Genomic DNA, 57,671 nt, shown 5'->3' on the forward strand with positions numbered 1-57,671 from the left:
CCGCCCAGCAGGCCCGGGCCCTGGCCGGGCGCCTGCAGCTGTATCCCAACCCGGCCACGGGCGCCGACGTGACGGTGGCCCTGAGCGGGCTGCGGCCGCAGCCCCCCATTGCCGGGCAGCTGCTCGACGGGCTGGGCCGGGTGGTGCAGCAGCTCACGCTGCGCGTGCAGGGCGGCGAAGCCCGCTCCTTGCTGCCGCTGCAGGGGCTGCCGGCCGGCGTGTACACCCTGCGCCTGCTGCCGGCCGAGGGCCCCGTAACTAAGCGCCTGGTGAAGCAGTAGGCGGCAGGGAAAGTAAAGGGTATAGCGGCGTGCCTGGGGAGTAAAGCAGGGCGCTTCGATGATGTTGGATGTGCAGCCGCTTCGGCAAACCGTATAACTCGTGTTGAGCAGGTAGGTGGGCGCTGATGGCGCGGGGTCGTACCCGGAGGGCCCTGGCCCGTGTCTACTATTCGCAGTGCTCGTACCTGAAAGGCTCTGGCCTGCAACGGCAGAACGACTTGCAATAGAGCGTTCTAATTGCGCGGTCCCGCGCCGGCCAGAGGCCGGCAAATAGTAGACACGGGGCAAAGCCCCGCGCCATCAGCGCCGAACTGCGTAACATCAGCGTATAACTTGCCGGCTGGGGCCGGGGCAACGTGGCCCCAGCCCTGGCAAGTGCCAACTCATTTACCCAGCTACCCAACATGCCCTCAGGTCTTTTTGCCTTATTAGATGACGTTACCGCCCTGGTGAAAGTAAGCGCGGCCAGCTTAGACGACGTGCCGGCGCAGGTAGCCAAAACGACCGGCAAGGTTTCAGGTATCGTCATCGACGACACGGCGGTTACGCCCAAGTACGTTGTAGGCCTCGACCCTTCCCGGGAGCTTTCCATCATCTACCGGATAGCAAAGAAGTCGCTCATCAATAAAATATGCATCCTGAGCCCGGCGGCCCTGTTGCTGGGCTACTTTGCTCCCTGGGCCATTACGCCCATTCTCATGCTGGGTGGGGCCTACCTGTGCTTCGAAGGGTACGAAAAGGTGCACTCCCTGTTCAGCCCATCCCACGCGGTAGATGTGGAAAGCGAAGAGGTAGCCAAGATTACGCCCGAGGAGCTGGAGCAGCAGCGGGTAGCCGGCGCCGTGCGCACCGACATTATCCTGTCGGCCGAAATTATGGCCATTGCCTACAGCCAGGTAACCGGGCAGCCCATCGTCAATCAGATTGTCGTCATGCTGGCCGTGGCGGTTTTTATTACGGTGGCCGTGTATGGCTTCGTGGGCCTGATTGTGAAGGCCGATGATATCGGCGTACACCTGGCCCAGGACAAGTACCACCCCGGAGTGCAAAAGCTGGGGCGCGGCATCGTGAAGCTGATGCCGCGCTTTCTGAGCCTGCTGAGCTACGTGGGAACGGCCGCCATGCTGTGGGTAGGGGCCGAAATCATTGCCCATGGCATCCCGCTTACCGCGCACTGGCTGCACGAGCTGGAGCAGGGCCTGGCCCATATTCCGGCGCTGGCCTGGCTGGCCAAGGCCGGGGCCTGCGCCCTGGCCGGGCTGCTGATTGGCTTCGTGGTGGAGAAGCTGGTGCTGCTGGTGAAGAGGCTGCTGGGGAAGGAGTAGCGCGGACGGCAAAGCCACGTTAGCGGTAGGTGTAGCGTGGACTCTGCGAGTCCGCGCGTGTGAACGTTCAACCGCGCGGACTCGCAGAGTCCACGCTACATATCCACTGACTTCGAAGCCGCGCTAGGGTGCCGGGTAGGGGTTGGGGTGGGGCCGCTCCAGCCAGCGCTCGGGCTGGGCCAGGGGCGTGTAGCCGTGCTGCAGGTAGAGGCCGTGGGCGTCGAGGGTGGCCAGCAGGTGGCGGCGCAGGCCCTGCAGCTCGGGGTGGGCCAGCACCTGCTGCACCAGCCACTTCGACAGGCCCTGGCCCCGGTAGGCGGGCAGCACGAATACGTCGCAGAGCCAGGCAAACGTGGCCCGGTCGCTTACCACGCGGGCAAAGCCGGCCTGCTGGCCGTCGGGCGCATACAGGCCGAAGTTGAGGGAGTGGGCAATGGCCCGCTCCACGGTGGCGCGGGGAATGTGCTGGCACCAGTAGGAGTCTTCGCTGAGGAAGCGGTGAATGGCGGCCACGTCGAGCCGGGCCGGGTCGGTGCTGAGCGTGAAGCCCGCCTGGTTGGTAAGCGTGAGAAAGGACATAAGGGGAAGCAGAAAGACGCCGCAAGCTACGCAGCACGGCCGGCGGCAACATAAAGCCCAGCCGGCTTGTCGTTGGCTTAGTCCCGTCGCCGTACGGCTTACGGTATAGCTCGTACTCAGTACCTTTCCGCAATACACGTCCATGCAAGCCTTGACTATCCGATGATGAAACCCCTTACCACTCTTGTATTAAGCGGGCTGCTGGCGGCCGGCCTCACGGCTCCCGCGCTGGCCCAGGCCCCGGCCCTGGCCACCTTCCCGGTGGGCAGCACCACCGTTACCGTGTCGGAGCTCACGCCCGGGCTGGATGTGGTGTGGGAGCTGGCCTGGGGCCCCGACAACTTTCTCTGGATGACCGAGCGGCGCGGGCGCATCAGCCGGGTAAACCCCGCCACGGGGCAGGTGCTGCCCCTGCTCAGTATTCCGGACGTGTCGCAGCAGGCCGAAGGCGGGCTGCTGGGCATGGTGCTGCACCCGCGCTTTGCGGCTCAGCCATACCTGTACGTGGTGTACAACTACCTCAATAACGGGCAGTACCGCGAAAAGGTGGTGCGCTACACCTACGATGTGGCCACCAACACCCTGGGCAGCCCGCTGGCACTGCTGGCCAACATCCCCGCCAACCTTTACCACAACGGCTCCCGGCTCATTATTCTGCCCGATGAAACCCTGCTGATGACCACCGGCGACGCCAACGTGAGCGCCGATGCCCAGAACCCGGCCTCGCTAAGCGGCAAGAGCCTGCGCATGAACCTCGACGGCAGCATTCCAGTCAACAACCCCACGCCCGGCAGCTATGTGTACACCCTGGGCCACCGCAACCCCCAGGGGCTGGTGCAGCTGCCGTCGGGCCGCATCTACAGCTCCGAGCACGGCACGACGACCGACGACGAGGTGAACCTGCTGGAGCCCGGCCGCAACTACGGCTGGCCCAACGTGCAGGGGATGTGCGACGAGCCCGGCGAAATGGCGTTCTGCAGCGCCAACAACGTGCGCGAGCCCCTCACCACCTGGACCCCCACCGTTGCGCCGGCGGCCCTGAAGTACTACAATCACCCCGCTATTCCCGAGTGGCAGGGCAGCCTGCTGCTGGCCTGCCTCGGCGGCAACCTGCTGGCCCACCTGCCCCTCAATGCCAGCGGCGATGCCATCACCGGCCGCACGTACTATATGCGAACCTATGGCCGCCTGCGGGCGCTGTGCGTGTCGCCTACGGGCAAAGTGTACATCGGCACCAGCAACAGCAACACCGACCGCATTCTGGTGCTTGAAAACCGCGCCTTCCTGGCCAGCGCCCGCCCCGCCTCCGGCCTGGACTTCAAGCTATGGCCCAACCCCGCACAGCAGCAGGCCACCCTGGAGCTGCCCGCCGCCGGCCTGTCGGTGCAGGTGCGCGACCTGCTGGGGCGTGAGCTGCTGGCCCTGCAGCCGGCCACTACCACTGCCACGCTCAACCTCAGCACGCTGCGGCCCGGTACCTACCTGGTGCAGGCTTCCGGCGCAGCCGGCACGGCCACCCGCCGGCTGGTGGTGAAGTAAGCGCGGTTGCGCACAAAGCGCGCTGCCACCCCCAAGTAGGAGCGAAACAAAAAGGAGCGCCGAGCTACTGCCCGGCGCTCCTTTTTTATGCCGCGTTCGTCCGCGTCAGTTACTCGATAACGACTTTGCGGGAGAGCAGGTCGCTGCCGCGCTGCACGCGCAGGGTGTAGATGCCGGCGGCCAGGCCGCGGGTGCTGAGCGTGTGCTCAAGCGTTGCGGCGGGCAGGGCCAGGGCGCGCACCTGCTGGCCCAGGGCGTTCACCAGCACGGCCTGGCCGGCGGCGGGGGCCGCTTCCAGGCGCAGGGTGAGCTGGCCGCTGCTGCTGGGGTTGGGGTAGACCACCAGGGCCGCGGTCTCGGCCCGGGCGCGCGTGGCCAGGGCCGTGCCGCTGATGGTGAACGTGCCGTTGGTGTCGGAGCTGCCGAAGCCCGAGACGGCCACGTAGTAGCGCTGGCCCGCGGTGAGGCCGGTCAGGCTGACCGTGCCCACGCTCTGGTTGTTGCCGGCGCTGGCCCGGCAGGCCACCAAAGCGAAGGGGCCGCTGCAGCTGGGCGCGCTGTACACACGCACCATACCGGCGGGGTTGCCGGTGAGGGTGAGCGAGGTGCTCGTGCCGGTGGGCGTCATGGTGAACCAGACGTCCTTGGGCGCGGCCGAGGGCGAGCAGGCCGGCAGGGTGATGCCCGTGGCCTGCGTAGTGGTGGCCCCCACGTTGGTGCCGGTGATGTTGTTGCCGGTCAGGGCCAGGGCGCCGCAGGGCTCGTCGTTGCTCGGCGCCGTCAGCGGCGTGGTGAAGCAGAAGGGACCGGCGTAGGTGCTGCTGCCGTTGGCGGCGCCGCAGTTCTGGCGCACGTAGAAGCAGTAGCCGGTGTTGGGCATCAGGCCGGTGAGCTGGTAGCTGCTGGCCGTGAGGGCCGTAACCGCCGTTCCCGTCCCAATCATGAAGCCCTGCGCGCCGTACTCAAGCTCAAACGTGTCGCCGGCGCCTACCGTCCCCCCGGCCGTCCAGCTCAGCTGGGCGGTGGTGTTGGTAAGGTTGGCCGCGGCCAGGCCTGTGGGGATGGGGCAGTTGGAGGGAGACGTAGCGCACACGGCAATGAGCCCGGTGTTGCTGCCGGCGTAGGCCCAGGCCCGGATGTAAAGCACCTCGCCGGGCATGCGGTTGGTCACGTTGATAAGGGAGTAGGCATTGCTGCCGCTGTCGTCGTCGCAGTCCTCCAGGCTCAGGTTGTTGCAGGTGCCCGAGTACACGGCCAGGCCAGTGTCGGATATCTGCGAGCCGCCGGTGGGGCTTACCGTCTGCAGGGTGAGGGTGCCGCTGGCCGGCACGGTTACGCGGAACCAGATGTCCTTGTCGACATAAGAGGCGCAGCCCGGGGCCGGCACCCCGGCCGAAGCAGTAGCCGCCGTGTTGTCGGCCGCCGTCTGGCTGATGCACATGGTGCCATACTGCACCGGTACGTTGAGGGCGCCGGCGCACTCGTCGTTGGCGGGAGTAGCCGGGCCGGGCACGATGCAAAGCGTGAAGCTGCTGCTGCTGGCCGCCGGGGCAGGGCCCGACGAGTACACCCGCAGGAAGTACTGCTGGCCCGCGGTGAGGCCGCCTAAGGTGCGGCTGCTGCTGCCGCCGCCCGCCACGGTGTTGCAGTACACGCTGGTGTTGGTGGTGCAGGTGCCCGACAGCACATCGAATACGGCCCCAAACTGGGAGGTCATGGTAATGGTATGCGAGGTGCCGGTTGCCGTGAACCGGTACCACACGTCATTGGCCGAGTTGATGCCGAACCCGCAGTTGGTAGTAGCTGGCTGGCTTTGCGTGGCCCCGAACACAGTGCCGGTGAGCGGCGTGGTGCAGGCCATGGAGACAGGAAGCACAATGGCGTTGGCGCAGTTGTCGTTAGCCGCCGGATTGGGGTTGGTGGTGAATCCCCCGGCGCTCGACTGGTTGCTGTGGCCGGCCGTGCCGCCGCAGTTCTGCGTTACATAAAACTGGTAGGCCGTGTTGGGGGTCAGGCCGGTGATGGTGGTGCTGGTGCCGGTGATGCCGGTGATGGGGGTGCCGCCAGTGGTGGGGTTGAAGCCCGGGGCGCCGTAGCGCACCGTGAACGGGCCCGGCGAGGCGTTGGTCACGCTCCAGTTCAACACGGCCGAGTTGGTGGTTACCGTAGCGGTGAGGTTACGGGGGGTGGGGCAGGCACTGGGCACGGGCGGCGTGAACTGATATACCTGCCCGGTGGGCGGCTCCGAGGCAATCATGTCGTACTCCATGGTGGAGCTAACCGAGGGGTTGGCCACGGCATCGCTCACGCTCAGGAAGGAGCCCGGGCCCATGCCGGTGCCTGACAAGCCAATGGAAGCAGACGCATTGGTGATGGCCGCAGGCTCGTCGCGGTACACGAACTGCACGACGTTGGTGGTTTCGAACAGCTTTACCTGGAAGGAAATTGAAGGGCCGCCGCTGTTCCCGTAGCGGTACCAGTTCAGCCACTCGAAGGTGAACACGCGGTTGGGCGCCGTGCCCGTGGTAGCGTAGGAGGCCGTGCCCTGCCCGCCGTGCATGTCGTCCCAGTAGGGCGCTACGCGCGGGCGCTCGGTAGCTGGGCCGATGGCCAGCTCGTTGGTCAGGTTGTTGGAGCTGGCCATTGTGTTAAACGTAAGCCAGCCGTTTGACGAGACCATGAACTGCGTGTGCACCGCGCCGTCGAAGGTGAAAGGAAAGGGCAGCGCCAGGACCGCCGAGAGGTTATCATCCGTCTGTATGCTCGCAACAGTGGTACCCCCCACCAGGGGGGTGAAGGTGCCGCTGCTAGCCGCAAACTGGTAGGTGTCGACCTGGGCTTGAGCCGCCTGGCTGCCTAGCAGCAGGCTGCCCAGTAGCAGCAGCGAGCTGCCAAGCCGGCCGCGCCAGCTGGGGGGTAAGAATATGCTCATAGGGTGTTAGAAAAGGGTTAGGGTGAAGGGGAAATACTCGGGTAAGCAGCAGATACAAGCTGCCAATATATTTTTTGGACGTTGAAATGTATAAAACAAGTCTCGATTTATCATTATTTATTCTGTCTAATTGAATAAAAGCGAACTGCAAAAAACAAAAAAGGCCGCTCCGGGTCCGGAGCGGCCTTTTCAGGAGATGCGAGGCGGTTACTCGATAACGACCTTGCGGGAGAGCAGGTCGCTGCCGCGCTGCACGCGCAGGGTGTAGATGCCGGCGGCCAGGCCGCGGGTGCTGAGCGTGTGCTCAAGCGTTGCGGCGGGCAGGGCCAGGGCGCGCACCTGCTGGCCCAGGGCGTTCACCAGCAGGGCCTGGCCGGCGGCGGGGGCCGCTTCCAGGCGCAGGGTGAGCTGGCCGCTGCTGCTGGGGTTGGGGTAGACCACCAGGGCCGCGGTCTCGGCCTGGGCGCGCGTGGCCAGGGCCGTGCCGCTGATGGTGAACGTGCCGTTGGTATCGGAGCTGCCGAAGCCCGAGACGGCCACGTAGTAGCGCTGGCCAGGCGTGAGGCCGGTCAGGCTGACCGTGCCCACGCTCTGGTTGTTGCCGGCGCTGGCCTGGCAGGCCACCATGGCGAAGGGGCCGTTGGCGCAGTCAGCCGTGGTGTACACACGCACCATACCGGCGGGGTTGCCGGTGAGGGTGAGCGAGGTGCTCGTGCCGGTGGGCGTCATGGTAAACCAGACGTCCTTGGGCGCGGCCGAGGGCGAGCAGGCCGGCAGGGTGATGCCCGTGGCCTGCGTGGTGGTGGCCCCCACGTTGGAGGCCGTGATGTTGTTGCCGGTCAGGGCCAGGGCGCCGCAGGGCTCGTCGTTGCTCGGCGCCGTCAGCGGCGTGGTGAAGCTGGCAGGGCCGGCAATGGTGCCGGTGCCGCCGCCCAGGCACACCTGCTGCACGTAGAACTGGTAAGCCGTGTTGGGCATCAGGCCCGTCAGGGTATGGGAGGTGCCGGTGATACCGGTTACGCGCGTGCCGCCGGTAGTGGGGCTAAACCCGGTAGGACCGTAGATAATAGTGAACGTAGCGCCCATGGTGGAGGGGGAAGCCCAGCTTAGCGCCGCCGTGGTGTTGGTGAGCATACCAGCCGACAGGGCGGTGGGGCTGGGGCAGGCTACTGAGAAGCCGCCGGCACTCGACAGGTTGCTGTTGCCAGCGGTGCCGCCGCAGTTCTGGCGCACGTAGAACTGGTAGCTGCCGGGCGCCAGGTTGCTGATGATGGTGCTGTTGCCGGTGATAGGGCCCAGCGTAGTGCCGCCCGTAGCCGGGTTAAAACCGGTAGGTCCGTAGATAACCGAGAAGGTGCCGCCGCCGCTGGCAACGGTCCAGTTTACAGTAGCCGTAACGCCGCTCACCGTGGCCGTGAGGTTGCGCGGCGTGGGGCAGGCACTGGGCACGGGCGGCGTGAACTGGTAAATCTGGCCCGTCGGGGGCTTGTTCATAATCATGTCGAACTCGGTAGTAGAGCTAACCGAGGGGTTGGCCACGGCGTCGCTCAGGCTCAGGAAAGAACCCGTGCCCATGCCGGTGCCGGAAAGGCCAATAGAGGCCGAGGCCCCGGTCATGGGCGTTGGCTCCTGGCGGTACACAAACTGCACGACGTTGGTGGTTTCGAACAGCTTTACCTGGAAGGAAATTGAAGGGCCGCCGGTGTTGCCGAAGCGGTACCAGTTGAGCCACTCGAAGGTGAACACGCGGTTGGGCGCCGTGCCCGTGGTAGCGTAGGAGGCCGTGCCCTGCCCGCCGTGCATGTCGTCCCAGTAGGGCGCTACGCGCGGGCGCTCGGCAGCGGTGCCGTTATCCAAGTCGTTGTTGAGGCTGTTCGACGAAGCCGCCTGGTTAAAGGTCAGCCAGCCATTGGATGAGGCTTTCACCTGCGTATGCATGGCCCCATCGAAAGTGAAGGAGAAGCCGATGGGCAGGGAAGCCGACAGCGCGTCGTCGGACTGAATGCTGGAAACGGTGGTGCCGCCTGTCAGGGGGGTGAAGGTGCCGCCGCTGGCGGCAAACTGATAGGTGTCGACCTGGGCCAGGGCCGCCTGGCTGCCCAGCAGCAGGCCGGCAATGACCAGCGCCTTACTCAGACGGCTGGCTAAGAGCTTGTGTAAGGGTGTGTTCATGATGTGGGTAATAGGGGGTGAGGGAAAGTGAGCAGGCAATTGGCCCCGAGGACCAGCAACCTACTTTGCGGCCCTTAAGTTAAGCGCAACAAATTAAGCACGTCCCTGATAAGCCGCAACGTGGCCGGGCACAGTTTCTCATTTTATCGACGCTGCGGTCGTGTTCTTGCTGAGCAGCGGCCGGATTAACAGTCCTGGCGCAATAAAAAAGGCCGCTCCGGGTCCGGAGCGGCCTTTTCAGGAGATGCGAGGCGGTTACTCGATAACGACTTTGCGGGAGAGCAGTTCGCTGCCGCGCTGCACGTGCAGGGTATAGATGCCGGCGGCCAGGCCGCGGGTGCTGAGCGTGTGCTCAAGCACACCGGCGGGCAGGGCCAGGGCGCGCACCTGCTGGCCCAGGGCGTTCACCAGCACGGCCTGGCCGGCGGCGGGGGCTGCTTCCAGGCGCAGGGTGAGCTGGCCGCTGCTGCTGGGGTTGGGGTAGACCACCAGGGCAGTGGTCTCGGCCTGGGCGCGCGTGGCCAGCAGGTTGGTAGCCGCCAGCGAGAATGCCCCATTGGTATCGGAGCTGCCGAAGCCCGAGACGGCCACGTAGTAGCGCTGGCCGGGGGTGAGACCCATCAAGGAGATGGGCGACGAGAAGCCCGTGTTGTTGCTGCCCGACGACTGGCAGGCCACCATGGCGAAGGGGCCGCTGCAGGTCGCGGCGGAGTACACGCGGACCATGCCGGCGGGGTTACCCGTGAGCGTGAGCGTGGTGCTGCTGCCCGCGGGCGTCATGATAAACCAGACGTCCTTGGGTGCGGCCGAGGGCGAGCAGGCTGGCAGGGTGATGCCGGCGGCCTGCGTAGTGGTGGCGCCCACATTGGAGGCATTCAGGGTGCCGTTCATCAGGGGCAGGGCGCCGCAGGGCTCGTCGTTGCTGGGCGCTGTCAGCGGCGTGGTGAAGCTCACGGGGCCTACCAGCGTGCTGCTGCCGTTGAAGCCGCCGCAAATCTGCTGCACGTAGAACTGGTAGGTACTGTTGGCCATGAGGCCGGTGAGTGTGGTGCCGTTGCCGGTGATGCCCGTAACCGTGGTGCCGCCCGTAGCGGGGTTGAAGCCGGTGGGCCCATACACTACCGTGAACGTGCTGCCGCTGGCCGGCGAGGCGTTCCAGCTCAGCTGGGCCGTGCTGTTGGTGAGGCTGCCGGCGGCGGGGCCGGCCGGGTCGGGGCAGTTGGGCACCGGCGAGGCGCAGATGGTGAAGTTGCCCAGGGCCGAGGTGGTGCTGTAAGAGCCCACCCGCACATAATAAGTGGTGTTGGGCATCAGGCCGGTCAAATCAAGGTTGGGGGCGGCCGTGGTGCCGTTGGCCGCCGACGAGCAGGCCAGGAAGGCAAACGGCCCGTTGCAGCTGGCTGCCGAGTAAGCCCGCACGGTGTTTGCCGGCGCCCCGTTTACGCTGATGCGCACGCTGGTGCTGGTGGGCCCGCTGGCGGCTGTCGTAAAGCGGAACCACACATCGAGCGGAGCCGTGGTGGGGAAGTTGGCGCAGGTGCCGGCCGGAATGCTGGAGGTGGCCGTAGCGCCAAAGGTGGTGGTGGCCGTGGGTACGCAGGTGTTGTTCAGCGTCAGCACGGTTGCGCCGCAGGGCTCGTCGTTAACAATCTGGGTGGTAAAGCTGGCCGGGCCGGCCGTGCCCGAGTTGCCCCCGGCGCAGTTCAGCGTGACGTAGAACTGGTAGGTAGTGCCGGGAGTGAGGCCCGTCAGGGCGTAGGGCGGGGCCGTGAGGCCGCTTACTGCGGTGCCCGTGCCGGGGGTGAAGCCGGTGGGGCCGTACTCTACCGTGTAGGTTCCCGTGCCGCCCGTCAGCCAGGACAGCGAGGCCGCGGTGGTGGTGGTGGTAGCCGACAGCTGGGCCGGGGTGAGGCAGCCCGTGGCCGACTCCAGCACCAGGTTGTCGAGGCCGATGTCGGTTACGCCGAAGTCGCCTTTGGCGCGGAAGCGTAGCACGGCCGTAGCCGAGGTGCTGTTGATGTTAACCACCTGGGAGCTGAAGCCCGACGTGCCGCTCAAGCCCAGGCGGGCCAGCCGCGTGTACGTGCCGCCGGAATTGTCCGACAGCTCTACATACAAGGAGTCGGTGCCCGTGGTGTTGATAAAGTCAAAGCTGAGGCGCTTCGGACCGGGCATGCCCAGGTTCACAAACAGGTCGAGCATGCCCTCGTTGCCGCGGGGCACGTTGTAGGTATGGAAGCGGGCCGAGCGGGCACCCTGGCTGGCGGCTGGGGTGTACATGCCCAGGGCGGGGCCAACCCAGGCCCCAGCGGTGCCGTCGTCGTCGCGGCGCCAGGAGTTGTTGCCGGTGGCCGGGCTGTTGCGCCAGCTGGTATTGGGAATGTCGCGGGTGTCGCAGCCATTAGTCCAGGCATTTTCAAAGCTCTGAATAACGGGCAGCGACGCGTACACCGGAGCCAGGCAAAGGGTGCGGAAGGAGAACGGTCCGTTGGGGAAGCTGCTCTGGCCTGCGCCGCAGTCTTTGGTCACGTAAAATTGATAAGCTGTGTTGGGCAGCAGGCCTGTTACCGGCACTGTGGTGCTGCTGGTGTTCACCGTGGTGCTGTTGGCACCGCCCGGCATAAAGCCGGCGGGGCCGTACTGCACGGTATAACCCACGGCGGTGCCATTGGTGGCGCCGCTGAAGGTAAGCGTGGCCGTGGTGGTCGACACGTTCGTAACAGCCAGGTTAATGGGCGGCGCGCAGGCCGGCGGCGGCCCCACGGTGATAATGTAGTCTTCGGTCTCGCCCGAACCCATCAGGGCGCAGGCATCGCCAGCGGCATTGGGGTTGCCGCTCAGGCGGGAGCGCACCCGCATGCCGGTCTGGCCTGGCAGGGCCGACGCCGGCACCATGATGTTGACCGAAGCCGGCTGGTTGGCGGTGGAAGCCGTTGTCACCTGCGTCCACTCGCTGGCTTCGAACTGCCCGTTCTGGTTCCAGTCGAACCACACCGAGATGATGCCGGCCTCGGCCGTAGTCACGCTCACCTGGTAGGAAACCCCGGGAGAAAGTGCGGCCGTGGTGTTGCCGGCCGCCGGCCAGAGGGTGTAGCCGCTGCCATTCACCGTGTTGCAGGTGGTGTTGGGGTTGTTCAGCGTGGTGTTGGTGATGGCTACCCCCGAGATGTTGGCGTTGCCGGTGCCGCAGTACGCGCCCAGGTTGCTGTTGCAGTAGGCAAAGACGTTATTGGTGGTGAAGCTCTGCACGGGGCAGCCGGTGGCTGCGCCGTTGGCGTTGCGGGACACCACCTGGTAGTAGTAGGTGGTGTTGCCGGCCAGCGAAGTAGCTATGGCATAGCTGGTGCCGGGCTGGTTGCTGCTAACCAGCGTCAGCGAGGTGGCGCTGCTGCCAAAGTACACGTCGTAGCCCGTGGCGATGCCACCAGTGCCGTTCTGCCAGGTCAGGGTGACGGGGCGCTGCACGCCGGTGCTGCCGTTGGCGGGGCTCAGGTTGGTGGCGCAGCTGGGGATACCGGTCAGCACTTCCAGCCGCACGTTATCCAGGCCGATGTCGGAAGTGAATGTGCCAGTGACCTTGCCCAGGAAGCGGATAACGGTAGTGGCCGAAGCAGAGGTGATGCTGACGTTGCTGGGCTGCCAGCCCTGGGTTACGGTACCGCTCAGGCCCAGGCGCAGCAGTGGAGCCCCGAAGGTGGCGCCCCCGTTCGTCGACACCTGCACGAGCAGGGAGTCGTTGCCGGCCGTGTTGAGGTAGTCGAAGCGCAGCAGTTTGTTGAGGGCCCCGCTCAGGTCCACGTACAGGTCGAGGGCCCCAACGTCGTTGGCCGCGGCGTAGTAGCTGTGAAAGCGGGCCGAGCGGCTGCCCTGGCTGCCCGTGGGTGCGTACACGCCCACGGTGGGGCTGGTCCAGCCGGCCGAAGCGCCGTCGTCGTCGCGGCGCCAGGAGCTGTTGCCGGTGAAGGGGGCCGTGCGCCAGAAAGTGCTGGGCGCGTCGCGGGTGTCGCACACGCTGGCCCAGGCCGTCTCAAAGCTTTCCGACACCGGCAGGCTGGCGTAGGTGGGCGGCACGCAAGCCGTGCGGAAGGTGAAGGGGCCGGCCAGCTGGCTGAGCTGCCCGCCGCCGCAGTCCTTGCTTACATAGAACTGGTAAGCGGTATTGGCGTTCAGGCCCGTCACCGGTACCGAAGTGCTGGTGCTCGCAACTGAGGTGCTGCCCATGCCCCCGGGGGTAAAGCCGGCGGGGCCGTACTGCACGGTATAGCCCACGGCGGTGCCATTGGAGGCGCCGCTGAAGGTAAGCGTGGCCGTAGTGGTGCCGATGCTGCTGACGTTGAGGGCGGTGGGCGGCGCGCAGGCCGGAGCGCCACCAATGGTTACGATGTAGTCTTCGGTCTCGCCCGAGCCCATGGTGAGGCAGGCATCGCCGGCGGCGTTGGGGTTGCCGCTCAGGCGGGAGCGTACCCGCAGGCCGGTAGGGCCCAGCACGGCCGTGGCCGGCACCGTTATGGTGGCCGACGCCGCCTGTCCAGCCGTGGAAGCCGTTGTTACCTGCGTCCACTCGCTGGCTTCGAACAGCCCGTTCTGGTTCCAGTCGACCCATACCGAGATGATGCCAGCTTCGGGGGTCATCACGCTTACCGGGTAGCTGAGGCCCCGCAGCAGGGTGGCCGTGGTGCTGCCCGATGCCGGCCACAGGGTGTAGCCGCTGCCATTCACCGTGTTGCAGGTGGTGTTGGGGTTGTTGAGCGGCGTACCCGGGATGGCCACCAGGTTGATGTTGGCGTTGCCGGCCCCGCACCAGGCCCCCAGGTTGGCCGTGCAGTACGAGGTGGGCTGGGCCAGTGCAGCGGGCCCCCAAAGGAGCAGCCCGAGCAGGCCAATACAGCTACGGAGCAGGGGTAAGGCCGGCGCCCGGAATGGGTAAAGTTTCAGCATAGAGAAGGCGGGTGGGAAAAAGGTGAGCAGGAAAAGCCGGTTGGAACTGGCCTCACTGCCCGGCAGATGGCCTAAGCCGAATTTGCAGGGCAGCTGACAAAAGCCGAAGCGGCTTTGAAAACTAGGAAGAATTCCTGATACTTTTTGAACTTTGAAAATTAGTTCCCAATTCTCGTTTTTTCAGGGTTTTTGGCTCGTATTTTGCTTGTAATAATCCTTCCGAAGCCAAATTTTCAGGCCTGGCAAACGGCCGTATCTTTAGCTTTCGAATACCTCCCTCTCACCCTACAGCGTACATTTTCTCACTCCCAACCCCTCTTCAAGCAACCATGAAGAAATTACTACATTCCACCACCCTCCTGCTGCTAAGTTGGTGCCTGGCCCTGGCCGGTATCCAGCAGGCCCGCGCCTCCCACATCCTGGGCGGGCAGCTCACCTACGTGAACGTAGGCCCCAACCAGTACGTGGTAACGCTGTACCTGTACCGCGACTGCTCCGGGGCCGGCCTGCCCGGCTCCATGACGTTGACCGTGCGGCCTTCGACCAGCTGCACGGCCACGCCAGCTCCTACCTACCCCATGAACCCGGTGCCCAACTCCATCTCGGTGGGCACTCAGTACTGCCCGGCCCAGCAGCCCATGGCTGCTTGTACTTCTAATGCTTCCCTGCCCAACTACGAGACGGAGCAGTACCGCACGGGTACCATCACCATCGCCCCGGGCCAGTGGACGATGAGCACTGAAATCTGCTGCCGCCCCAGCACGGCCAACCTGCAGGGCCAGGGCAACTTCCGCTACGAAGCCACCCTGAACAACCGCATTGTGGTGAACGGCCAGAACGTAGACATTCAGAACAGCTCGGCCCAGTATTCACCCCTGGACATTCCCGTGCCTTTCGTGTATGTAAACCAGCGCACCACCATCGGCTTCAACACCACCGACCCCAACAACACCCCGGTGGCCCCCAGCACCGACTCGCTGGTGTACTCGCTGACTACCCCCCTGGACCAGTGCAACGTGCCGGTGGCTTACAAGCCCTACCCCGGCAGCGGCCCGGTTCTGGTGCCCGGCAGCAACCCGCCCTGCTACATCCTGCCCCCGGCCAACACGCCTTCGTCCTTTACCGCTGCCCTGCCTATTGCCGTCGGCTTTAACACCTCCGGCATGTGCCCCGTGCTGCAAGGCACCACCAACCTGTTCAGCTTCGACGCGGGCGCTGGTCAGTTTACCTTCACCACCCCCCGCTACATCAATACGGCCCCCAGCGCCGGCGACAACAAGTACGTGGTAGTGGGCAAGGTTGACGAGTACCGCCGCCTGCCCGGCTTTGGCAACCGCCGCTTCCTGGTGGGCTCGGTGCGCCGCGAAATCGTGGTTATCATCATTCAGGGCCTCAACAACGTGCCCCAGAACCCCACCGGCACGCCGGTTACGCCGGGCGCCGGCACCACCATCACCCAGACCGTGGACTCGCTGGAGGTAACCATTCAGCCCTGCAACTACTCGCAGGTATTTGTGCGCTTCACCGACCCTGACCCCCAGGACCTGCTGACGGTAACCTACACGGGGGTAGGCGACATCAACACCAACATCCTGGAGAGTGGCGACATTGGCACCTACACCCTGATTGGCAACGGCACCAGCCGTCCGGTAGCCCGCTTCCTGTTCCAGCCCTCGCCGGCCTTCGCGGGCCGCGTGCTGCGCATTCCCTTCCAGATTCAGGACAATGGCTGCCCCGTGCGCGGTCTGCAGACCCGGGTACTGGTGGTGCGTATCGCGCCCACCCGCCGCGACCTTGCCCTGGCTTCCACTGCCGTGGGCATGTCGGGCCTGGGTAACACCAACGTGGCGTCGGTGTGCCCCGGCGGCCGCCTCACCCTGCAAGGCTCCATCGGCCGGCCGGACTCCACCAACGGCCGCCTGCAGACTTACACTTACGCCTGGACTGGTAACGGCATCGTGGGCGCGGCCAACACCCGCAACATCACGGTTGCTCCGCTGGTAACCACCCGCTACCGCCTCAACGTGAACCCCGACAACGGCTTCCAGATTGGCGTGTGCGCCGATACCTCCTCGGTTCTGGTGCGCGTAGTGCCCGAGCCTACGGTGAGCATTGCCGCCAACAACCAGGAGGTGTGCCCCGGCAATGCCATTGTGCTGACGGCCACGGCCACGCGCAACGACAACCTGACGGACGTGTACACCTACGAGTGGACCGGCCCGGGTGTACCGGCAAACACCACCGGGCAGACCGTTACGGTGCGCCCGACCGCTGCTGGTACGTATACCGTAGTGGCCCGCGGCAACCGCAGCTACGACTGCGAAGCTACCTCGCAGATTCAGCTGCGCGTAGCTCCGGCCGCAGTGGCCGGCTTCGCCCGCCTCGACTCCATCTCGGCCCGCCCCGGCAGCCGCTCGCTGATTCCGCCGGTGGTGTTCAAGTTCCGCAACACGGCCGCGCTGAACCCGGCCAACAACAACTTCCAGATTGAAAGCGCCGTGTGGACCTACCAGCGCGTGCGCAACGCCCAGGGCCAGGCCGTAACCGAAGCCCCGGTGCAGTTCTCCACCGAGCGTAGCGCCAACGCGGAGGTAGTTACGCCGGGCCTGAGAGAATCCGGCTACTACATCATCAAGCAAACGGTGTACACCCGTGCCGCTGGTGCCAACTGCCCCGAAAACTCCTTCCAGCGCACCGTGTTTGTGCCCAACATCCAGGTGCCGAACATCATCACGCCCAACGGTGACAACCTCAACGACGTGTTCGTCGTGAACTCCGACCAGTACAACGGCAAGCTGGAAATCTTTAACCGCTGGGGCCGCAAAGTAGAAGAGTTCAACGCCTACCAGAACACCTGGGACGGCAAAGGCCAGCCCGATGGCGTGTACTACTACTACCTGACCGACCGGACGGGTAACAAGACCAAAGGCTGGGTTGAAATCGTGCGCGGCCAGTAAGCCCGCCTCACCCTCTGCCACGAAAAAGGGCCGCGCACTGCGCGGCCTTTTTTTATGGCTTATCGGCTACCGTTGCGGGCGGCTTGAGGGTGTGGCGCTCGTTGCGAACGGCATTGCCCAGGTTCCATTCCACGGCATGCTGAAAGGGATGCTGCCGCACCGGGCAGTCGGGCATGCGGCACAGCGAGCAGGCCTTGAAGGTGCAGGGGTCGGCGTGCACAAACATCTCGACGTCGACGGCAAAGTGGGTACGAATCAGCTCTTCGATGTCGTGCAGCTCGGTGTGAATCTGCTCCAGGCTGAAGTAGTAGGGCATCTGCATGTGGCAGTCGATGTGCAGGTTGGCGCCGTAGCGCTGCACGCGCAGGTTGTGCACGTCAATCCACGAAGGGCGCCGCCGGGCCTGCAGCTCGGCAATTACCTGGCTCACAATGGCCGAGTCGGCCTCGTCCATGAGGCCCGACACCGAGTGGCGCAGCATGCGGTAGCCATTCACCAGAATGAAGATGCCCAGCAGCAGCGCTGCCGCGCCGTCGAACTGCACAATGCCGGTGGCCGCCACCAGCACCAGTGCCGCGCTCGAGCCCAGGGAGCTGAGGGCATCGAGGTAGAGGTGCTGCCCGTCGCCCACCAGCGCCACCGACTGCAGGCGCTTGCCGGCCCGGGTAAGTACCAATCCCACTGCCAGATTGATAAGCGCAGTGAAAGACAGCAGGGCCACGCCCCAGTCGGGCTGAGCCACCGCATGGGGGTGAATGAGGCTGAGCGTGGCGCTGTAGAATATGAACAGGCCGGCGATTACAATCAGGGCGCCCTCGAAGCCAATGGAGAGGTACTCTACCTTGCCGTGGCCGTAGGGGTGGTTTTCGTCTTTGGGCAGGCCGGCCAGGTAGAGGCTGTACAAAGCAAAGCCGCTGGTAAACACATTGATAATGCTTTCCAGCGCGTCCGTCAGCACCGCCTGGGAGTGCGTGAGGTGGTAGGCATAAAACTTAACGGCAACCAGCCCGGCACTCACCACGAGGGAAAGCAGGCCCAGGCGGCGCTTGGTTTGGGTAGGCGTCATGGGGAGAGTTAAAGCGGCAGCAAAGGTCGGCTATTTCAGATAATGCAGAATGAGTGCAACCTTTTCTGAAAAAAACAGTATTTAAGGCGGTTTAAAAATATTTTTAGGTTAGTCTAAAAATTGCGAACTTTGCCGCAGACTTACAACGCCAACGTGCTTCCTTCCAATAAATCAATTCCTGCAACCAAGGCAGTGGCTACCCCGGGGGCAGAGCCGGGTTGGCGCCACGCCCGCCGCAGCAACTCGCTGAGCGAGGTGTACGCCAGCATTCGGGTGCCGGATGCCAGCGCCTCCTTCTGGCGCAAGCTCATGGCCTTCTGGGGGCCCGGCCTGATGGTGGCCGTCGGCTACATGGACCCGGGCAACTGGGCCACCGATATCCAGGGCGGGGCCAAGTTTGGCTACACCCTGCTGTCGGTGATACTGATTTCCAACCTGTTTGCCATGCTGCTGCAGCACCTGGCCGCCAAGCTGGGCATCGTGACCGGGCGCGACCTGGCCCAGGCCTGCCGCGACCATTACTCCAAGCCGGTGGCCATGGTGCTGTGGGTGCTGTGCGAGGTGGCCATTGCCGCCTGCGACCTGGCCGAAGTCATCGGCTCGGCCATTGCCCTGAACCTGCTGTTTGGGCTGCCGCTGGCCTGGGGCGTGGTGCTCACCATTCTCGACGTGCTGGTGGTGCTGCTGTTTCAAAGCCGGGGCTTTCGGGTAATTGAGAGCATCGTGGCCGGGCTCATCGTATTGATTTTTGGCTGCTTCGTGTACGAAATCATTGTTTCCAACCCCGACTATTTCGCCATTCTGCAGGGCCTGGTGCCCCAGCCCCGGGTGGTGACCAACCCGCAGATGCTCTATGTCGCCATTGGCATCCTGGGCGCTACCGTGATGCCGCACAACCTCTACCTGCACTCCAGCATCGTGCAGACCCGGCAGATTGAGCAGACCGAGCCCGGCAAGCGCATGGCCATCAAGTTTGCCACCATCGATTCCACGGTGGCGCTGTTTCTGGCTTTTTTCGTGAATGCCGCCATTCTGATTCTGGCCGCGGCCGCCTTCAACCGGCGGGGCATGTTTCAGGTGGAGGAAATTCAGGATGCCTACAAGCTGCTGGCCCCGGTGCTGGGCGCCGGCGCGGCCAGCACCGTGTTTGCCGTGGCGCTGCTGGCCTCGGGCCAGAACTCGACCCTGACCGGCACCCTGGCCGGGCAGATTGTGATGGAAGGCTTCCTGGACCTCAAGCTCAAGCCCTGGATGCGGCGGCTTATCACCCGCTCCATTGCCGTGGTGCCGGCCCTGGTGGTGACGCTGGTGTACGGCGATGCCGCCACCACCGACCTGCTGGTGCTCAGCCAGGTGATTTTGTCGCTGCAGCTCAGCTTCGCGGTGGTGCCGCTGGTGCTCTTTACCAGCAGCCGCGCCAAGATGGGCGTGTTTGTCAACAGCCCGCTGGTTCGAACCGTGGCCTGGGTAGTGTCGGCCATCATCATTGTGCTCAACGCCTTTCTGCTGTGGCAGATGGCAGTAGAATGGCTGAAGTAGTGCCTGGGTATCGGTGCTTAATGCCTGGTGCTTAGTGCTTAGGAATTGGTTTAATGGTCTTGCTCGATTTTCAATGGAAATGACCCCAAAAAGCCAGTAAAAAGTCCTGATGTCAAACCCCGCTTATCTATTAAAAACAACCTTTTATCCGCGCTATTTGCTATGAAACAAGCTCTGCTCCTTTTGCTCCTGCTATTTCCCCAGTGGCTATGGGCCCAGACGGCCACGCTCACCGGTACCGTGCGCGATACCAAACAAGGCGTGCCGTTTGCCAGCGTGGCGGTGCCGGGCACCACCCTCGGCACCACGGCCGATGCCAATGGCCGCTTTACCCTGGCCGAGGTACCGGCCGGCACGGTGCAGCTGCAGGTGAGTGCCGTGGGCTACACCACCGTAAGCCGCGCGGAAACCCTGCAGGACGGGCAGCGCAAGGAGCTGGACATCACCCTCACGGCCACCGCGGCCGAGCTGACGGAGGTAGTGGTGACGGGGGTGTCGCGGGCTACCGAAATCCGGCGCAGCCCCGTACCCATTGCGGCCCTGGGCCGGCGCGAAATCAGCCTCAACGCCAACACCAACGTGATTGACGCCGCTGTGCGCGGCATTCCGGGGCTGACGGCCGTCACCACCGGGCCCAACGTGTCGAAGCCCTTTATCCGGGGGCTGGGCTACAACCGGGTGCTGACCATGTACAATGGCCTGCGCCAGGAAGGCCAGCAGTGGGGCGACGAGCACGGCGTGGAAGTCGACGGCTACGACATTGAGCGGGTGGAAGTGGTGAAGGGCCCGGCCAGCCTGCTCTACGGCTCCGATGCCGTGGCCGGCGTGGTGAACCTGCTGCCCGGCCTGCCCAGCGGCCCCCAGGGCCGCCTGAAAGGCGAGGTGCTGAGCGAGTACCAGTCGAACAACGGCCTGATTGGTAATTCTCTGGGCCTGAACTACCAGAAGAACGGCTTCCAGACCAGTCTGCGCGGCAGCCACCGCCTGGCCCACGACTACCGCAACCGCGTGGACGGCCTGGTGTACAACACCGGCTTCCGGGAGCAGACGCTGACCGGCATGGCCGGGGTAAGCAAGGCCTGGGGCAGCTCGCACTGGTACCTGACCCTGTACGACAACCAGCAGGAGATACCCGACGGCAGCCGCGACTCCCTGAGCCGGCGCTTCACCCGGCAGGTGGCCGAAGGCGATGCCGACGATATAAAGAACCGGCCGCTGGTATCGGAGAAAGAGCTGCAGTCCTATGCCATCGGGCCTTTGCACCAGCGCATCCGGCACTACCGCGTGTTTACCCGGAGCCAGTTCCGGCTGGGGGCCGGCGAGTTGCACCTGCTGCTGGGCGCCCAGCAAAACAACCGGGAAGAGTACAACCACCCCACCGCGCCCGAGCAGCCCGGCCTGGCCCTGCGCCTGAACACCTACACCTACGACCTGCGCTACCACCTGCCCGCCTGGCAGGGCTTTGAGGCCACGCTGGGCAGCAACGGCATGGGCCAGCAGAACCGCCACCGCAACGCCACCGACTTCCCCATTCCCAACTACGACCTGCTCGACGCCGGCGGCTTCCTGCTGCTGAAAAAGCCCCTGGGCAAGCTGGAGCTGAGCGGCGGCCTGCGCTACGACAGCCGCTGGGTAAGCTGGCAGGACTTTTACGTGGCGCCCAACGCTGCCACCGGGTTCGATGGTGCGGCCACGGCCACCACGCCCGAAGCCAATCTGCAGTTTCCGGCGTTCCGGCGGCGCTACCAGGGCGTGTCGGCCAGCCTGGGCGGCAGCTATGCCGCCTCCAGTCAGCTCACGCTGCGCGCCAACCTGGCCCGGGGCTACCGGGCGCCCAACATCCCGGAAATCGGCTCCAACGGCCTCGACCCCGGGGCCCACATCGTGTACCTGGGCAACCGCGACTTTCAGCCCGAGTTCAGCTGGCAGCAGGACCTGGGTGTGCTCTGGCACCAGCCCACGCTCGACGTGCAGGTGGAGGTGTTTCACAACTACCTGCAGAACTTCATCTACCAGGCCCGCCTGCTGGATGAGGCCGGGCAGCCGGTCGTTATCGTGCCGGGCAACACTACCTACCAGTTCCAGCAGTCAGCTGCCCGGCTCTACGGGCTGGAAGCCAGCCTGAACTGGCGCCCGGCCGCCCTGCCCTGGCTGGCGTTCAACAACAGCCTGAGCTTTGTAAATGGCCTGAACGAGGATGCCCGGCTGCTGGAGCAGCAGGGCCGCGACGCCCGCTACCTGCCCCTGATTCCTCCTTTGCGCACTCGTTCCGAGCTGCGCGCCACGCTGCCGGCCCGCGCCAGCCGCCTAAGCGGCACCTACCTGCGCGCCACCCTCGACGGCAGCGCCCGCCAAACCCGCTACTACGCCCTCGATAACACCGAAACCGCCACGCCCGGCTACGCCCTGCTGGGCCTGGGCGCCGGCACCACCTGGACCAGCGCCACCGGCCAGCCCCTGCTGCAGCTGTTTGTGCAGGTCGATAACGTGCTCGACACCGCCTACCAGGCCCACCTCAACCGGCTGAAGTACTTCGAGTACTATGCGGGCTCACCCAACGGCCGCAGCGGCATCTACAACCCCGGCCGCAACGTGAGCGTGAAAGTGGTGGTGCCGTTTTAAGCGCTGACGTGACGCAGGCGGGTGTGATGGCGCGGGGTCGTACCCGAAGGGCACTGCCCCGTGTCTACTAATTGCCGGCCTCTGGCCGACGGTTGTTGAACCGAAGGTCAGCGCAGCTAACGATTCCAGGACAATTTGTTCTGCCGTTGCAGGCCAGAGGCCTGCGAATAAAGAGACACGGGGCAAAGCCCTTCGGGTACGACCCCGCGCCATCATCACCGCCTGCGTAATTTCCAAATCACGATTAAGAAAAAAGCCCGTGCATCAGGTAGATGCACGGGCTTTTTGTGTCCTCAAGGATGCTTATTCCCGAGTAAAGCGGCGGGATACCGTGCCGGCTTCGGTGGTGGCGCGCAGGATGTAGACGCCGGTGGGCAGCTGGCGCAGGTTCAGCTCCTGAGAAGTGGCCGCGGCCGGAATGTTGGCCTGGAATACTTCCTGGCCCAGGGCGTTGAACACCGTCAGGTGGGCCGGGAGGCGGTGGCTGCCCACGGCCACGGTGAGGCGGCCGTCGGTGGTGGGGTTGGGGTAGAGGCCCAGGGTGAAGGCCGGCTGCCCCGCGGCCGTGCTGGTAACGACCACCATTACTGCCGGCGAGGGCAGGGACGAGCAGCCGGACGCTGAGGTGGCTACTACCGTGTAGCTGCCATTCTGCGTGGGCACGAAGCTCGCGCCGCTGGTGGCGGGAATGGCGGCGCCGTTCAGGAAGAACTGATACGTGGCCGTGGCCGGGCCGCTGGCCGTGAGCGTGCCGTTCAGGTAGCTCAGGCTGGGCTGGGCCGGCAGGGACTCTACCGTGAGCGTGGCCGACGAGGAAGCCGCTGCGCAGCCGCCCGCAGCCCCTACGGTGTTGGTCACGGTGTAGGTGCCGGGCTGGCTCTGGCTCAGGTCAATTTCCCCAGTGGAGGCGTTCAGGCTCAGGCCGCTGGGGCTGGCCGTAAACATGCCGGCCGTGCTGCCCGGCGCAAGCTGCAGCTGGGCGGTGCCGCTGGCGCAGAAGCTGCTGCTGGTATAGGCAAAGCCGGCCTGGGCGGGCGCCGTAATGGTTACCGTCGCCGTGCCGCTGCTGGGGCAGGGGCCGCCCACGCTGTACGTCACGGTGTAGGTGCCGGGCTGGCTGCTACCGGGGGTGATGGTGCCGGTGCCCGTATCCAGGCTCAGGCCGGCCGGGGTGGCGCTAAACGTGCCGCCGCCGGTGCCCGTCACGCTGGGCGTGCTGGGCAGGCCGCTGCGGCAGAGAGTGGTTGCGGGATAGGTAAAGGTGGCCGTGGTAGCCGGGTTCACGGTAACAGTAGTGGCGGCGGAAGTAGCGGCGCAGCCTGCTGCATTGGTCACCGTCACGGCGTAGCTGCCGGCGGCGGTGGCCGTGTAGCTGGCCGCCGTGGCCCCGCTGATGGGCTGGCCGTTGAGCAGGAACTGGTAGCTGCTGCCCGCGCCGCCGGTGGCCGTCAGCACCACCGAGCTGCCCTGGCAGAAGGTAGTGGGGCCGCTGGCCGTCAGGGCCGCGGCCGGAGCCGCGTTGATGGTCACGCTGGCCGTGGCCGACACGGCCGCGCAGGCACCGGAAGCCGCAATGGTGTTGGTTACGGTGTAGGTGCCCGGCTGGCTTTGGCTGAGGTCGATGGCGCCGCTGCTGGCGTTCAGGCTCAGGCCGGCGGGCGTGGCCGTGAAGGTGCCCGCGCTGCCGCCGCCGCTGAAGCTGGGGGCGGGCAGGGCGCTGGAGCCGGCGCAGTAGCCACTGGCGCTATAAGCGAAGGTGGCCACGGGAGCCGAGGTCAGCGTTACGGTGAGGGTGCTGCTGGCCGGGCAGGCACCTGCCACGCTGTACGTTACGGCGTAGCTGCCGGCGCTGCTGGCGCTCAGGTTGATGGTGCCGGTGCTGGCGCTGATGCTCAGGCCGGCCGGTGCCGTGAAGGTGCCGCCCTGGGCGCCGCTGATAGTGGGCGTGGGGTTGCTGCCGCTTAGGCAGAAGGTAGAGCCGCTGTAAGCAAAGGCTGCGCTCGGGGCTGCCGTGATGCTCACTGTGGCTGTGCCGCTGCCGGGGCAGGGGCTACCGGCTGTGTAGGTGACGGTGTAGGTGCCGGGGGTGCTGGCGGCCAGGTTAATGGCGCCGGTGCTGGCGTTCAGGCTCAGGCCCGTAGTCGATGCAAAAGTGCCGCCCGCTACCGATACCGTGGGCACCGGGGTAGTGCCCGCATTCTGGCAGAAGCTGGCCGCGCCGTAGCTTACCGTGGGCGTCGCAATGGGGTTCACCGTGACGCTGGTAGCCGGCGAGGTAGCCGAGCAGCTGCCGGGGTTGGTAATCACCACGCTGTAGGAACCGCTGGCCGTGGCCGTGTAGCTGCCGGCCGTAGCGCCGCTGATGGGCTGGCCGTTGAGCAGGAACTGGTAGCTGCTGCCTGTGCCGCCGCCGTTGGCCGTCAGTACCACGCTGCCGCCCTGGCAGAAGGTGGTGGGGCCGCTGCTGGCCAGCGTTGCCACCGGCACCGGGCTGATGCTAACCTGTGTAGTGGCCGAAGCAGCGGGGCAGCCGCCGGCTGCCGCTATGCTATTGGTTACGGTGTAGGTGCCGGGCTGGCTCTGGCTCAGGTTGATAACGCCGGTGCCGGCGTTCAGGCTCAGGCCGGCCGGGCTGGCGGTAAAGGTGCCGGCCGTAGCGCCATTGCCCAGTACCGGGGCGGGGTTGCTGCCACCGGTGCAGTAGATGGGCGCCGCGTAGCTGAATGTCGCCACGGCCGGGGCCGTCACCGTTACCGTCACGCTGCTGCTGCTGGGGCAGGGCCCGCCCACGCTGTAAGTCACGGTGTAGGTGCCGGGCAGGCTGTTGGCCAGGTTGATGGCGCCGGTGCTGCCGTTGCCGCTCAGGCCCATGGGCGAGGAGGTGAAAGCCCCGCCCGGCGTGCCCGTGATGGTGGGTGTGGGGGTAGTGCCACTGTTCTGGCAGTAGGAGCTGCTGCCGTAGGAGAAGGCGGCCGTGGTCTGTGGGTTTACCGTCACGGCTACCGCGCTCGACGTAGCCACGCAGCCGCCGGTGCTGGTGATACGCACGCTGTAAGCACCACTGGCGGTGGCCGTGTAGGTGCTGTTGGTTGCTCCGTTGATAGTCTGCCCATTGAGCAGGAATTGATACGCGGCGCCGGCGGCGCCACCCGTGGCGCTCAGCAGCACCGAGCCGCCCTGGCAAAACGCGGTGGGCCCATTGGCCGTGAGAGCAGCCGCCGGGGCGGCTTCCACCGTTACCGGCCGGGTGCTGGAGCTGGGGCAGGGCCCGCCCACGCTGTAGGTGACGGTGTAGGCTCCGGCCGTGCTGGCGGCCAGGTTAATGGCGCCGGTGCTGGCGCTGATGCTCAGGCCGACCGGGCTGGCGGTAAAGGTGCCGCCCATGGTGCCCGTGATGGTGGGCGTGGGCGTGGCGCCGCTGTTCTGGCAGTACAGTGCCGCGGGGTAGGAGAAGGTCGCCGTGGTCTGCGGATTCACTGTCACGGAAATGGCATTCGACGTAGCCGTGCAGCCGCCGGGGTTGGTGACCACCGCCGTGTAGGAGCCGCTGGCAGTAGCCGTGTAGCTGCTGTTGTTGGCGCCGCCAATGGCCTGGCCGTTGTTGAAGAACTGGTAAGTCGCATTGCCCAGGCCGCCGGCTACCGTCAGTACCACGCTGCTGCCCTGGCAGAAGGTGGTGGGGCCGCCGGCGCTGAGCGTGGCCGTGGGCTGGGCATTGAGGGTAATCTGGGTGCTGGCCGAGGTGGCCGCGCAGCCGTTGGCAGCGGCAATGCTGTTGGTGACGGTATAGGTGCCGGGCGTGCTGGAAGCCAGGTTAATGGCCCCGGTGCTGCTGTTCAGGCTCAGGCCCGCAGGCGAGGCCGTGAACGTGCCGGCCGTGCTGCCCGAAGCCAGCACGGCATTGATGCTGCCGCTGCTGCCGGCGCAGTTGCTGCCGGCCGGGTAGGAGAAGCTAGCCTGCGGTGCCCGGATAATGGTAACGCTGGTGCTGGCCACCCCGGGGCAGCTGCCACCCGAGGTGTAGCCCACGGTGTAGGTGCCGGGGTTGCTGTTGGCCAGGTTGATGACGCCGGTGCTGGGGTTCAGGCTCAGGCCGGCGGGGGTGGCGCCGAAGCTGCCGCCGGTGGGCGAGTAAGTGGGTGCCGGGTTGGGGCTGCCGCTCTGGCAGTAGCTGGGCGAGGAATAGCTCAGGGTAACGGTGGGCACGGGAACCACCGTCACCGTCACGGTATTTGAAGTGGAAGTACAGGTCGCTGGGTTGTTTACCACCACGCGGTAGTCGCCGCTGGTGGTGGCGGCATAGGTGGGGCTGGTGGCGCCGGGAATCTGCACGCCGTCGCGCTCAAACTGGTAGGTATAGTTGTTGGCGCCGATGCCGCTGGTGGTGGCCGTGAGCAGCACGGAGCTGCCCTGGCACACCGTAGTGGAGCCGCTGGCGCTCAGCATTACTACGTTCTGCGGCTGCACCTGTATCTGGATAGACGAGGAGATGGCCGAGCAGCCCGCCGCATCGGTCACCCGTACCGAGTAGCTGCCGCTGTTGGTGATGGTAGCCGTGTAGGTCTGGCTGGTAGCGCCGGCAATGTTGATGCCGTTGCGCAGAAACTGGTAGGTGTAGTTGCCGCTGGGCCCGGCCACCAGAAAGATGGTGCCCTGCTGGCAGAAGCGCGTGGGCCCCTGCGAGTTGATGGTAGCCGTGGGCGGCTGGTTTACCGTGACCGTGGCCACGGTGGAAGCCACCTGGGGGTTGGCGCCGTTCTGCACCACGGCCCGGTAGCGGGTGGTGAGGGTAAGGTTGGAGAAGGTATACGTCGGGCTGCCGCCGCTGCCGGCAATGTCGGTAAAGCCATTGCCGTTGTCGAACTGGTATTTGACGATGCTGCCGGTGTAGCCGCTCAGCGTGAGCGTGCCGGAGTTGAAGCCCGAGCACACGGTAGTGGCGGCCGGCGACAGCGTGCCGCCATCCGGGCCGGTGGTTTGGGCCCGGGCAGAGCTGCCCGCAAGCAGCATCAATAGCCCGGCCAGCAGGACGGGCTGGACCAGCCAGCGACGAAGCGCCCGGTGGCTGCAAATAAACGGTAGGAGTGAACTCATAAATAGCTTAGTAAGAGGGGGAAGTTGATACAGGCCCAAAGCGGCAAGCCCGGTGTACGCCAGGAAACAATACAAGGCTAAAAACCCAACATGAAATAAACATGAAGCAGCGGCCTGCTTCCCAAGCCTAGCCAGCGGCCCCCGCTGCTTTCGGGGCCGGAAACAGCAGCCGAAACGAGCTGCCCAGGCCCGGAATGGAGTTTACTTCCACGGCAATGCCGTGCAGGTCGGCAATGGTTTTCACCAGCGACAGGCCCAGGCCGTAGCTGTCGGCATCGGCGGCCTCGCCCCTGGCGAAGCGCGTGAACAGCGTAGCCAGCTGCTCGGGGGGCATGCCCAGGCCCGTGTCGCGCACTTCCAGCGCGTAGCCGCCATCGGAGCGGGCGCTGCCCAGCAGCCGCACCTCGCCGCCGGGGCGGTTGTACTTAATGGCATTGTTTACCAGGTTAAACAGCAGCGTAAACAGCAGCCCGCGGTTGCAGGGGCCAAACTGAAAGTCGGGGCTTACCTCCTGCGTCAGGCGCAGCTCGTAGGCCTGCAGCCGCTCCTGCATTTCCTCGCTCACCTCGGCCACGAGTCCGGCCAGGGCTACGCTGTCCTGGCGGGCAAACTGGTCGTTTTCAATCTTGGAAATCAGCAGCAGCGACTTGATGATGGCGCGCAGGCGGTGAATGGTGCGCTGCGACTCCACCACGCGCAGCTGGTTTTCCTCGCTCAGCGTGTCGTCGCCCAGCATGTTGTCGAGGCGGTACTGCAGCGTGGCCAGGGGCGTAAGCAGCTCGTGCGAAGCGTCGGCAATAAACTTGCGCTCCTTGTCGAACGAAGCCCGCAGCGTGGTCATCATCTCCTGCAGGCTGTCGTCGAGGTGGCGGAAGTCGTCGGTGCTGGTGGGAATGGGCTCGAAGTTGAACGCGGCCGGGTGGCGCACGTCCTTAAGCCGCTGCCGGATAATGCGGCCCAGCGGCGCCACCAGGTAGCGGAAGAAAGCCAGGTCGGCCAGCGTGGTCAGCCCCACGGCCAGCAGCAGAATGTACAGCGCGTAGCGCCGGAAGTTGCGCTCCGTCTCGCCGATGCTGCCCGTGCTGCGCCCGATTTCCAGCAGGTAGTGCCGCCCTTCGCGGTCGAAGGAGTAGCTCAGCACCCGGTACTCCACAATCTCGTCTTCCACGGCCCGCCGCGAGTCCTCAATCACATTGATGGTAGGCCCGGCCGGTATCTCTTCCAGGGAGATAAACTCTTCCTTGAGCAGGTTGTAGCTGCCGTACGACGACTGTCCCGCCTCGATGAAGGCCGAGATGCCGGTGCGCCGCAGCAGGCGCAGCACCTTTTCCTTTTTCTGCTGCAGCCGCTGGTCGGTGCTCAGCAAGGCCAGCCGGCTCATGGCACCGGGCAGAATGCCCAGCAGCAGCAGCACAATCACCATTCGCGACAGCGCATTGAACAGCGAAAACTTGGTGCTGAGCTTCATGAGGGTTAGTGCTTGGTGCGTCGTAATGCATAAGTAGGAATAACTAAGCACCAAGCACTAAGTACGCTGTTTAGAAACTTTCGCATGCCGGCCGTTTCACACCACCCCCGGCCCCCGCCGCTTGATGCGCTGAATCCTCCGGGAGAGGGGAGCCAGGAGACCATGCCAATAGAACGCACCCCTCCCCCAGAGGGGAGGGGCCGGGGGTGGGGTAAGGCCGATGGGAAGAATAGTAGAAAACTTGCTGAACAAGCACTATGCACCAAAAATACTCACACGTTAGCCCGGTAGCCCAGGCCGCGTACGGTTTCCAGCCAGTCGACGTCGGCCACCTGGCCCAGCTTCTTGCGCAGGTTTTTGATGTGGGCGTCGATGTAGTTGGAGTCGAAGCCCGTGTCGGGCAGGTTGCCCCAGATGTGCTCGGTCAGCTGCAGGCGCGTCATCACCCGGCGGCGGTGCAGCACCAGGTAGCTCAGCAGGTCAAATTCCTTCACCGACAGGCTTATTTCCCGCCCCTGGTGCAGGAGCTGCCGGTTTTGCAGGTCGAGCTGAAACGGCCCGCAGGCCACCAGGGGCTTGTTCAGGCCGAAGCGCCGCCGCGTGATGGCGTGCATGCGGGCCAGCAGCTCGGGCAGCGAAAACGGCTTGGCCAGGTAGTCGTCGGCGCCCACTTCCAGGCCCCGGATACGGTCGTCCACCGCCCCGCGGGCCGTCAGGATGATGACGGCCGCGTTCTGCTCGTTCTGCTTGGCCTCGGCCAGCACTTCCAGGCCGTCGCCGTCGGGCAGGCCCAGGTCCAGCAGCACAAAGTCGAAGGGCGTGTCGGCCAGCAGGGCGCGGGCTTCGCGCACCGTGCGGGCCACGGTGCAGGCAAAGCTGTGCTGGTGCAGGTACAGGCCCAGCTCGCGGGCCAGGGCCCGCTCATCTTCCACTATCAGAACAGTCATGCGGTGCGGGCAGGTTAGAGGGTGAGCGAGAGGCTGGCCGTAACAAACGAACGGGCCTCCGATACGTCGTCGGGCAGCAGGTTTACGGGCACATTGTACCGCCAGGCCACCTGCGCCGACCACGCCCCCAGGCTGTAGGTAAGCGGCACGCGCAGCTCGTAGCTGAGCACGGCAAAGCGGCTCAGCTCGGTTACGACGGTGGTTGTCCGGCCGGGGCCCCGCGGCGGGCGCACCGGCCCGTTGCCGCGCTGCTGCTGCTGCACCAGGCTGGTTTGGGCAAAGCGCTGCGTGCCGGCTGTTACGCTCACGCGGGGCTCCAGGGAGAGGTAGGCGCTGGGCTGCAGCACCCGCTCCCACTCAAAGTTGCGGGAGTTGTCGAGGATAAGGAAGAAGTCGCCGCTGTCGCCAAACACATAGGCCGCGTTCAGGCGTGAGTACACATAGCCCCAGTCCAAGCCCAGGTAGCCATCCAGGGAGTTGCGCACGCTGGACTTCACCAGCGGGCTGTTGTCGGCAAATACAAAGCGGGAGTAGCTCAGCGAAGCATCCACGCGCTTGCTCAGGTCGCCGTCCCAGCCCAGGGAAAGGTCGGTTTCGTCGATAAAGCTGGTTGTGTCGAACAGGTTGTAGCTCAGAGCCGAGCCCCAGAATCCACTGGCCGTTTTGTAGCTAAGCTCGGCTGCCGCGTACGGGTAGCGCCGGGCCTGGGTGCGGCCGAAAAAGGAAGAGTTGTTGCCCGCGCTCAGGCTGGCCGTGAAGCTGCCGCGCCGGGCGGGCGTCGCGGCGGTGTCGGGCGCGGCCGTCTGGGCCCGGGCCGACAGGCACAGGCCCAGCAGCAGCGCGCAACCCGGTAGCCAGCGGCTGGGTAACTGCAATCGAAAAAAGGGCGGGGCAGACAAGAGCGCAGCAGGTTTAGTTACCACGGCCGCGTCCTACTCCGGCGCCCCGGCCCGCGCCTGCCCCGCGGGCACCGCGCGCGCCATCCAGGCCATGCCCGCCATCCAGGCCGCGGGCACTGCGCAGGCCCCGGGCGCTGCGCTCGGGGCGGGCCCCACGGGCTGGCATGCTCTCGGCTGGTGTAGCGGGTTCGGTGGGCGCGGCGGCCGCCGGCTCGGCGGCGCCTTCCGCCGCTACCCGCTCGGGCTTGGCCTGGCGCCGGGCCTGGGGCACGGCTTTCACCGGCGGCTGGCCGGGCTGCTCCTGGGCCGGGGCCGACGCAGCAGCGGTGGCCGGTGCCTCCGAGGGGCGTGCCAGGCCCTGCGCCCCGGCCGCAACGACGGAGCCCAACAACAGGAACAATAGAAAGAGAATTCTCATAGCAGCGGCACCCGCCAGATACGGGTGCTGGTTGACGAAATTACCACTGAGTTGATTTGGTTCCCCGCACCAAAGCCCGGCCGGCCTGCCAAAGGGTAGCTTGGCGGGCCGGCCGGTAAACAGGCAGGCAGTGGGGATGCAGCCCGGGGCTAGTGGCCCCGGCCGTGGCCCTGACCGCGGCCGCCGCCGGAATGAGCGGCGCCGTTGGCATGGCCGTGGCCGGCACCGTGCTGGCCACGGGCGCTGCGCTCGTGGTGGCTGCCGGCGCCGTGGGTAGCCGGGCGGCCGTCGCGGGCGGCGGCGCTTACCGCGGCACCTTTCTCAGCGCCGGTGAGGGTGGTGGTCTTGGCCACCGTGCTTACCTGCTGGCCGTGGTTGCTGGGGGCCGTAGCGGCCTTGTCCTTCTTTTCCTTTTTGTCGGGCCGGGCAGTAGCGGGGGCATCCTGGGCGCTTGCTACGGCAACATAGGCGAGCTGCAGGCCCAGGGCCGCAATCAGAAGCTTTTTCATAAGAAATAGGGATGAAAAAAATGGGGTGAAATTGAATCTGACGCAAACCTAGCAGGGCAATATGATGCGAAGATGATAAGCGAAGCCGTGGGCCGGGCCCGGCGCTGGGGCTAAGCAAAATGCCTTGCCGCCACCCGCCCGTGTTAAAAAACCAGCACCGGCCGGCTCTGGAATCAAAGGGTGCTGAAGGCCGTTTTGGGCTGACTTGGCTCTGGTTAAGAAGCGGCATATTTCCCGACTGGCCCGTACAAGGGGCATGAAAACGCTACTCTGCCTCCTGCTTTGCCTGCCCGCTGCAGCCAGCGCCCAAACTGACCAGAAAACCTCTCCCTACGACTCGGCCCAGTTCAGCTGGCGCAAGCCCGTGCCGCGGCAGCAGCTGCGCGACCTCAAGCCCGACCGGCCCGGCGTAACCGAGAGCCCGTTTACCGTCGATGCCGGCCATGCCCAGCTGGAAGTAGATGCGTTCCGGCTGATAAACAGCGGCTCGGAGCAGGAAACCCGGGAGCGGGAGTTTCACGTGGCGTACTCCATGCTCAAGTTCGGCCTGAGCCGCAACACGGATTTTCACGTCGAGCTGCCCGTATACAGCAACCTCAAGCAGCGCCCGGCCACGGCCAGCGAGTGGCAGGACCGCAACGCCGGCTTTGGCGACCTGTCGCTGCGCCTCAAGCAGAACTTTATGGGGAACGACGGCGATAAGCCAGTGGCCCTGGCCGGCATTGCCTACGTGCGCCTGCCCACCGGCGGGGCCGCCGGGCGTGGGGGCGTGGAGTATGGCGCCCTGCTGCCCCTGAACGTGGAGCTTAGCAAGAAGTGGAACCTGGAAGCCCAGCTCGAAGCCGACCTGAACTACGACCGGGACGAAGCCCACCACTACTGGCGCTGGCAGCCCTCGCTGGCCTTCGACTACCAGATAACCAAAAAGCTGGGCCTGCTGGCTGAAGGCGTAGCCCGCTGGGAATCGCTGCAGCAGCAGTGGCAAACGGCGCTGAACCTGGCGCCTTTTCTCAAGCTCACCGACAACCTGCAGCTGGACGCCGGCACCCACCTGGCCCTGGACCGGCAGATTGACCACGAGTACTTTATCGGGGTTACGGTGAGACGGTAAGGGCTGGCTTGGGCGGCTGCGAGCATGCGCTGGCCACGAAAGCACACCCGAAAAGCACCAACCAGAAACCGGCAGGCCTTACCTTTGCCCCGTTATGGTGCCAACCCCCGATTGCGGGGAAGGCTGAAAAGGGAATCCGGTTTAAAGCCGGAGCTGTCCCCGCAACTGTACGCTTCACATCGGGGTGGGCCCCACACGCCACTGTTCCGGCCGGTTTTCAAGCTGAAAAACGGCCAGCGGAATGGGAAGGCGGCCCACCCGGCGAAGCAAGCCAGGAGACCTGCCACGACACTCACAGGTTCAGCAGCCGCGGAGGACGGTTGGAGAATGAAAGCAGCGGCTGCTTCCGGGCAGCCAGAGTTTCTACTGTTTTTCGGCCTCGGTCTGTAGCTGTGCTCCTTGAAAAAGGCCAGGCAGCAACAGATTTTGAATCGAATTTTCCTGACCGAAAATTTGGTTCTCATGCACGTTTTCCCTGTTTTAGAGCGCATCCCAAGTTGGTGTAGGTTTATTCTAGACCGGCTCCCCCTCTCCCTTTTGGAGAGGGGGCGGGGGGAGGGGCGGACGGTAGAACGATGCAGGTATACCGACTTGAGAGTTGCTGTAAAACCCCTGCTGGGGAAGTGCAGGCGCCCGCCGGGCCGGGCCGTGCTGGGCGGGCTGCTCCTTCTGCTTAATCCGCCCAGCGCAGTGCAGGCCTCCCCGGCCGCCCGGTTCTGGGAGCCCCTGGCCAACCGCCCGGCCTCGCCTGCCGATACCACGTACCGCCTGCGCCGCCCGCAGCGGCTGGCCGAAGTACGGGTGCGGGCCGTGCGCCCCGAGCAGTTTGCCGTAGGCACCCGCCGGCTGTCGCCCGACTCGCTGGTGCTCAGTCAGTACCGTGGCGGCACGGTAGCCGACGTGCTGCAGGCCCGCAGCACGCTCTACATCAAAAACTACGGGCCGGGCCAGCTCTCGTCCATTTCCGTGCGTGGCACCTCGGCCCGGCACACGGCCGTGCTCTGGCAGGGCTTCAACATCAACCTGCCTTCGCTGGGCGAGGCCGACTTTGCCCTGCTGCCCGCCGGGGCCAACACGGGCATTGCCGTGCAGCCCGGGCCCTCGGCCGCGCTGTATGGCAGCGGGGCCATGGGCGGCGTAGTCCTGCTGAGCACCGAGCCCGGCTGGCGCCCCGGCCTGCGGGGCAGCGTGCAGGCCGATGCCGGCAGCTTTGGCCTGCGCGGCGCCAGCCTCGAAACCCAGGCCGCCACGGCCCGCGTGAGCGTGCGGCTGGCGGCCAGCTGGCGCCAGGCCACCAACAACTACACCTACCTGCTGCAGGAGGTGGGCGGCCCCGTGCGCTACACCCTGCGCCACGCGGCCCTGCACCACCAGTGGAGCCTGAGCCCCCAGGTGGCCCTGCGCCTGGGCGAGCGCGGCGAGCTGACCGCCACCGCCTGGCTGACCGACACCTACCGCGACATTCAGGGCGGCGTGCGGGCCGTGGAGTCGCAGGCCAACGAGCGGGACCAGAGCCGCCGCCTGCTGCTGGGCTACCGCCATGCCACGCGGGCCGGCAGCCAGTGGACCGTGCGCGGGGCCTGGTTTGAAGACATTATCAACTACCGCAACCAGAGCCTGGTGAGCAACTCGCGGGTGCGCACCACCCAGGCCCAGGCCGAGCACACCAGTGCCCTGGGCCAGCGCGCCAGCCTGCGCCTGGGTGGCGAAGCCCAGCACTTTGCCGCCCTGGTCGACGGCTACGGCGGCCCGGTAACCGAAAACCGCGGCGCCGCCTTTGCCCTGCTCCGCTACGACCCCCGGCCCGCCCTGCACTTGTCGGCCAACCTGCGGCAGGCCCTGCTGCCGGCCGGGCTGGCACCACTCACGCCCACGCTGGGGCTGGAGTGGGACCTGTACTCGAAACGTGCGGCACCGGCCGGCGCCGACACGGTTCCCGGCCCGGCAGACGCTCTGCACCAGCTTACCCTGAAGGGCAGTGCGGCCCGCAGCTACCGCGCCCCCACCCTGAACGAGCGGTACTGGCGCCCCGGCGGCAACCCCGACCTGCGCCCCGAAAGCGGCCTGGGCGCAGAAGCCGGCCTGCGCCACCGCCTGCCCCTGGGAGCTGGCCTCGGCCTGGAAACTGAGCTCACGGGCTTTCACCAGCTTATCGACGACTGGGTGCAGTGGCTGCCCAGCGCCAGCACCGGCATCTGGAGCCCGCGCAACCTGCGGCAGGTGCGCAGCCAGGGCCTCGAAGCCAGCAGCCAGCTGCGCCTGCGGCGGGGCCGCTATGCCCTCACCGGGCGGGCCTCCTACAGCTTCACCCAAACCGTGAAAACCCGCGGCACGGCCGCCGACGACGACCCCGTGGGCCGGCAGCTGCCCTACGTGCCGCTGCATCAGGCCGCTTTTGGCCTCGACCAGCAGTGGCGTGGCTGGCTGCTGGGCACCACCTACACCCACACCGGCTACCGCTACACCGAAGCCTCGGCCACGGACTTTATCCCCTCCTTCGGGCTGCTGGGCGCTACGCTGGGCTACACCGTGCCTAGCCGCTCCCGGGCCGGCCTGACGCTGCTGCTGCAAGCCACCAACGTGCTAAACACCGCTTTCGACAGCTACCCCAGCCGGCCGGGCCCGCCCCGGGCCTTCGTGGCCAGCCTGCGGGTGGGCTGGCAATAAGCCCCATCAATGCCATTTAACAACACTTTTTAACCCTTACCCCAGGCTTAATCGGCCGAAAAACCATGAAAAAAAATCTGATGCTGCTGCTCCTGGCCGTTGCCGGCCTGACTGCCTGCGACCCCGACAAGAAAGACCCTGACCCAACCCCGATTCCGCCGACCAATAACGTGTTTGTGCTGAACGAAGGGCAGTTCCTGGCCGGCGATGGAGCCGTGAGCCACTTTAACCGGGAAACCAAGGCGCTTATATTAGATACTTATGGTGCAGCAAACAACGGCGCCGCCCTGGGTGATGTGGTGCAGAGCATGGGTGTAGCAGGAAACCGCGGCTACGTGGTGGTAAACAACAGCAACAAGATAGAAGTAGTAAACCTGCCCGATTTCAAGGCAGTAGCCACTATCCGCGGCCTGTCGCAGCCCCGCTATTTTGTTAGCACTTCCGCCAGCCGGGGCTACGTAACCGAATGGCAGGGCAGCTTTACCAACTACCTGCCCGGCCGCGTTACCTTGCTGGACCTGGGCTCCAATACCGTAGCCATGTCTGGCAGCGCTCCCCGGCAGGTAACCGTGGGCCGCAACCCCGAGCAGCCCGTGGCTGTGGGCGGCAACATCTACGTGCCCAACAGCCTCGACAATACGGTGTCGGTAATAAGCGACGCCCAGGGTGCTGTAACCAACACCATCACCGTGGCGGATGGCCCGCGCAGCATGGTTGAAGACAAGAATGGCAACATCTGGGTGCTGTGCTCAGGCTTCGTGACTTACCTGCAGGTGCCGCCTTACACGGCCACCCGGGTTTCGGCGGGCACACTTATCCGCTTTAGCCCCAACAGCCCAACCACCCAGTTCCGGCTGACTTTCCCAACCACGGCGGGCCCCAGCAACCTGCGCATCAACCCCGCCAAGGACCAGCTCTACTATAGCTTTGGCGGCGCCCAGTACCAGATGCCCATCACCGCTACTGCCCTGCCCACTACGCCCTTTATCCGGCGCAGCTTCTCGGGCTTCGGCATCGACCCGCGCGACAACACCATTTACGGCGGCATCTCCACCAGCTACAACACCAACGGCCGCTTTATCCGCTACCAGGCCAACGGCACGGCCATCGACTCCTTTGCGGTGAAGATTGGCCCGAACGGCTTCGTGTTTTACTAAGGCGCAGCCGGCCGGCATTCGGCTCCTGTAAAAAAGAAGGGGCCCGTTCGCAAGAATGGGCCCCTTCTTCATTACCAGCGAGCGAGGCTTAGTCGGCTATGCCGTCGTGGTTGCGGTCTTTGGCATCGCCGGCCGCTTTGTACAGGTCTTTGCCGGTGGGCCGGCCGGATTTGTCGCGGGTCAGGCCCGAAGTGGCCGAGTCGCCGTTGGCAATACCGTCGGAGTTGGTGTTGGTGCCGTCGGTGCCGTGCGTGGTGGGCCGCACTTTGTTATGGCCCTTTTCAACGTTGGTGTCGCCTTCGTGGGTGCCGGAGCTGCAGGCGCTCAGGGAGGCAGTAAGGGCGCAGGCTACGGCCAGGGGGCGGAGGAAGTGAGTCAGGTGCATGAAAGAAACAGGAAGTAGTGAAAGTGAGCAACAGCGCAAGGTAGAAAAATAACTTACCCTTACACAAACGCAACCACCGAGATGGGGTTGAGTTATGTTCTATAGTGCCTGGTGCCTGGTGCCTGGTGCCTGGTGCCTGGTGCTTGGTGCCTGGTGCTTGGTGCCTGGTTGTCGTATTGGCTGTTGCTTAAGAAGCCTACAACTTGTTAGGACCTGATAGGGTAGCTAAAAGCCACCAAGGGCCAAGCATCAGGCCTAACAACCAAAAACCAAGCACTAAGCACCAAGCGCTAAAAAACCATGTCTGATTCCCCTTTAGCTGCCGGCCTGCCCACGCCGGCTTATACCTATGCCGAGTTTCGGGCGCTGGTGGCCGGCCTGGCGGCCGAGCGCCGCACCAGCGGCCCCGACCAGCTGCCCGGCCTTATCCGCTTCACCCAGCAAAACGGTGAACACCTCGACCGCGCCTGCGCCGTTCCGCTGCTGCCGGCGCTGGTGGAGGCCATCCGCCACCTGCCCCGGGCCGAGCACTGGGTGGTGCTGGCCGAAGCCTGGTGCGGCGACACTGCCCACTCCCTGCCCATTCTCGCCCGCCTGGCCGAAGGCAGCGCCGGCCACGCCAAGCTGCACGTGCTGCTGCGCTCCGACCACCCCGTGGTAATGGCGGCTCACCAGACCAATGGCAAAAACATCATACCCAAGCTTATTCGGCTCGACGCCAGCACGCGGCAGGAACTGGGTAGCTGGGGCGGGCGCCCGGCCCCGGCCCAGGCCCTGAACCAGCAGTTGCACGCCGACCCGGCCATGCACACCAGCCAGATTGTGCGCGCCATGAACGACTGGTACGAGGCCGACCAGGGCCAGACCTTGCAGCAGGAGCTGCTGGCCCAGCTGCAGGGGGAAAGCTAATGCAGTTTCGCGGTGGGTGTAGCGCGGACGCTGCGAGTCCGCACGTATGAACGCTCATCCGCGCTGACTCGCAGCGTCCGCGCTACATATCCACTGACCTCAAACCCGCTCTAAGAAAAGTTAAAAATCACAATTAGCTTATTCTCGGCTGGCCTCCAGCTCTGAGGCGCTGATTTTGGACTATTGTGGAAGTGCTACGCTGGCCAAGCCTAGCGGGGCTGTTCGCAACAGGTGCATCTCAGGTATTTGCGCCAAGGTGAGCAAGCACCCCAAGCAGGCCAAATACAACGATGCAGCCGGTGCTGGCGCCCATTTGCCCGGTGGTCAGCATAAAAAATTTTCTTTCTCTCAGCACATAATCCAATTTTTAACTTATTTTCACGGCCCCCAACGCTTTCATCTATGCCCCAACCCCTGCGCCGTCGCCTTGAAAAGAAGATTGCCGCCTGGCCCTGGCGCCGTGCAGGCATTCTGGCGGGCATCAGTCTGGGGCTCTCCCTGCTGCTGGTGATTTATCTTTTTGGGGTAAGCAGCTACTTTTTCAGCCGACTTTTTTCTGCGTCTCTCGTATTGTTCTGGCTGCTGGCGTTGACGTCCTTCGCCATCGTACCGTTTATCACCTGGGCTACAGGGCATTGGTTTGGGCCACGCTGGCAAGCGGCGCCCCAGCCGGCGCCGCGTTCCCGGCGGCCGGCCCCCGGCCATTCGTCTGCGCGTTCCTAATGTTCCACCGCTGCCTTCGGGCAGCAGAAACTCAGAAAAACGACCTTGAAGACTACTCTGCTGCATATCAAAAACATGGTGTGCCCCCGCTGCGTGGAGGCCGTATACAATGTGTTGGAACGGGCCGGCTACCGCCCCAAGGCAGTGACGCTGGGCGTAGCCGAGCTCGACGAAGAAACCCCCGCCGACCCCGAAGCCGTGGCGCCGCTGCTGCACGCCGCCGGCTTCGAGCTGCTGCTGGGCCGCGCCGAGCAGCTCACCGAGCAAATCAAGGGCGTGCTGGCCGAATACCTGGAGCACCTGCGCACCGCCCGGGCGCCCCTCACCACCTCGGCTTTCCTCACCGAGCGGTTTGCCGCCACCTATTCCCACCTGAGCAAGGTGTTTTCGCGCACGGCCCACCTTACCATCGAGAAATACCTGATTCGCCTCAAAATTGAGCGCGTCAAGGAAATGCTCAGCTACGGCGAGCTTACCCTCAACCAGATTGCCGACCAGCTGCGCTACAGCTCCGGCCAGCACCTGAGCAACCAGTTCCGCCAGGTGACGGGCTACTCCGTGAGCGAGTTCCGCCGCCTGATGCTGCCCCAGCGTATGGAAATGAGTGCCATGGCTTAACCTTAACCTCTCCGGTATGCTAGAAAAGGCGGCCTCCTGACCAGGAGGCCGCCTTTTTTATGCCAAGTGGGCCGCTGCTATCGGGAAAGAAAATAGTATATCTAGGTAAGCTGCCTCACCTAAGTCTTTGCTTTACATTTATAGTTTCTCTACCCATGGCTATGAAAACCAAACTGCCTCTGTACCTGGCCCTGTTGCTGCTCACCCAATGCAGCAAGTGCAAAGACGACCCCACGCCGGCCGACCAGCTGCGCTTGCTGCCGCCAGCTACCCAGACCGGGCGCAATACCTTCGGCTGCCTGGTCAACGGCCAAGCCTACACGCCTCAGGGAAATAATGGGCAGTCCAACAACGTCTGCCTCTACGACCCGGGGCCGAACGGCGCTAATCTTAGCATCCGGACTTACCGCTCGGTAGATGGGAGCCGGACCAGTATTACTGTTAATGCGCTCTATATTACAGGGGCTGGCACGTATTCTCTCGATTTGCCAACAACAGCAGGGACAGCCTATTTTAATGATAGAAACCGGCCTAGTCCATGCAATGAATATTGGCACGGTGGCACCCTTACCTATAGCAAGGGCAACTTAACTCTGACACGGGTGGACGAGCAGGCCGGTATTATATCGGGCACGTTCGAGTTCACGCTGGCCCAGCCCGGCTGCGACACCATCAAGGTCACGCAGGGGCGCTTCGACTACCAGCTCTAATCTTTTTTTCTTCTTTCTTTTCTTCTCTCGCATGAAACAACTTTTCCTGTGCCTGGCCTTGCTGTGCGCTGCTGGCAGCGCCGGGGCCCAAACCCTGACCGGGGCCGATAGCCTGCGCCAACAGCTGGCCTACATCTTCGCCCCGCTCGACAAAAGCCAGGTTCCTACCGGCTGCCTGGCCAACTACGCCGTGCCCCTGGCGGCCAACAACGGCACTCTGGTCGATAGCAACCGCTCCGACAACAGCGTGTGGCGTCTGGCCTACGCTACCCTGATGATGAGCCAGCGTTATCAGCCGTGAGCAGCTCAGCATCGAGCACTAGCTGAAAAAGAGCAATAAGCATGGCAGACGGCCTGCCGACAAGAAGCGTCGGTAGGCCGCCTGCATTTCCCGACGGTGTGAAAGCCTGACGAACAACCCCCGCTTCCGGAGATGGCAGCCCGCAAGTGCTTTCAGGCCCCGACCTTTGCTCTAAATGAACCCGGCCCCCGCCAACCGGGTTACCTGCTACCGTGCAAACTTCCCCCCGCATTCTGCTCATCACGCCGCCGCTCACGCAGCTGAACACGCCCTACCCGGCCACGGCCTACATCAAAGGCTTTCTGACCGGGCGCGGCTACCAGGTGCGGCAGGCCGACCTGGGCCTGAATCTGGTGCTGCGCCTGTTTTCGGAGCAGGGCCTGCAGCGGGTGTTTGCCGCCATTGAAGCCGGCAATTTCGACCTTAGCGACAACGCCCGGCGCATGCTGCGCCTGCAGCGCCGCTACCTGGCCACCATTGCGCCGGTGGTGCGCTTCCTGCAAAACAAAGACCTGACCCTGGCCCCGCGCATCTGCCACGGCCGCTTCCTGCCCGAAGCCGCGCGCTTCGATAACGTGGCCGACCTGGAGCACGCCTTCGGCACCATGGGGCTCACCGACCAGGCCCGGCACCTGGCCACGCTCTACCTCGAAGACCTGGCCGACCTTATCCGCGAAACCGTGGGCCCGCAGTTCGGCTTTTCGCGCTACGCCGAGAAGCTGGCGCTGTCGGCTACGTCGTTCGAGCCGCTGCACGAGGCCCTGCAGCAGGCGCCCAACCTGCTCGACCAGATGCTGCTGGAAGAGCTGGACCTGCTGCTGGCCGACGCCCGTCCCGACGTGGTGGGCTTTACCGTGCCCTTTCCCGGCAACCTCTACGGGGCCCTGCGCCTGGCCCAGCGCATCAAACAAATCAGCCCCGGCACCTACACCATCATGGGCGGCGGCTACCCCAATACCGAGCTGCGCAGCATTCAGGAAACCCGCTTTTTCGACTACATCGATTTCCTGACCCTGGACGACGGCGAGGGCCCCTGGCTGCGTTTGCTGGATTTAGTTGTCAGTTGTCAGTTGTCAGTTGCCAGTGAGCAGTCCGGTCCTACGAGCGCCTTCCAGCACAGGCTGACAACTGACAACGAACAACTGACAATCAAGCTGCAGCGCACCTTCCTGCGCAACGAGCAGGGCCAGATTGAGTACATCAACCACCCCCACCCCGACGTGCCCCACGCCGAGGTAGGCACACCCGACTACTCCGACCTGCCGCTGACCGAGTACCTGTCGGTGCTGGAAGTGCTCAACCCCATGCACCGCCTCTGGAGCGACGGCCGCTGGAACAAGCTCACCGTGGCCCACGGCTGCTACTGGAAGCGCTGCTCCTTCTGCGACGTCACGCTGGATTACATCAGCCGCTACGAAACCGCGCCCAGCACCTTGCTGGTGGACAGAATCGAGCAGATTGTGCGGCAAACCGGGCAGACGGGCTTTCACTTCGTGGACGAAGCCGCGCCGCCCCTGGCCCTGCGCGAACTGGCCATTGAGCTGCTCAAGCGCCGCGTGTCCATCACCTGGTGGGGCAACATCCGTTTCGAAAAAACCTTCTCGGCCGACCTGTGCCGGCTGCTGGCCGCCAGCGGCTGCATTGCCGTGAGCGGCGGCCTGGAAGTGGCCTCCGACCGCCTGCTGGCCCTCATGGAAAAGGGCGTCACCATTGCCCAGGTGGCCCGCGTCACTGACGGCTTTACCCGGGCCGGCATCATGGTGCACGCCTACCTGATGTATGGCTTTCCCACCGAAACTGCCCAGGAAACCATCGACTCGCTGGAGGTGGTGCGCCAGCTGTTCGCCGCCGGCGTGGTGCAGAGCGGCTTCTGGCACCGCTTCGCCATGACGGCCCACTCCCCCGTGGGCCGCAACCCGGCCAAGTACCAGGTCGAAGCCATTGGCCCCGAGCCCGGCGGCTTTGCCTGGAACGACCTCTGGCACGAGGACCCCCGCGGTGCCGACCACGAAGCCTTCGGCCCCGGCCTGGCCAAGAGCCTCTACAACTACCTGCACGGCGTGGCCCTCGACGAGCCCCTGAGCTTCTGGTTCGACTTCAAGACCCCCAAGACCACGGTGCCCCGCCACCTGATTGAGCAGGCAGTGCAGGCCCCCGAAAAGCCCGACTTCGCCAAGCAGAACCTGCGGCTGTTCTGGCTGGGCAACGCCCCGGACTTCCGGCTGGAGCGTGGAAAAAAAGGCCCCTGCGCCGTGCTCACCTGCTACGAGCAGGCCGAGGACTTTGAGGTGAAAACCAGCCCCGCAGTAGGGGAGTGGCTGCACCGGTTGCTCACCCGCCTCAGCCAGGACTACGATACCAAAGTGCTGCTGAAAGAAGCCGCCGCCAGCTTCCCGGCCGGCGAAGGCAGCTTCGAAAATTTTCTGCAAAGTCCCGCCTGGCAGCTGCTGCGCGAAAAGGGCTTGCTTATTCTGTAGCGTAGTGGCCCGGGCGGTAGGCTCAAGGCAGGGCCAGGCCGGCAGCCTTCGTGAGTTCGGCTATGCGCCGGCCATTAGATGCTGCTTGTTCTTTCAGTGTTGAGTTAACGGCTGCGCACCCATTCCGCAATGGCGTCGGGCAGGCCAGTGGCGAAGCGCGGCACCACCTGTCCCGGGACCAGCAAATCGGGGCCGGCGTCGCGGAAAGCCAGCACCGTAGCACGCCGCCCACCCAGCGCGGCCCGCAGCGGTGTAGCCAGGGCATTGGCTCCCTGCGCGCCGTACAAGCCTAGTACCGGAAAGCGGCGCTGGGCCAGCTCCCGGAAGTCGGCCCGCGACTCCGCATCGAGGCTGACCTGCTGGACCACCAGGAACGCGGCCCGGGGCCCGCCCGGGCCCGCCAGCTCCAGGGCCAGCGCGGCGGCCCGCCGGCCCGCCGCCCACACTCCTACGGATGCGGTATCGACGCCGGGCGTGGCCCGCAGCAGGCGCAGGGCCGTGCCCAGGCCGGTGGTGCCCGCGCCGGCAGCCGGCAGCACCAACACCGTGATGCCTTCCCGCGCCAGGGCATCGCCCCAGAGGGCACCGGCCGCCGTGGTGGCAGAGTCGGGCAGCAGCACCACGGCCGAGCCCGGCGTGCGGGTGTCGGCCGGCGAGTACAGCCAGGCCGAGCCATTGTCCTGGGGCAGCTCCTCCACGCGGTAGGTACTGGGCGTGGGCGTGCCGCGCTTCACCAGCAGGGCGTCGGCCTTCAGGGTGTCGAGCTGCAGGCTGCCTTTCCAGAAGTCGCCGGCCAGCTGCAGCGTTAGCTGCTGGCCGGCCCGGCCCGGGCGCGTCAGCCGCAGCTGGTTGTTGGCAAAGTGAATGGTGTCGCCCACGAAGCTGAGGGCGGGGGCTCCCTCCACGAGCAGCTCGGCCTCGTAGTGCCCCGGGCTGGGGTGGCGGATGTCGAGCGCCGCCCGCAGGCTGCCCAGCGCCGGCGCCTGAATGCTGCCTTCGTAATGCCCTACCGGCGGGGAGGCCGCGGCGCCCTCGCCGGCTTCCTGGCCGGACTGGCAGGCCAGCAGGCATAGGAGCGGCCACAGCAGCAGTGTTTTCCAGCAGGAGGGAGCGGTGAAGAAGCAGCAGTTTGGCAAGGTGTTCTGGGCTAGGGGAGAAGAAGAGACAAAAAACAAGGGGAGTTACTGCTGTTACGCGGTGGCTGGGGAAGCAGCGGCCTTGGGTTTCTGGTTTCTGGTTAGAACGATAACCAGCAACCAGCAACCAGAAGCAACCGACCACAGCGCGCATCGCACAGGTTCGTGCGTAACAGCAGGTAGCTAGCGGCCCGACAGCCCTTTGCGGAGGATGATGTCGGTTTGCACATCCTGGCCCAGCTGAAACGGATGCTCGCCGACGGGCCGGAAGCCAAAGCGCTGATAAAAGGCCCGGGCCTTGTCGTTTTTCTCCCATACGCCCAGCACCACGGCCCGGCAGTGCAGCTGCTCGGCCAGGGCCAGAATGCCGCGCATCAGGGCCGCGCCCAGGCCGGTGCCCTGCCAGTCTTCACGCACGTAAAGGCGTTCAATCTCCAGGCGCCCGGCAGGGTCCTGGTCTTCCGGCAGCCCAATGGCCGAGTTGTCGCGCAGCTTGGCATAGCCCACCAGCTCGTTCTGCATATGCGCGAGCAGGAAGGTGTTGCCCCGGTCCTGCAGCTCAGCCAGCTGTTTTTCCGGGCTGAACGTTTCGGCCAGGTAGGCAGCCATGTCTTCGGGCTTGTTAGCCGCGGCAAAGGTGTCGTGGAAGGTCTGCCGGCCCAGGTCGGCCAGCTGGGCAGCGGTGGGGGCGTTGGGCTTGGCCAACGAGATACGGAGGGGAGATGACATGGTGCAAATATCGGCGTTGCGGGTCGGCTGGCTACAGAATGGGCTTGCCGCCGGGGCCGCTGCGCAGCCGGGCTCCGCGCAGCAGCCGCCAGCCATAGGCGGCGAGTAGCATCGCTGCCACCGCGCCCAGCCCCAGGAGAAGAAGCATGGCTAGCCACCGTGCGTCAATGGCGCCGGCCCCCGCTCTATTCCACAGGTACACCCGGACGCCGACCCGAAGCGCTAGGCCCATTGCCAGCATCACCCCGCAAAGAAGCAGCATCCCGCCCACCAGCTGGCGGGCATACGGCAAGGGCGGCATAACACGTGTTGGTGGTGAACCCCAGGCTGTACGCAGAGCGCAGACCTCAGGATACTGCTCCGCCAGTAGCAGGCACGGGAAGTTTTATAGCCTGAGTTGCCGAAGACAAGCTCAATGCAGCTACCTGTTGGATTTGCCAGCCAAGCGTGTACTTTTGTGCTACCAATCCCCGCGAGAGTAGCTCAGTTGGTAGAGCATCAGCTTCCCAAGCTGAGGGTCGCGAGTTCGAACCTCGTTTCTCGCTCATTTCATATCAGCCACTTAGCAGCAATGCTGGGTGGCTGTTCTGCTTCTAAATTGTAAGAGGCAATCTATAAGGCGAGCCTACTGCCTGTAGGCGTCTAAAAATTTTCAGGCCAGATAATAGCGCAAAAAAGGCACATTATCCAATTTATTCACAAAAAAGTTAATTTGGTTCGGCCATAAGTCTGGTGCTTTCGTATAAAGAAAACATCTATCCTAAGCCTATTTATTCCGTGGTTGCAGTTAGCCTTTACTTCTCGAATGCCGTGGGCTCGGTTGATTTCGTGCCCGGTTCTTATGTGTACCTGCACTGGACGGGGGCAGATATCAGCAGCGTAGAGTTTCGCGCCTTGTACGTACATGTGTACAACCTGCTGAAGCGGCACGAGCTAAAGGGAATTCTGGCCGACCACCGGGCTATGCCGGCTGCTCCGCCGGCGGCCGACCGCGACTGGCTGCTGAATGAGTGGCTGCCTAAGGCCCTGGCCGAGACGGGGCTGGCCCGCTACGCCGTGCTGCCCATGCCCGACCCGGCCCAGCGCCTGCATACCGACTCGGTTATAGGGCAGCTGCGGCAAAGCCTGGAAACTGCCTTTTTCGACGACGTAGACCCGGCTGCTGCCTGGCTGATGGCTGCTGAATAACCCCTTAGTCAGCTCGGGCCCTACAGCAAGCTGCGGAGCAGGCTGCGTACCTCGGGCGTCCCCGCCACGTGGAAGCGGGCCAGGGAGCGCGGGGCACTACCTACTTTCACTGTGTAAGCGGTTTCGGGCAGGGCCCCGAAGGTGTCCTCATCGGTGCGGTCGTCGCCCAGGGCCAGAATAAAGTCGGGGTGGTAGTTGCCGACCGTGCGGGCGGCTGCGCTGCCTTTGTTGATGCCGACGTGCTTGATTTCGATGACCTTATTGCCTTCCAGCACTTGAAGGTCCGTATTGGAGGCCATAAAGGTGAGGTGGCTGACCAGCTCGCGGGCGCGGCCGGCGCCCAGCTCGGCGTCGGCGCGGCGGTAGTGCCACACCAGGGAATAGTCCTTCTCCTCGATAAAAGAGCCGGCGGTGCGGCTTACGTAGAGCTCCAGTACGGGCAGGATGTCGCGCTTCCAGTCGTTGCGCAGCTCCTGAAACAGCTGCCAGTCTTCGCCGGCGGTGAGCAGCCATACGCCGTGCTCGGCAATAAAGTCCAGGGGCAGGTGGCCCAGCCAGCGGGTGAGCGTGGCACGGTCGCGCCCGCTGATGATGACCACGCGGTTCTGCGGGTTGTCGGTGAGGGCGCGCAGCAGCAGGCGCAGCTCCTCGTCGGGCTGGGCCCGCTGCGGGTTGGTGTGGAAGGGCGCAAGGGTGCCGTCGTAGTCGAGCAGCAGCAGGCGGCGCTCGGCCTCGTGGTACTCGGCCACCACCTGTTTGACCAGGGCCGGCGTCAGCGAAGCAGTGGCCAGGTTCAGCTGCTGGGTTTTGGCGTAGGCCAGGCGCTCCATAAAGAGCCGCGACCAAGCAAACACGTTGTAGCGCTTCACCAGCGCCTGCATGTTGCTCATGCGGTGCTCCTGCTCTTCGTCGGGCATCACCAGGGCCTCGTGCAGGGCTTCGGCCAGCTGCCCGGTATCGGTGGGGTTGACGATGAGGGCATCGGCCAGCTCGCGGGCCGCCCCGGCCCGCTCGCTGAGGATGAGCACGCCCCGCTGGTCGGCCTTGCTGGCCACGAATTCTTTGGCTACCAGGTTCATGCCGTCGCGCATGGGCGTCACCATGGCTACTTCGGCCAGGCGGTAGAGACCGGCCAGCTCATCGAAGGGAAAGGCGCGGTAGAAGTAATGCACCGGGTTCCAGCTGATGGTGCGGTACTGGGCGTTGATGCGGCCCACCAGCTCATCAATCTCCTCTTTCAGGGACGCATACTGGGCTACCTGGTCGCGGGAGGGCACCACCACCATCAGCAGGCTGACGTGCCCGCGCAGCTCGGGGTAGCGCTGCAGCAGCAGGGCAAAAGCGCGCAGGCGCTGGGCAATGCCCTTGGTGTAGTCGAGCCGGTCGATGGACAGGATGACGCGCACGTCCTTGAGGGCGGCCCGGTATTCCTGCACATGGGCCTGGGCCGCTTCGGAAGCCGCCGCCTGGGCGTACCGCTCGTAGTCGATGCCCATGGGAAAGGCATCCACCAGCACCGAGCGGGTGGGCGTTTCGATGCGCCCGTGCTGATTGGGCAGGCCCAGCAGCTGGGCCACGGAGCTCAGGAAGTGGCGCATGTAGCCGAAGGTGTGAAAGCCGATGAGGTCGGCCCCGAGCATGCCTTCCAGCAGCTCCCGCCGCCAGGGCAGGATGCGAATCAGCTCGTACGACGGAAACGGGATGTGCAGGAAAAAGCCGATGGTGCTGTGGGGGCGGGCCGCCCGCAGCATCTGCGGCAGCAGCAGCAGCTGGTAGTCGTGCACCCAGATGGTGTCTTCGGGCCCGGCTTGGGCCAGCACGGCCTGGCAAAACTTCTGGTTTACCGTTACATAGGCTTCCCACAAAGCTTCGTCGAACACCGGCAGCTGGGCGAAGTAGTGAAACATGGGCCAGAGCGTCCCATTGCTAAAGCCTTCGTAGTAGTCGTGGATTTCCTGCTCGGTAAGAAACACCGGGGCCATGCTGTCTTCGGCCAGCTGGGTGCGTACAAACCCTTCTTCCGACTCATCTTCCACAAAAAGGCCAGGCCAGCCCACCCACATGTTGCCATCCTGGCGGTAGATGGAGCCCAGGCCCGTGGCCAGCCCGCCTTCACTGGGCTGGAAGCTGAGGCCATCGGGGGTGCGCAGGACTTTGGTTGGCAAGCGGTTGGAGACGATAATCGTTTTGGGCATTGCAGAATCGGCACATGGTAAGCTTTGGTGTACGGAGGAAAAACCGATTTAGCTGCCTTTCGGCAGAAGCGTAAAGCAGCCGATGCCCAATGCTGACAGGTGCTGGCTGCCGGCTATACCAGCCGATGGCTGGCTCTGGCGGCGCCGTCGCGGAATAATTGCACCGGCTGGCACCCACGGCCTGGGTTTTCCGTACTGTTCAGCATTCAGGTTGACTTAGAGTCTCAAGAGGCTTGTGCTTCGTTCTGGCCGGGCCCGCGCCAAAGCCGAGCGCTGCTTAACCTGCTCACCCGCTAAACCCGCCTTTCCGGATGGCTTTTTACAATATTGCGCTGGTGCTGCTGGGCATTGCCATTATGGGCGTGGCCTGGCTGCCGTCGCTGCTGGAGCGGTTTCCGCTTTCCTACCCCATTCTGTACATAGCGCTGGGGGCGGGCGTGTACCTGCTGCCGCTGGGCCTGCCCGCCGCCGACCCCCTGGCCCACCCCCGGCTGGCCACCCACCTCTCCGAGCTGTGCGTGATTGTGGCCCTGACCGGGACGGGGCTGAAAATTGACCGGGTGTTTTCGCTGCGCACCTGGCGCTCGCCGCTGCTGCTGGTGCTGGTGCTCATGGTGCTCACCATTGGCGGGCTCGCGGCCCTGGGCTGGGGGCTGGCCGGACTGGCTCCCGCTTCGGCCCTCCTGCTGGCGGCGTCGCTGGCCCCGACCGACCCCGTGCTGGCCGGCGACGTGCAGGTGGGCGACCCCGGCGAAGGCCGCGAAGACAACGTGCGCTTTGCCCTGACCGGCGAGGCCGGCCTGAACGACGGGCTGGCTTTTCCCTTTGTGTACCTGGCCATGGACCTGCTGCCGTCGGCCCAGCCGCTGACGGAGCGCATGCTGCACTGGGCGGGCATGGACCTGCTTTACCGCACCGTGGCCGGCGTGGTGATGGGCTGGCTATCGGGCCGGCTGCTGGCTTACCTGATTTTCAGCCTGCCCAAGCGCGTGCGCATCAAAACCGCGGCCTATGGCTTCGTGGCCCTGGCCGTTACGCTGACCACCTACGGCGTGACGGAGCTGCTGCACGGCTACGGCTTCCTGGCCGTGTTCGTGGCGGCCGTCACGCTGCGCAGCCACGAGCGCAGGCACGAGTACCACAAGCAGATGCACGCGTTCACCGACCAGATGGAGCGCCTGCTTATTGTGGTGATACTCATCTTGTTTGGGGGAGCCATTGCGGGCGGGCTGCTCTCCCCCCTCACCTGGGGCGGGCTGGCCCTGGGCGTGGGGCTGGTGCTGGTGCTGCGGCCGCTGGGCGGCCTGCTCGCCTTGCTGGGCTCGAAGCGTGAAAACTGGGCCGAGCGGCTGGTGATATCCTTTTTCGGGATTCGGGGCATTGGCTCCATCTTTTACCTGGCCTTTGCCCTGGAAAAAGCACGCTTTGCCAATGCCCGGGAGATGTGGGCCATTCTGGGCTTTACTATGCTCTTCTCTATCTCCCTGCATGGCGTGCTGGCTACGCCCGTTATGAACTGGCTGGACCGGCGCCACGGCCGCAAAACCGTGGCCGAGCTGAGCGAGACTGCCGAAGAAACCTCTGAGCAGGCCGAGCAGGGCGAGGCCGTAGGAAAGGAGCTGAAGACCGAGTAGCAGCCTAAACCGCCAGGCCGGGTGCGCTTCAGGCGCCGGGGGGCGTGCGCACGGGTACGGGCTGCACGCCCGCTCCCGGCTCGGCGGGCACTGCGTCGTCGCGCTTGCTGCGGAGAAGCGGAGGTGGGGCGGGCATGCTGCGCAGCAGGGCATAGCCCAGCAGGCCCGAGCTCACCGAGGCCGAGAGAATGGCCAGCTTGGCTACGTCGGTGCCCAGGGTTTGCTCGCCCAGGGCCAGCAGGGTGATGAAGATGGACATGGTGAAGCCGATGCCGGCCAGAATGCCCGCACCCCAGATGTGGCGCCAGCTCACGCCCGGGGGCAGCGTGGCCCAGCCCAGGCGCACGGTGAGCCAGGCCATGCCGCCCACGCCCAGGGGCTTGCCCACCATCAGGCCCACGATGATGCCCAGGCCCAGCGGCGAGAACAGCCCTTGCAGGGCTTCGGGGTTGATAACCAGGCTGGTGTTGGCGAAGGCGAACAAGGGGATGATGCCGAAGGCTACCACGGAGTGCAGCTGGTCTTCGAGGCGCTGCGCCGGGGAGCTGCTGCTGGTGTGCAGGCTCTCCAGCTCTTCGCTGATGGTGCGCGGGTCGGCTTCGAGCTCCTGCAGCTCGTCGCGCAGCAGGCCCAGCCGCTCATCAATAAGCAGGAGCAGCTCGGGGCGGGAATAGGGAATGCGGAAGGGGATGGCCACGGCCAGCATCACCCCGGCCAGGGTGGCGTGAATGCCCGACTCCAGCATGAAAAACCACAGCACCAGTCCCAGCGGCAGGTAGGCCCAGAGGCTGCGCACCCGCAGCCCGTTCAGGGCCAGCAGCAGGGCCCAGGTACCCAGGGCCAGGTACAGGTAGTTGAGATGCAGCTCTTTGGTGTAGAACCCGGCAATAACCAGCACCGCTCCTAGGTCGTCGACGATGGCCAGGGCCGTTAGGAACACCTTGAGGCCCAGCGGGGCCCGGGGGCCCAGCAGCTGCAGCACGGCCAGGGCGAAGGCAATGTCGGTAGCCATGGGAATGCCCCAGCCCGCCGCCGTGGGCGCTCCGCGGTTGAAGAGCGTGAACACCAGGGCGGGCAGCAGCATGCCGCCCACGGCCCCCGCGATGGGCAGGGCCGCCTGCCGCAGCGAGGAAAGCTCGCCCTCCAGTACCTCGCGCTTGATTTCCAGGCCCACAATGAGAAAGAACACCGCCATCAGGCCGTCGTTTATCCAGTGCAGCAGGCTGTGGTCGAGCACCACGCTGTTGAAGGCTACCCGCAGATGGGTATCCCACACGGCCGGGAAGTACTGCGCCGGGCCCCAGCTGATGTTGGCCAGCACCAAGGCCAGCGCGGCGCTGAACATCAGGGTTATCCCGGCGGCAGCCTCTTTGCGGAAAAACTCACCGAAAGGACGAATCAGGGGCTTGACGAGGGGAATGAGCATGCGAGAAAGAAGCGCTGGTTGGCCAGAAATTGCAGGTTGGCCGGGGGAGGAGGGCCGGGTGGCGCAGGCACGCGCCCGGCAGCGGTGCCTGTATTTACGGCAACTTTTGCCCGGGGTATGCTATTGCCTGCACAAAACAAACTGAAAACAGGAAAGCCGATGGGCGGTAGGTGCCGGCAAGGGCGGCCTACAGACCATCGGCTTTGCTGAAAGAGCCGGATACTGCCGGGGTATGCGCGACGCGCTTAGGCCGGCTGCAGGTGCTCGGCAGCCCGACGCGGAAGGGCAAACTCCGGCACGGCCTGCGGCCGCGGCCGGCGAGGCTTGGCAGGTGCTGCGGGCGCCTGCGCTACAGGAGCCGCAACCGAGCGGGCAGCGTGGTACTGGGCAAATACTTCTTCATCGCGAGCACGCAATGCGGAAAGTTCTTCCCGGGAATACATCTTCCAAACGCCTTCGCGAAAGCAAGCCAGGAAAAGACCCAGGAATAGAAAGAGGAATAATAACTGCATTGTATAAGTGTAAGGGTGGTAGGTAGTGAAGGAGAGATAAGGGCTTCAAGTGAGAAAGTCAGCCGCTGAAAACGTCGCAGCAGGCTGTAGGTAGGCAGCTGCCAGCTGCGAGGCAGCATTACGCTGGCCGGTTGAATATGGTTTTGCCAGTAAAATCGTGTATAATTTTGAATTCAAGTACTGTGTAAGGCCGATGTATACTGTGAGGTTTGACAGTCTTAGCCGGCTATTTGTGTGGCCTTTACGGCAAAGGGGGCGGCAAAAGTTCACGGCTGCCCCTGCCATGCGGGGCAGAATCCGGGAAAAAGGCAACAAAAACGGCCCGCTACCCCTTTAGGTAACGGGCCGATTTACGTGCGGGAGGCCATGACGCTCAGCCGCTGACAACAGTAGGGCACCCGAGGGCGGTGGCGCCCTCCTCCTTGGCATTTTACTTAAAATATTTTTTTTGCCAATAAGCGCGCTCGCGTCAGAATGCGGGCAGTGGGGCAGGTCCTGGGCCTAGGCCGCCGGCCCGGAGGGAGCGGGCCGGCGGCCGAAGTAGGCCTGCGCAAAAGCCTCGGCGTAGGCTTTCACCTGCTGGCGTACCGAGCGAAACTGCTGCATAATTTCCTCCTCGCTGCCGCGGGCCCTGGCCGGGTCGGGGAAGTTGTGGTGCAGCTGCCGGGCTGAAGACGGAAACACCGGGCAGGCTTCCCGGGCATGGTCGCACACGGTGATGACGTAGTCGAAGGGCACCGCCGCGTATTCGTCGACATGGTTGCTGGTGTGATGGGCAATGTCGACGCCGTCTTCGGCCATTACCTGCACGGCCCGCGGGTTGAGGCCGTGGGTTTCGACGCCGGCGCTGTACACGGTGGCCTGCGCGCCCAGGGCCTGCTCCAGGTAGCCGTGCAGCAGCTGGCTGCGGCAGGAGTTGCCGGTGCAGAGCACCAGGATATTGGGTGTAGAAGTCATGAGCTGATAAGAGAGTGCGGTGAAAAAGGCAGGCTATTGGGCTTTTTTATACCAACGCCGGCGGAGCCAGAAGGCCACATTGACCAGCGCAATAAGGGCAGGCACCTCAATGAGAGGACCAATGACGCCGGCAAAAGCCTGCCCGGAGTTGAGGCCAAATACTCCGATGGCCACGGCAATGGCCAGCTCGAAGTTGTTGCCGGTGGCCGTGAAGGCAATGGAAGTGTTTTCGGCGTAGCTGGCTCCCAGGTACTTCCCGGCGGCAAAGCTCAGGAGGAACATAAGGCCGAAGTATAGCCCCAGTGGCAGCGCAATGCGCAGCACGTCGAGCGGGATGCGGACTATCAGGTTGCCTTTCAGGCTGAACATCAGCACGATGGTGAGCAGCAGCGCCAGCAGGGTAAGGGGGCTGATGGCCGGAATAAAGACCTGCTCGTACCACTCATCGCCCTTTAGCTGGCGTAGCAGGCGGCGCGAGAGGAAGCCTGCCACGAAGGGAAGGCCCAGGTAGAGGAGCACGCTCTGGGCAATGTCCCCCATGCCCACCTCAACGGCGTAGCCTTTCAGCCCGAAATACGGGGGCAGCACGGTGATAAACAGCCAGGCCAGCACGCTGTAGAAGAGTACCTGAAAAATGGAGTTCAGAGCCACCAGGCCAGCGGCGTATTCGCGGCTGCCATCGGCCAGGTCGTTCCACACCAGCACCATGGCAATGCAGCGGGCAATGCCAATCAGAATCAGGCCCACCATGTAGTCGGGCTTGTCGGGCAGCAGCCAGATGGCCAGCCCGAACATCAGCAGCGGACCAACTATCCAGTTCAGGAAAAGCGACAGGCCAATGATGCGCGTGTTCTGAAAAACCCGGGGCAGCTGCTCGTACTTCACCCGGGCCAGGGGCGGGTACATCATCAGGATGAGGCCCACCGCCAGGGGCAGGTTCACGGTGCCCACGGAGAAGTAGTTGATGGCCTGCTCCATGCCCGGCACGAAGTAGCCCAGGGCCACCCCCAGGGCCAGGGCCAGGAATATCCACAAGGTCAGGCCCCGGTCCAGGCCCGAGAGCTTGCGGCGGGCCACTGCCGCCGGTGCGCCGGGCTTATGCATGCGCGGTGCCGGACTGGGCCGCGGGGGCGGCATAAAGCACCGGGCCGGCACCTACCACCTGGCTGCGGCGCTCCAGCAGCAGGGTGTCGCGCCATACGCCGTGCAGCTGCGCGATGCGCTCGCGGCGCCCCACTTCCCGAAAGCCGGCAGCAGCGTGAATGCGTAGGCTGGCCGTGTTTTCGGGAAAGATGCCGGCCTGCAGCGTCCAGATGCCGTTGGCCTCCGAATCGGCTACCAGGGCAGCCAGCAGCTGCTGGCCCAGGCCGCGGCCCCGGGCCGCGGCGGCCAGATACACGCTCACCTCGGCCACGCCGCCGTACACGCAGCGGCCCGATACGGGAGAGAGGGCCGCCCAGCCCAGCACGTGGCCGCTCTGGGCTTCGTCGGTGGCTACCAGGCGGCTGTGAGCCAGGTGGCTGGCGTCCCAGGCCTCCCAGGTGGGCGCGCTGGTGGTGAAAGTGGCATTGCTGGTGGCAATGCCCTGCTCGTAGATGGCGCACACCTGGGGCCAGTGGGCGGGGGTGAGGGCTTGGATGCTCATGTGGAAGAAGGGAAGAAGCGTGGGCTGAGGAAGACAGCAGGAGCCGGGTGTTAGCAGCAGCCGCCACCCGGCGTGCAGCCGGCCGTCTGGAGCTGGGGCAGGGCCAGCAGGGAGCCGGGGATGCCGCAGGCCTCCTGCGCCAGGCAGGCCGTGTGCTTGGGCGTGAGCACGAAGTCCTGTCCGTCGAAGGCCAGGCCGAACTTGCCGATGGTATCCTGCTGGTATTCTACCTCAATGTCCAGGTCGTCGCTGCCCAGAACCTTCTGCGAGAGGTTGAGGATGTGCAGGAATTTCTGAGGCGCCAGGCGGTGGTCGTAGTCGCCGGCTTCCCAGAGCTGGAAGTTGGCCACCGTCTCACGGCGCTCCACGCCCCCGCAGTCGATGAAATGCTTGTTTACCAGGCCTACTTCCGTCACATGGAAGTGGGCGGGCAGGTAGCTGCCATCGGGCAGGCGGAAGCTGACGGCGCTCAGCCCGGTGAGGGCTTGCTTCATTTCGGCAATTTTCATGGTATGAGAGGTTGAGGTGAAAAAAAGAGTAGGACAGAACTAGCAGCCGCAGGCATCGGCCGGGCCGCAGGCGGGGTTGGCCACGGCCTGGGTGAAGAGGCCGGCAAACAGAGCCTGGGCCTGGCGCCAGAGCGCGGTGTTGAGGCAGTAGCACACAGTCAGCCCATCGATGGTGCCGGAAATCAGGCCGGCGGCCTTCAGCTCCTGCAGGTGCTGGGTGACGGTGGTGCGGGCCAGGGGCAGCTCGGCGGCAATGTCGCCGGAGATGCAGGTGGTTTTGCTGGCCAGCAGCTCCACAATGGCTACCCGGGCCGGGTGGGCCAGGGCCTTGGCCAGGCGGGCCAGCTGCTGCTGCTGCTCCGTAAAGGCAGCTGTTTTCGCGTGCGTCATGGTGGTGTTGTTGATTTATGTCGCAAACATACGACATAGTATGACGTAATAATACGTCATAACGTAAAAAAGTTTTTCCTGGAGTGGAATTCGGGTTCGTAGAGTGGGTTAAACTCGTTGCGAACTGGTTTGCAAAAATCGAACGATGTAGAGACGCAACATTTTGCGTCTCCGGGACTGCGCCATTAAAGCTGGGACTGCGCGGTCAGAATGTTCTTAAATCGTCGTTCAACGATGAGACGCAAAATGTTGCGTCTCTACTTCCGCCCGCCGATTTCCGCAATGCACTCTGGGACGGGTATAAAAGGTGAGCGTTGTTACTCTCTGAGTAAGCGTTTATCTGACAACGAACAACTGACAACCCTTTACTTCTGAGCGCCTACCCAATGCCCCGCCGACGGCCCAGCTTGGGGCGGGTTCACAGAAAGGAAATATGGCAGCGCATTGCTTTTCCCGGCTCAACTACGTACACGGCAGGCATTTACTAGTTGACTATTCGCATGCCGCGCACCATTATTGTATCTAACCGACTGCCTACCAAAGTACAGCGCAACAATGAAGGCCTGAGCTTCAAGCCCAGCGAGGGCGGGCTGGCTACCGGGCTGGGCTCCATCTACCGCCAGGATGGCAACGTGTGGGTGGGCTGGCCCGGCCTTTTAGTGGAAGACCCCGCCGAAGAAAAGCAGATTGCCGAGGCGCTGCAGGGCGACAGCATGGCCCCCGTATTTCTCAGCGAGGTGGAAATCGAGAACTTTTACGAGGGCTTCAGCAACTCCACGCTCTGGCCCACTTTTCACTACTTCCCGCAGTTTGCCACCTACGAGCCAGCCCACTGGCAGGCCTACGTGGCCGTGAACGAGAAATTCTGCCGCGCCGTGCTGGAGCTGGCCGGCCCCGACGACACCATTTGGGTGCACGACTACCAGCTGCTGCTGCTGCCGCAGCTGCTGCGCCAGCAGCGGCCCGACTGCACCATCGGCTTTTTCCTGCACATTCCTTTCCCCTCCTACGAGCTGCTGCGGGTGCTGCCCTGGCGGCGCCAGCTGCTGGAAGGCATGCTCGGGGCCGACCTTATCGGCTTTCACACCTTCGGCTACATGCGCCACTTCCTGAGCTCGGTAAGCCAGCTGCTGGGCCTGCCCAATCAGAACGGGCAGGTGGAGCTGCCCACCCGCTCGGTGCTGGTGGATGCCTTTCCCATGGGCATCGACTACGAGCATTACGTGCAGGCGGCCGGGTCGGAAGCGGCGCAGCAGCACGAGGCCACCTACCGTGAGGCCCTGCGCGGCAGCCGCGTGGTGCTGTCCATCGACCGGCTCGACTACAGCAAGGGCATTGCCCAGCGCCTGCGGGCCTTTGAGCAGCTGCTGCAGCGCCACCCCGAGTGGGTAGGCCAGGTCAGCCTGCTGATGGTGGTGGTGCCCTCCCGCGACCAGGTAGCCCAGTATGCGTCCCTCAAGCAGGAAATCGATGAGCTGGTGGGCCGCATCAACGCCAGCTTCAGCACCATCGACTGGAACCCCATTTACTACTTCTACCGCTCCTTCCCGCTGGAGGAGCTGGCGGCCCTCTACCGCCTGGCCGAGGTGGGACTGGTGACGCCCGTGCGCGACGGCATGAACCTGGTAGCCAAAGAATTCGTGGCCTGCAAAACCGACAACCGCGGCGTGCTCATCCTCAGCGAGCGGGCCGGCGCGGCCCGGGAGCTGTCCGACGCCCTGCTCATCAACCCCACCGACCTGGAAGGCATGGCCGAGGCCCTGCACCAGGCCCTGACCATGCCCGCCGACGAGCAGGAGCAGCGCATGACGGCCATGCGCGAGCTGGTGCGGGAGTACAACGTGTTTGCCTGGAGCAAGCTTTTCATGTACCAGCTGGCCTACAGCAAGGTGAAGCAGAACACCCTGGCCACCCACGTTCTGGATGAGAAAGCCAGCAGCCAGCTGCTGGCCGACTACCAGGCGGCCCCGCAGCGCCTGCTGCTGCTCGACTACGACGGCACGTTGGCCCACTTCCACCCCAACCCCAGAAAGCCGAGCCCGACGAGGAGCTGCGCCAGCTGCTGCGCGCCCTCACCGACAACCCGCAGAACCGCGTGGTCATCATCAGCGGGCGCGACCGTGCCACGCTGGCCAACTGGCTGGGGGAGCTGCCCCTGGACTTTATTGCCGAGCACGGCGTGTGGCTGCGCAAGGCTGGCGAAGACTGGCAACTGTTTCAGGAGCTGCGCAACGACTGGATGCACGAGCTGCGCCCCGTGCTTGACCAGTACGTGAGCCGCACCGCCGGCTCCTGCATCGAGGAGAAGGACTATTCCCTGGTGTGGCACTACCGCCGCGCCGACGCCGACCTGGGCGAGATGCGGGCCCGGGAGCTGGTCAGCCACCTCTCGTTTATGACGGCCAACAGCGACCTGCAGGTGCTGGAAGGCAACAAGGTTATCGAAATCAAGCACGTCGGCATCAACAAAGGCACGGCTGCCAGCCGCTGGCTGGCGCAGTACCCGGCCGACTTTATTCTGGCCCTGGGCGACGACCGCACCGACGAAGACACCTTCCGCGCCCTACCCGCTTCGGCCTATACGGTGCGGGTGGGTGGCAGCACCCGCTCCCGGGCCCGCTTCCGCCTGGCGGGGGTGAAGGAGGTGCGGGCGCTGCTGGGGCGGCTGTAGCCCCACCCCCCAGCCCCCTCCCCTGTGGGGGAGGGGAGCCTGGCGGAATCAGTTAAAAGTTAAAAGGGAAGAGTTAAAAGGACGTTCAGCCCTTTTAACTCTTCCCTTTTTTTCTAAATAAACAATAGAACAACTGCGTCAGGCTCCCCTCCCCCGGAGGGGAGGGGCCGGGGGTGGGGCTGGGGCTACACGAAGCTCGGCTTATCCAGCTTCTTGGCAATGCGATACGCCGCGTTCACCAGTCCTACATGGCTGTAAGCTTGCGGGAAGTTGCCCCACTGCGAGCCGGTTTTGGCGTCCACGTCTTCGCTGAGCAGGCCCAGGTGGTTGGTGTAG

At 64.7% G+C, this 57,671-nt stretch carries 41 protein-coding genes, 1 tRNA gene, 1 pseudogene and 1 riboswitch (1 of these 44 running past the window's edge); of the genes and pseudogenes, 20 read left to right on the forward strand and 23 right to left on the reverse strand.

What is annotated here, in order from left to right; translation table 11 throughout:
• A partial coding sequence (locus ABD919_RS10045) for a T9SS type A sorting domain-containing protein (RefSeq protein WP_345235869.1) occupies positions 1-281 on the forward strand: 281 nt, incomplete at its 5' end.
• 404 nt (positions 282-685) lie between these two features.
• Entirely contained in the window at positions 686-1,606 is a 921-nt protein-coding gene (locus ABD919_RS10050) for a DUF808 domain-containing protein (RefSeq protein WP_345235870.1), read from the forward strand.
• Positions 1,607-1,729: 123 nt separating this feature from the next.
• On the opposite strand, the gene ABD919_RS10055 is transcribed toward ABD919_RS10050, so the two are convergent.
• The gene (locus tag ABD919_RS10055) at positions 1,730-2,185 is read right to left on the reverse strand and encodes a GNAT family N-acetyltransferase (protein ID WP_345235871.1); all 456 of its coding nucleotides are present in this window, start codon (positions 2,183-2,185) and stop codon (positions 1,730-1,732) included.
• Positions 2,186-2,350: 165 nt separating this feature from the next.
• On the opposite strand from ABD919_RS10055, the gene ABD919_RS10060 reads away from it, so the two are divergent.
• Positions 2,351-3,724, forward strand: coding sequence for a PQQ-dependent sugar dehydrogenase (locus ABD919_RS10060; RefSeq protein WP_345235872.1), 1,374 nt, complete (start codon positions 2,351-2,353; stop codon positions 3,722-3,724).
• A 109-nt stretch (positions 3,725-3,833) separates the two neighbouring features.
• Here ABD919_RS10060 and ABD919_RS10065 read toward each other — a convergent pair whose 3' ends face one another.
• The 3 genes from ABD919_RS10065 to ABD919_RS10075 form a co-directional block, all read right to left on the reverse strand.
• The gene (locus ABD919_RS10065; RefSeq protein ID WP_345235873.1) at positions 3,834-6,656 is read right to left on the reverse strand and encodes a T9SS type A sorting domain-containing protein; all 2,823 of its coding nucleotides are present in this window, start codon (positions 6,654-6,656) and stop codon (positions 3,834-3,836) included.
• Between the two features lie 207 nt (positions 6,657-6,863).
• Positions 6,864-8,828: a fibronectin type III domain-containing protein gene (locus tag ABD919_RS10070; RefSeq protein WP_345235874.1), complete on the reverse strand. Its 1,965-nt coding sequence runs from the start codon at positions 8,826-8,828 to the stop codon at positions 6,864-6,866.
• A gap of 255 nt (positions 8,829-9,083) precedes the next feature.
• A complete protein-coding gene (locus ABD919_RS10075; protein WP_345235875.1) occupies positions 9,084-13,766 on the reverse strand; it encodes a fibronectin type III domain-containing protein in 4,683 nt (1,560 codons plus the stop codon).
• Positions 13,767-14,095: 329 nt separating this feature from the next.
• Between ABD919_RS10075 and ABD919_RS10080 the strand changes: the two genes are divergently transcribed.
• Positions 14,096-16,723, forward strand: coding sequence for a T9SS type B sorting domain-containing protein (locus ABD919_RS10080; protein ID WP_345235876.1), 2,628 nt, complete (start codon positions 14,096-14,098; stop codon positions 16,721-16,723).
• Positions 16,724-16,775: 52 nt separating this feature from the next.
• Here ABD919_RS10080 and ABD919_RS10085 read toward each other — a convergent pair whose 3' ends face one another.
• On the reverse strand, positions 16,776-17,789 hold the full coding sequence (locus ABD919_RS10085; RefSeq protein WP_345235877.1) for a cation diffusion facilitator family transporter: 1,014 nt from the start codon (positions 17,787-17,789) through the stop codon (positions 16,776-16,778).
• A gap of 192 nt (positions 17,790-17,981) precedes the next feature.
• Here ABD919_RS10085 and ABD919_RS10090 point away from each other — a divergent pair, with 192 nt between their 5' ends.
• Positions 17,982-19,328 carry an Nramp family divalent metal transporter gene (locus ABD919_RS10090; RefSeq protein WP_345235994.1) on the forward strand — a complete coding sequence of 449 codons (1,347 nt, stop codon included), beginning with the start codon at positions 17,982-17,984 and terminating at the stop codon, positions 19,326-19,328.
• Positions 19,329-19,490: 162 nt separating this feature from the next.
• Positions 19,491-21,950: a TonB-dependent receptor gene (locus ABD919_RS10095; RefSeq protein WP_345235878.1), complete on the forward strand. Its 2,460-nt coding sequence runs from the start codon at positions 19,491-19,493 to the stop codon at positions 21,948-21,950.
• Between the two features lie 303 nt (positions 21,951-22,253).
• On the opposite strand, the gene ABD919_RS10100 is transcribed toward ABD919_RS10095, so the two are convergent.
• The 6 genes from ABD919_RS10100 to ABD919_RS10125 all read right to left on the reverse strand — a co-directional run bounded on the left by ABD919_RS10100 (position 22,254) and on the right by ABD919_RS10125 (position 31,285).
• Positions 22,254-27,044, reverse strand: coding sequence for a T9SS type A sorting domain-containing protein (locus tag ABD919_RS10100; RefSeq protein WP_345235879.1), 4,791 nt, complete (start codon positions 27,042-27,044; stop codon positions 22,254-22,256).
• Positions 27,045-27,171: 127 nt separating this feature from the next.
• Positions 27,172-28,512 (reverse strand): sensor histidine kinase, encoded by a 1,341-nt coding sequence (locus ABD919_RS10105; RefSeq protein WP_345235880.1) that lies wholly within the window; start codon positions 28,510-28,512, stop codon positions 27,172-27,174.
• A gap of 272 nt (positions 28,513-28,784) precedes the next feature.
• Entirely contained in the window at positions 28,785-29,459 is a 675-nt protein-coding gene (locus ABD919_RS10110; protein ID WP_345235881.1) for a response regulator transcription factor, read from the reverse strand.
• 14 nt (positions 29,460-29,473) lie between these two features.
• The gene (locus tag ABD919_RS10115) at positions 29,474-30,334 is read right to left on the reverse strand and encodes a hypothetical protein (RefSeq protein ID WP_345235882.1); all 861 of its coding nucleotides are present in this window, start codon (positions 30,332-30,334) and stop codon (positions 29,474-29,476) included.
• Positions 30,335-30,371: 37 nt separating this feature from the next.
• The gene (locus ABD919_RS10120) at positions 30,372-30,776 is read right to left on the reverse strand and encodes a hypothetical protein (RefSeq protein ID WP_345235883.1); all 405 of its coding nucleotides are present in this window, start codon (positions 30,774-30,776) and stop codon (positions 30,372-30,374) included.
• Between the two features lie 149 nt (positions 30,777-30,925).
• Positions 30,926-31,285: a hypothetical protein gene (locus tag ABD919_RS10125; protein WP_345235884.1), complete on the reverse strand. Its 360-nt coding sequence runs from the start codon at positions 31,283-31,285 to the stop codon at positions 30,926-30,928.
• A gap of 256 nt (positions 31,286-31,541) precedes the next feature.
• On the opposite strand from ABD919_RS10125, the gene ABD919_RS10130 reads away from it, so the two are divergent.
• From ABD919_RS10130 to ABD919_RS10140, 3 genes are all read left to right on the forward strand, one after another.
• Positions 31,542-32,396: a transporter gene (locus ABD919_RS10130; protein ID WP_345235885.1), complete on the forward strand. Its 855-nt coding sequence runs from the start codon at positions 31,542-31,544 to the stop codon at positions 32,394-32,396.
• A gap of 78 nt (positions 32,397-32,474) precedes the next feature.
• Positions 32,475-32,698: riboswitch (cobalamin riboswitch) on the forward strand.
• Positions 32,699-32,987: 289 nt separating this feature from the next.
• Positions 32,988-35,063, forward strand: coding sequence for a TonB-dependent receptor (locus ABD919_RS10135; RefSeq protein ID WP_345235886.1), 2,076 nt, complete (start codon positions 32,988-32,990; stop codon positions 35,061-35,063).
• Positions 35,064-35,128: 65 nt separating this feature from the next.
• Positions 35,129-36,220 carry a DUF5074 domain-containing protein gene (locus tag ABD919_RS10140; RefSeq protein ID WP_345235887.1) on the forward strand — a complete coding sequence of 364 codons (1,092 nt, stop codon included), beginning with the start codon at positions 35,129-35,131 and terminating at the stop codon, positions 36,218-36,220.
• 88 nt (positions 36,221-36,308) lie between these two features.
• Here the strand turns inward: ABD919_RS10140 and ABD919_RS10145 are convergent, their stop codons facing one another.
• Positions 36,309-36,605, reverse strand: coding sequence for a hypothetical protein (locus ABD919_RS10145; protein WP_345235888.1), 297 nt, complete (start codon positions 36,603-36,605; stop codon positions 36,309-36,311).
• A 300-nt stretch (positions 36,606-36,905) separates the two neighbouring features.
• On the opposite strand from ABD919_RS10145, the gene ABD919_RS10150 reads away from it, so the two are divergent.
• The 6 genes from ABD919_RS10150 to ABD919_RS10175 all read left to right on the forward strand — a co-directional run bounded on the left by ABD919_RS10150 (position 36,906) and on the right by ABD919_RS10175 (position 42,343).
• The gene (locus ABD919_RS10150) at positions 36,906-37,514 is read left to right on the forward strand and encodes a thioredoxin family protein (RefSeq protein ID WP_345235889.1); all 609 of its coding nucleotides are present in this window, start codon (positions 36,906-36,908) and stop codon (positions 37,512-37,514) included.
• A gap of 402 nt (positions 37,515-37,916) precedes the next feature.
• Positions 37,917-38,237 carry a hypothetical protein gene (locus ABD919_RS10155; RefSeq protein ID WP_345235890.1) on the forward strand — a complete coding sequence of 107 codons (321 nt, stop codon included), beginning with the start codon at positions 37,917-37,919 and terminating at the stop codon, positions 38,235-38,237.
• Between the two features lie 45 nt (positions 38,238-38,282).
• Positions 38,283-38,855: a helix-turn-helix domain-containing protein gene (locus tag ABD919_RS10160; protein ID WP_345235891.1), complete on the forward strand. Its 573-nt coding sequence runs from the start codon at positions 38,283-38,285 to the stop codon at positions 38,853-38,855.
• A 161-nt stretch (positions 38,856-39,016) separates the two neighbouring features.
• The gene (locus ABD919_RS10165) at positions 39,017-39,565 is read left to right on the forward strand and encodes a Riean_0653 family protein (protein ID WP_345235892.1); all 549 of its coding nucleotides are present in this window, start codon (positions 39,017-39,019) and stop codon (positions 39,563-39,565) included.
• 31 nt (positions 39,566-39,596) lie between these two features.
• The gene (locus tag ABD919_RS10170) at positions 39,597-39,866 is read left to right on the forward strand and encodes a hypothetical protein (protein WP_345235893.1); all 270 of its coding nucleotides are present in this window, start codon (positions 39,597-39,599) and stop codon (positions 39,864-39,866) included.
• 212 nt (positions 39,867-40,078) lie between these two features.
• Positions 40,079-42,343: a B12-binding domain-containing radical SAM protein gene (locus ABD919_RS10175; protein WP_345235894.1), complete on the forward strand. Its 2,265-nt coding sequence runs from the start codon at positions 40,079-40,081 to the stop codon at positions 42,341-42,343.
• A 104-nt stretch (positions 42,344-42,447) separates the two neighbouring features.
• Here the strand turns inward: ABD919_RS10175 and ABD919_RS10180 are convergent, their stop codons facing one another.
• Positions 42,448-43,479, reverse strand: coding sequence for a hypothetical protein (locus ABD919_RS10180; RefSeq protein ID WP_345235895.1), 1,032 nt, complete (start codon positions 43,477-43,479; stop codon positions 42,448-42,450).
• A 183-nt stretch (positions 43,480-43,662) separates the two neighbouring features.
• Positions 43,663-44,208, reverse strand: a complete 546-nt coding sequence (locus tag ABD919_RS10185) for a GNAT family N-acetyltransferase (RefSeq protein WP_345235896.1) — start codon at positions 44,206-44,208, stop codon at positions 43,663-43,665.
• Positions 44,209-44,680: 472 nt separating this feature from the next.
• On the opposite strand from ABD919_RS10185, the gene ABD919_RS10190 reads away from it, so the two are divergent.
• Together ABD919_RS10190 and ABD919_RS10195 are read left to right on the forward strand one after the other, a co-directional pair.
• Positions 44,681-44,753, forward strand: a tRNA-Gly gene (locus ABD919_RS10190).
• 232 nt (positions 44,754-44,985) lie between these two features.
• A complete protein-coding gene (locus ABD919_RS10195; protein ID WP_345235897.1) occupies positions 44,986-45,396 on the forward strand; it encodes a hypothetical protein in 411 nt (136 codons plus the stop codon).
• Between the two features lie 20 nt (positions 45,397-45,416).
• On the opposite strand, the gene ABD919_RS10200 is transcribed toward ABD919_RS10195, so the two are convergent.
• On the reverse strand, positions 45,417-47,591 hold the full coding sequence (locus ABD919_RS10200) for a bifunctional alpha,alpha-trehalose-phosphate synthase (UDP-forming)/trehalose-phosphatase (protein WP_345235898.1): 2,175 nt from the start codon (positions 47,589-47,591) through the stop codon (positions 45,417-45,419).
• A 311-nt stretch (positions 47,592-47,902) separates the two neighbouring features.
• On the opposite strand from ABD919_RS10200, the gene ABD919_RS10205 reads away from it, so the two are divergent.
• Positions 47,903-49,225, forward strand: a complete 1,323-nt coding sequence (locus ABD919_RS10205) for a cation:proton antiporter (protein ID WP_345235899.1) — start codon at positions 47,903-47,905, stop codon at positions 49,223-49,225.
• 28 nt (positions 49,226-49,253) lie between these two features.
• On the opposite strand, the gene nhaA is transcribed toward ABD919_RS10205, so the two are convergent.
• The 7 genes from nhaA to ABD919_RS10240 all read right to left on the reverse strand — a co-directional run bounded on the left by nhaA (position 49,254) and on the right by ABD919_RS10240 (position 54,664).
• Entirely contained in the window at positions 49,254-50,651 is a 1,398-nt protein-coding gene (gene nhaA / locus ABD919_RS10210; protein ID WP_345235900.1) for a Na+/H+ antiporter NhaA, read from the reverse strand.
• 245 nt (positions 50,652-50,896) lie between these two features.
• Entirely contained in the window at positions 50,897-51,067 is a 171-nt protein-coding gene (locus tag ABD919_RS10215) for a hypothetical protein (protein ID WP_345235901.1), read from the reverse strand.
• Positions 51,068-51,664: 597 nt separating this feature from the next.
• Positions 51,665-52,120 (reverse strand): arsenate reductase ArsC, encoded by a 456-nt coding sequence (locus tag ABD919_RS10220; protein WP_345235902.1) that lies wholly within the window; start codon positions 52,118-52,120, stop codon positions 51,665-51,667.
• 33 nt (positions 52,121-52,153) lie between these two features.
• On the reverse strand, positions 52,154-53,224 hold the full coding sequence (gene arsB, locus ABD919_RS10225; RefSeq protein WP_345235903.1) for an ACR3 family arsenite efflux transporter: 1,071 nt from the start codon (positions 53,222-53,224) through the stop codon (positions 52,154-52,156).
• On the reverse strand, positions 53,217-53,765 hold the full coding sequence (locus ABD919_RS10230; protein ID WP_345235904.1) for a GNAT family N-acetyltransferase: 549 nt from the start codon (positions 53,763-53,765) through the stop codon (positions 53,217-53,219). Before ABD919_RS10230 ends, arsB begins: the two co-directional genes overlap by 8 nt.
• 50 nt (positions 53,766-53,815) lie before the next feature.
• On the reverse strand, positions 53,816-54,274 hold the full coding sequence (locus tag ABD919_RS10235; protein WP_345235905.1) for a DUF6428 family protein: 459 nt from the start codon (positions 54,272-54,274) through the stop codon (positions 53,816-53,818).
• 39 nt (positions 54,275-54,313) lie between these two features.
• A complete protein-coding gene (locus tag ABD919_RS10240) occupies positions 54,314-54,664 on the reverse strand; it encodes an ArsR/SmtB family transcription factor (protein WP_345235906.1) in 351 nt (116 codons plus the stop codon).
• 500 nt (positions 54,665-55,164) lie between these two features.
• Here ABD919_RS10240 and ABD919_RS10245 point away from each other — a divergent pair.
• Both ABD919_RS10245 and otsB read left to right on the forward strand, forming a co-directional pair.
• A pseudogene (locus tag ABD919_RS10245) lies at positions 55,165-56,655 on the forward strand (bifunctional alpha,alpha-trehalose-phosphate synthase (UDP-forming)/trehalose-phosphatase); the annotation flags it as partial.
• A 71-nt stretch (positions 56,656-56,726) separates the two neighbouring features.
• Positions 56,727-57,335: a trehalose-phosphatase gene (gene otsB, locus ABD919_RS10250; protein WP_345235995.1), complete on the forward strand. Its 609-nt coding sequence runs from the start codon at positions 56,727-56,729 to the stop codon at positions 57,333-57,335.
• 185 nt (positions 57,336-57,520) lie between these two features.
• On the opposite strand, the gene ABD919_RS10255 is transcribed toward otsB, so the two are convergent.
• A protein-coding gene (locus tag ABD919_RS10255; protein ID WP_345235907.1) for a glycoside hydrolase family 15 protein crosses the window boundary here: on the reverse strand, positions 57,521-57,671 show its final stretch. 1,634 nt of this gene lie beyond the right edge of the window; the window shows 151 of its 1,785 coding nt (coding positions 1,635-1,785); its start codon lies off the right edge, out of view; its stop codon occupies positions 57,521-57,523.

Origin of the sequence: Hymenobacter saemangeumensis (genome assembly GCF_039541835.1) — a bacterium.
Taxonomy (GTDB): domain Bacteria; phylum Bacteroidota; class Bacteroidia; order Cytophagales; family Hymenobacteraceae; genus Hymenobacter; species Hymenobacter saemangeumensis.

Bases quoted from the DNA above. Each gene is read 5' to 3' on its own strand.
- ABD919_RS10050 (WP_345235870.1), top strand. From the start codon at position 686: ATGCCCTCAGGTCTTTTTGCCTTATTAGATGACGTTACCGCCCTGGTG.
- ABD919_RS10055 (WP_345235871.1), bottom strand. From the start codon at position 2,185: ATGTCCTTTCTCACGCTTACCAACCAGGCGGGCTTCACGCTCAGCACC.
- ABD919_RS10060 (WP_345235872.1), top strand. From the start codon at position 2,351: ATGAAACCCCTTACCACTCTTGTATTAAGCGGGCTGCTGGCGGCCGGC.
- ABD919_RS10065 (WP_345235873.1), bottom strand. From the start codon at position 6,656: ATGAGCATATTCTTACCCCCCAGCTGGCGCGGCCGGCTTGGCAGCTCG.
- ABD919_RS10070 (WP_345235874.1), bottom strand. From the start codon at position 8,828: ATGAACACACCCTTACACAAGCTCTTAGCCAGCCGTCTGAGTAAGGCG.
- ABD919_RS10075 (WP_345235875.1), bottom strand. From the start codon at position 13,766: ATGCTGAAACTTTACCCATTCCGGGCGCCGGCCTTACCCCTGCTCCGT.
- ABD919_RS10080 (WP_345235876.1), top strand. From the start codon at position 14,096: ATGAAGAAATTACTACATTCCACCACCCTCCTGCTGCTAAGTTGGTGC.
- ABD919_RS10085 (WP_345235877.1), bottom strand. From the start codon at position 17,789: ATGACGCCTACCCAAACCAAGCGCCGCCTGGGCCTGCTTTCCCTCGTG.
- ABD919_RS10095 (WP_345235878.1), top strand. From the start codon at position 19,491: ATGAAACAAGCTCTGCTCCTTTTGCTCCTGCTATTTCCCCAGTGGCTA.
- ABD919_RS10100 (WP_345235879.1), bottom strand. From the start codon at position 27,044: ATGAGTTCACTCCTACCGTTTATTTGCAGCCACCGGGCGCTTCGTCGC.
- ABD919_RS10105 (WP_345235880.1), bottom strand. From the start codon at position 28,512: ATGAAGCTCAGCACCAAGTTTTCGCTGTTCAATGCGCTGTCGCGAATG.
- ABD919_RS10110 (WP_345235881.1), bottom strand. From the start codon at position 29,459: ATGACTGTTCTGATAGTGGAAGATGAGCGGGCCCTGGCCCGCGAGCTG.
- ABD919_RS10120 (WP_345235883.1), bottom strand. From the start codon at position 30,776: ATGAGAATTCTCTTTCTATTGTTCCTGTTGTTGGGCTCCGTCGTTGCG.
- ABD919_RS10125 (WP_345235884.1), bottom strand. From the start codon at position 31,285: ATGAAAAAGCTTCTGATTGCGGCCCTGGGCCTGCAGCTCGCCTATGTT.
- ABD919_RS10130 (WP_345235885.1), top strand. From the start codon at position 31,542: ATGAAAACGCTACTCTGCCTCCTGCTTTGCCTGCCCGCTGCAGCCAGC.
- ABD919_RS10140 (WP_345235887.1), top strand. From the start codon at position 35,129: ATGAAAAAAAATCTGATGCTGCTGCTCCTGGCCGTTGCCGGCCTGACT.
- ABD919_RS10145 (WP_345235888.1), bottom strand. From the start codon at position 36,605: ATGCACCTGACTCACTTCCTCCGCCCCCTGGCCGTAGCCTGCGCCCTT.
- ABD919_RS10150 (WP_345235889.1), top strand. From the start codon at position 36,906: ATGTCTGATTCCCCTTTAGCTGCCGGCCTGCCCACGCCGGCTTATACC.
- ABD919_RS10155 (WP_345235890.1), top strand. From the start codon at position 37,917: ATGCCCCAACCCCTGCGCCGTCGCCTTGAAAAGAAGATTGCCGCCTGG.
- ABD919_RS10165 (WP_345235892.1), top strand. From the start codon at position 39,017: ATGAAAACCAAACTGCCTCTGTACCTGGCCCTGTTGCTGCTCACCCAA.
- ABD919_RS10170 (WP_345235893.1), top strand. From the start codon at position 39,597: ATGAAACAACTTTTCCTGTGCCTGGCCTTGCTGTGCGCTGCTGGCAGC.
- ABD919_RS10185 (WP_345235896.1), bottom strand. From the start codon at position 44,208: ATGTCATCTCCCCTCCGTATCTCGTTGGCCAAGCCCAACGCCCCCACC.
- ABD919_RS10200 (WP_345235898.1), bottom strand. From the start codon at position 47,591: ATGCCCAAAACGATTATCGTCTCCAACCGCTTGCCAACCAAAGTCCTG.
- ABD919_RS10205 (WP_345235899.1), top strand. From the start codon at position 47,903: ATGGCTTTTTACAATATTGCGCTGGTGCTGCTGGGCATTGCCATTATG.
- nhaA (WP_345235900.1), bottom strand. From the start codon at position 50,651: ATGCTCATTCCCCTCGTCAAGCCCCTGATTCGTCCTTTCGGTGAGTTT.
- ABD919_RS10220 (WP_345235902.1), bottom strand. From the start codon at position 52,120: ATGACTTCTACACCCAATATCCTGGTGCTCTGCACCGGCAACTCCTGC.
- arsB (WP_345235903.1), bottom strand. From the start codon at position 53,224: ATGCATAAGCCCGGCGCACCGGCGGCAGTGGCCCGCCGCAAGCTCTCG.
- ABD919_RS10230 (WP_345235904.1), bottom strand. From the start codon at position 53,765: ATGAGCATCCAAGCCCTCACCCCCGCCCACTGGCCCCAGGTGTGCGCC.
- ABD919_RS10235 (WP_345235905.1), bottom strand. From the start codon at position 54,274: ATGAAAATTGCCGAAATGAAGCAAGCCCTCACCGGGCTGAGCGCCGTC.
- ABD919_RS10240 (WP_345235906.1), bottom strand. From the start codon at position 54,664: ATGACGCACGCGAAAACAGCTGCCTTTACGGAGCAGCAGCAGCAGCTG.